Annotated in this window: 41 protein-coding genes and 1 tRNA gene (1 of these 42 running past the window's edge); 19 read left to right on the plus strand and 23 right to left on the minus strand. The window is 44.8% G+C overall.

Translation table 11 applies throughout. The features are described 5' to 3' along the window. The first annotated feature begins 157 nt into the window (after window positions 1-157). The 6 genes from AC6R00_RS05650 (at window position 158) to AC6R00_RS05675 (ending at window position 7,835) form a co-directional block, all read left to right on the plus strand. On the plus strand, window positions 158-784 hold the full coding sequence (locus AC6R00_RS05650; protein WP_004744009.1) for a LysE family translocator: 627 nt from the start codon (window positions 158-160) through the stop codon (window positions 782-784). Window positions 785-859: 75 nt separating this feature from the next. Continuing rightward, window positions 860-1,762: a DMT family transporter gene (locus AC6R00_RS05655; protein ID WP_367939258.1), complete on the plus strand. Its 903-nt coding sequence runs from the start codon at window positions 860-862 to the stop codon at window positions 1,760-1,762. Between the two features lie 180 nt (window positions 1,763-1,942). Further along, window positions 1,943-2,461 carry an Hcp family type VI secretion system effector gene (locus AC6R00_RS05660; RefSeq protein WP_069669095.1) on the plus strand — a complete coding sequence of 173 codons (519 nt, stop codon included), beginning with the start codon at window positions 1,943-1,945 and terminating at the stop codon, window positions 2,459-2,461. 111 nt (window positions 2,462-2,572) lie between these two features. Continuing rightward, entirely contained in the window at window positions 2,573-4,726 is a 2,154-nt protein-coding gene (locus tag AC6R00_RS05665) for a type VI secretion system Vgr family protein (protein ID WP_500639613.1), read from the plus strand. Then, window positions 4,708-5,310: a DUF4123 domain-containing protein gene (locus tag AC6R00_RS05670; RefSeq protein WP_500639614.1), complete on the plus strand. Its 603-nt coding sequence runs from the start codon at window positions 4,708-4,710 to the stop codon at window positions 5,308-5,310. Before AC6R00_RS05665 ends, AC6R00_RS05670 begins: the two co-directional genes overlap by 19 nt. Before the next feature lie 2 nt (window positions 5,311-5,312). Next, the gene (locus tag AC6R00_RS05675; protein WP_500639615.1) at window positions 5,313-7,835 is read left to right on the plus strand and encodes a LysM peptidoglycan-binding domain-containing protein; all 2,523 of its coding nucleotides are present in this window, start codon (window positions 5,313-5,315) and stop codon (window positions 7,833-7,835) included. A 35-nt stretch (window positions 7,836-7,870) separates the two neighbouring features. On the opposite strand, the gene AC6R00_RS05680 is transcribed toward AC6R00_RS05675, so the two are convergent. Continuing rightward, on the minus strand, window positions 7,871-8,905 hold the full coding sequence (locus tag AC6R00_RS05680; protein WP_500639616.1) for a formylglycine-generating enzyme family protein: 1,035 nt from the start codon (window positions 8,903-8,905) through the stop codon (window positions 7,871-7,873). Between the two features lie 356 nt (window positions 8,906-9,261). After that, window positions 9,262-9,352 (minus strand) — tRNA-Ser (locus tag AC6R00_RS05685). 316 nt (window positions 9,353-9,668) lie between these two features. Here AC6R00_RS05685 and AC6R00_RS05690 point away from each other — a divergent pair. Further along, on the plus strand, window positions 9,669-10,358 hold the full coding sequence (locus AC6R00_RS05690; RefSeq protein ID WP_500639617.1) for a MaoC family dehydratase: 690 nt from the start codon (window positions 9,669-9,671) through the stop codon (window positions 10,356-10,358). A gap of 67 nt (window positions 10,359-10,425) precedes the next feature. Here the strand turns inward: AC6R00_RS05690 and AC6R00_RS05695 are convergent, their stop codons facing one another. Then, window positions 10,426-10,998 (minus strand): aldolase/citrate lyase/malate synthase family protein, encoded by a 573-nt coding sequence (locus tag AC6R00_RS05695; protein ID WP_500639618.1) that lies wholly within the window; start codon window positions 10,996-10,998, stop codon window positions 10,426-10,428. A 162-nt stretch (window positions 10,999-11,160) separates the two neighbouring features. On the opposite strand from AC6R00_RS05695, the gene AC6R00_RS05700 reads away from it, so the two are divergent. Beyond that, window positions 11,161-12,681: a DUF3612 domain-containing protein gene (locus AC6R00_RS05700; RefSeq protein WP_500639619.1), complete on the plus strand. Its 1,521-nt coding sequence runs from the start codon at window positions 11,161-11,163 to the stop codon at window positions 12,679-12,681. A gap of 293 nt (window positions 12,682-12,974) precedes the next feature. Here AC6R00_RS05700 and gntR read toward each other — a convergent pair whose 3' ends face one another. The 8 genes from gntR to AC6R00_RS05740 all read right to left on the minus strand — a co-directional run bounded on the left by gntR (window position 12,975) and on the right by AC6R00_RS05740 (window position 21,229). Beyond that, window positions 12,975-13,976, minus strand: a complete 1,002-nt coding sequence (gntR, locus tag AC6R00_RS05705; protein WP_500639620.1) for a gluconate operon transcriptional repressor GntR — start codon at window positions 13,974-13,976, stop codon at window positions 12,975-12,977. Between the two features lie 117 nt (window positions 13,977-14,093). Beyond that, window positions 14,094-15,587, minus strand: coding sequence for an NADP-dependent phosphogluconate dehydrogenase (gene gnd, locus AC6R00_RS05710; protein WP_500639621.1), 1,494 nt, complete (start codon window positions 15,585-15,587; stop codon window positions 14,094-14,096). Then, complete coding sequence (locus AC6R00_RS05715; RefSeq protein ID WP_500639622.1) at window positions 15,584-16,084, minus strand: gluconokinase; 501 nt, start codon at window positions 16,082-16,084, stop codon at window positions 15,584-15,586. The genes gnd and AC6R00_RS05715 overlap by 4 nt, the downstream gene beginning before the upstream one ends. 83 nt (window positions 16,085-16,167) lie before the next feature. Continuing rightward, the gene (locus tag AC6R00_RS05720) at window positions 16,168-17,484 is read right to left on the minus strand and encodes a TRAP transporter large permease (RefSeq protein ID WP_272788064.1); all 1,317 of its coding nucleotides are present in this window, start codon (window positions 17,482-17,484) and stop codon (window positions 16,168-16,170) included. Next, window positions 17,477-18,034 (minus strand): TRAP transporter small permease subunit, encoded by a 558-nt coding sequence (locus AC6R00_RS05725; protein WP_004743987.1) that lies wholly within the window; start codon window positions 18,032-18,034, stop codon window positions 17,477-17,479. The genes AC6R00_RS05720 and AC6R00_RS05725 overlap by 8 nt, the downstream gene beginning before the upstream one ends. Window positions 18,035-18,102: 68 nt before the next feature. Next, window positions 18,103-19,119, minus strand: a complete 1,017-nt coding sequence (locus AC6R00_RS05730; protein WP_500639623.1) for a TRAP transporter substrate-binding protein — start codon at window positions 19,117-19,119, stop codon at window positions 18,103-18,105. A gap of 228 nt (window positions 19,120-19,347) precedes the next feature. Then, window positions 19,348-19,782: an Mpo1-like protein gene (locus AC6R00_RS05735; protein WP_494503837.1), complete on the minus strand. Its 435-nt coding sequence runs from the start codon at window positions 19,780-19,782 to the stop codon at window positions 19,348-19,350. Window positions 19,783-19,852: 70 nt separating this feature from the next. Beyond that, the gene (locus AC6R00_RS05740) at window positions 19,853-21,229 is read right to left on the minus strand and encodes a diguanylate cyclase (protein WP_500639624.1); all 1,377 of its coding nucleotides are present in this window, start codon (window positions 21,227-21,229) and stop codon (window positions 19,853-19,855) included. A 374-nt stretch (window positions 21,230-21,603) separates the two neighbouring features. Between AC6R00_RS05740 and AC6R00_RS05745 the strand changes: the two genes are divergently transcribed. Continuing rightward, a complete protein-coding gene (locus tag AC6R00_RS05745) occupies window positions 21,604-22,671 on the plus strand; it encodes a DUF3541 domain-containing protein (RefSeq protein ID WP_500639625.1) in 1,068 nt (355 codons plus the stop codon). A gap of 35 nt (window positions 22,672-22,706) precedes the next feature. Here AC6R00_RS05745 and AC6R00_RS05750 read toward each other — a convergent pair whose 3' ends face one another. After that, window positions 22,707-23,615, minus strand: a complete 909-nt coding sequence (locus tag AC6R00_RS05750; protein ID WP_500639626.1) for a DMT family transporter — start codon at window positions 23,613-23,615, stop codon at window positions 22,707-22,709. 88 nt (window positions 23,616-23,703) lie between these two features. Between AC6R00_RS05750 and AC6R00_RS05755 the strand changes: the two genes are divergently transcribed. Continuing rightward, the gene (locus AC6R00_RS05755; RefSeq protein ID WP_500639627.1) at window positions 23,704-24,615 is read left to right on the plus strand and encodes a LysR substrate-binding domain-containing protein; all 912 of its coding nucleotides are present in this window, start codon (window positions 23,704-23,706) and stop codon (window positions 24,613-24,615) included. A gap of 280 nt (window positions 24,616-24,895) precedes the next feature. Further along, window positions 24,896-26,053: a GGDEF domain-containing protein gene (locus AC6R00_RS05760; RefSeq protein ID WP_500639628.1), complete on the plus strand. Its 1,158-nt coding sequence runs from the start codon at window positions 24,896-24,898 to the stop codon at window positions 26,051-26,053. Here AC6R00_RS05760 and AC6R00_RS05765 read toward each other — a convergent pair. From AC6R00_RS05765 to ppnP, 4 genes are all read right to left on the minus strand, one after another. Continuing rightward, window positions 26,050-26,337, minus strand: a complete 288-nt coding sequence (locus AC6R00_RS05765) for a hypothetical protein (protein WP_239853355.1) — start codon at window positions 26,335-26,337, stop codon at window positions 26,050-26,052. The two genes, AC6R00_RS05760 and AC6R00_RS05765, sit on opposite strands and share 4 nt — an antisense overlap. Window positions 26,338-26,612: 275 nt before the next feature. Continuing rightward, entirely contained in the window at window positions 26,613-27,824 is a 1,212-nt protein-coding gene (locus AC6R00_RS05770) for a B12-binding domain-containing radical SAM protein (protein ID WP_500639629.1), read from the minus strand. A gap of 17 nt (window positions 27,825-27,841) precedes the next feature. After that, window positions 27,842-28,126 carry a hypothetical protein gene (locus AC6R00_RS05775; protein WP_500639630.1) on the minus strand — a complete coding sequence of 95 codons (285 nt, stop codon included), beginning with the start codon at window positions 28,124-28,126 and terminating at the stop codon, window positions 27,842-27,844. A 153-nt stretch (window positions 28,127-28,279) separates the two neighbouring features. After that, window positions 28,280-28,567, minus strand: a complete 288-nt coding sequence (ppnP, locus tag AC6R00_RS05780; protein WP_500639631.1) for a pyrimidine/purine nucleoside phosphorylase — start codon at window positions 28,565-28,567, stop codon at window positions 28,280-28,282. 495 nt (window positions 28,568-29,062) lie between these two features. Between ppnP and AC6R00_RS05785 the strand changes: the two genes are divergently transcribed. Both AC6R00_RS05785 and AC6R00_RS05790 read left to right on the plus strand, forming a co-directional pair. Next, the gene (locus tag AC6R00_RS05785; protein ID WP_239853361.1) at window positions 29,063-29,503 is read left to right on the plus strand and encodes a DUF2850 domain-containing protein; all 441 of its coding nucleotides are present in this window, start codon (window positions 29,063-29,065) and stop codon (window positions 29,501-29,503) included. Window positions 29,504-29,622: 119 nt separating this feature from the next. Continuing rightward, window positions 29,623-30,717, plus strand: coding sequence for a mechanosensitive ion channel family protein (locus AC6R00_RS05790; RefSeq protein WP_500639632.1), 1,095 nt, complete (start codon window positions 29,623-29,625; stop codon window positions 30,715-30,717). A 27-nt stretch (window positions 30,718-30,744) separates the two neighbouring features. Here the strand turns inward: AC6R00_RS05790 and AC6R00_RS05795 are convergent, their stop codons facing one another. Continuing rightward, window positions 30,745-31,992, minus strand: coding sequence for an MDR family MFS transporter (locus AC6R00_RS05795; protein WP_500639633.1), 1,248 nt, complete (start codon window positions 31,990-31,992; stop codon window positions 30,745-30,747). Between the two features lie 360 nt (window positions 31,993-32,352). On the opposite strand from AC6R00_RS05795, the gene AC6R00_RS05800 reads away from it, so the two are divergent. Next, window positions 32,353-32,961, plus strand: coding sequence for a TetR/AcrR family transcriptional regulator (locus tag AC6R00_RS05800; protein ID WP_500639634.1), 609 nt, complete (start codon window positions 32,353-32,355; stop codon window positions 32,959-32,961). Between the two features lie 81 nt (window positions 32,962-33,042). Here the strand turns inward: AC6R00_RS05800 and AC6R00_RS05805 are convergent, their stop codons facing one another. Continuing rightward, window positions 33,043-45,693 (minus strand): retention module-containing protein, encoded by a 12,651-nt coding sequence (locus tag AC6R00_RS05805; RefSeq protein WP_500639635.1) that lies wholly within the window; start codon window positions 45,691-45,693, stop codon window positions 33,043-33,045. Window positions 45,694-46,224: 531 nt separating this feature from the next. Between AC6R00_RS05805 and AC6R00_RS05810 the strand changes: the two genes are divergently transcribed. The 5 genes from AC6R00_RS05810 to AC6R00_RS05830 all read left to right on the plus strand — a co-directional run bounded on the left by AC6R00_RS05810 (window position 46,225) and on the right by AC6R00_RS05830 (window position 53,745). After that, complete coding sequence (locus AC6R00_RS05810; RefSeq protein ID WP_500640164.1) at window positions 46,225-48,249, plus strand: alpha-amylase; 2,025 nt, start codon at window positions 46,225-46,227, stop codon at window positions 48,247-48,249. Window positions 48,250-48,459: 210 nt separating this feature from the next. Next, complete coding sequence (locus AC6R00_RS05815) at window positions 48,460-49,638, plus strand: HD domain-containing phosphohydrolase (protein ID WP_500639636.1); 1,179 nt, start codon at window positions 48,460-48,462, stop codon at window positions 49,636-49,638. 51 nt (window positions 49,639-49,689) lie between these two features. After that, window positions 49,690-51,723 (plus strand): MHYT domain-containing protein, encoded by a 2,034-nt coding sequence (locus tag AC6R00_RS05820; protein WP_500639637.1) that lies wholly within the window; start codon window positions 49,690-49,692, stop codon window positions 51,721-51,723. After that, entirely contained in the window at window positions 51,704-52,828 is a 1,125-nt protein-coding gene (locus AC6R00_RS05825; protein WP_500639638.1) for an HDOD domain-containing protein, read from the plus strand. Before AC6R00_RS05820 ends, AC6R00_RS05825 begins: the two co-directional genes overlap by 20 nt. Before the next feature lie 116 nt (window positions 52,829-52,944). Further along, complete coding sequence (locus AC6R00_RS05830; protein ID WP_500639639.1) at window positions 52,945-53,745, plus strand: Cof-type HAD-IIB family hydrolase; 801 nt, start codon at window positions 52,945-52,947, stop codon at window positions 53,743-53,745. Here the strand turns inward: AC6R00_RS05830 and gloA2 are convergent. The 5 genes from gloA2 to AC6R00_RS05855 form a co-directional block, all read right to left on the minus strand. Further along, window positions 53,742-54,128 (minus strand): SMU1112c/YaeR family gloxylase I-like metalloprotein, encoded by a 387-nt coding sequence (gloA2, locus tag AC6R00_RS05835; protein ID WP_500639640.1) that lies wholly within the window; start codon window positions 54,126-54,128, stop codon window positions 53,742-53,744. The two genes, AC6R00_RS05830 and gloA2, sit on opposite strands and share 4 nt — an antisense overlap. A gap of 8 nt (window positions 54,129-54,136) precedes the next feature. Continuing rightward, window positions 54,137-54,565, minus strand: a complete 429-nt coding sequence (locus tag AC6R00_RS05840) for a VOC family protein (protein ID WP_500639641.1) — start codon at window positions 54,563-54,565, stop codon at window positions 54,137-54,139. A 42-nt stretch (window positions 54,566-54,607) separates the two neighbouring features. Further along, window positions 54,608-55,144, minus strand: a complete 537-nt coding sequence (locus AC6R00_RS05845) for a GNAT family N-acetyltransferase (protein WP_500639642.1) — start codon at window positions 55,142-55,144, stop codon at window positions 54,608-54,610. A gap of 79 nt (window positions 55,145-55,223) precedes the next feature. Beyond that, a complete protein-coding gene (locus AC6R00_RS05850; RefSeq protein WP_500639643.1) occupies window positions 55,224-56,393 on the minus strand; it encodes a methyltransferase domain-containing protein in 1,170 nt (389 codons plus the stop codon). 73 nt (window positions 56,394-56,466) lie between these two features. Then, on the minus strand, window positions 56,467-57,671 hold the 3' portion of the coding sequence (locus AC6R00_RS05855) for an Lcl C-terminal domain-containing protein (RefSeq protein WP_500639644.1). The gene runs 283 nt beyond the window's last position; 1,205 of the gene's 1,488 nt are visible here — the last part of the coding sequence; its start codon lies off the right edge, out of view; the stop codon is at window positions 56,467-56,469.

Below are 57,671 nucleotides of genomic sequence, written 5' to 3' on the forward strand. Positions count from 1 at the left end.
AATCTCTCGGTGACGTGCATTTTTCATTATCTCGTCCAGTTTATAGCCAGCTACCAGCAGGCACGACTCAAAACTTTTCGCTCCAACATTAGTCGTTTTCACTCATAGAAAAAGGTGCTAGTGTGCAAAGAATCGATGAAAACCGGAGCGTCTGCGTATGAGCTTTGAAAGTGCTGTTACCTTTTTTATCGCAATGTTGATCTTCAGCGTTACACCCGGCCCTGGTGTCTTTGCTATTATCGCTCGCGCAATGGTTTCAGGAGCTCGGAATTGTATTGCTCTTTCTGCGGGAATGGTTGTTAGTGATGTGATCTACTTTCTTCTTGCTTGTTTCGGCCTTGCCGCTATCGCCGAAAACTGGGCAACATTGTTTGTCGCAATCCGATACGTTGGCGCCGCTTACTTAATCTATTTAGGTTACAAGATGATCAAAGCGCTCCCTCAAGCAAGTGAAGCGCTTGAACAAGGTGCAGAAATTAATAAACAATCTAGTTTATCCGGCTTTGTACAAGGTTTTCTCATTTCAGCCTCCAACCCTAAAGTGATTTTGTTCTACATTTCATTCTTGCCAACATTTATGGATCTCACCTCTCTAAGCAGCCAAGATATTACCCTTGCCGTTGTGCTCACAATGGTGGCTTTGATGACTGGATTGATGAGTGTCGCAATAGGAGCAGGTAGGTTAGCCAAAGTGATCAAGACGCCGAAAGCGCAACAAAAGCTCAATCGAGGAGCGGGCGGTATTATGATTGCTGCCGGAACTTATCTAGCCATTAATAAGTAAGTTCACCTAACTAATTTGACTTTACCCAAGGGTGGCGCTAGTCACCCTTATTCTAACTCACCCAGTCTAGATACCATGCTAAACAATACACTCAATCAAATCCCTGTAGGGGTTCGCTTCATGCTTCTTTCCGCACTAGGCTTTGCTCTAATGTCTGCGTGTGTAAAGTACGTCAGTAATCATGGTATTCCCGTATTTGAAATTGTCGCGGCGCGGGCTCTAGTTTCTTTGGTCATTAGCTATCTAGATGTCAAACGCAAAAGGATCTCGGTTTGGGGTAATAACAGACCTTTGCTTTTAGTCAGGGGAACCGTTGGCACCGTGGCATTGATGTGCGTTTACTATGCGGTCACAACGCTTCCGCTTGCTGAGGCAACCATCTTACAGTACGTCCACCCTGTGTTTACCGCCTTACTCGGCGTCTTGTTCTTGAAAGAGCGTATTCAGTCCTCAACGATGATCTGTATTGCCTTCTGCTTGGCCGGATTGTGGGTTATGGTTCAGCCCACCATGAGTGGTGGACAAAGCTCAGATTTACCACTATTTAGTGTCGTCACGGCATTACTTGGGGCTTTCGGCAGTTCAATTGCATACGTGATTGTCAGAAAGCTAAGCCAAACTGAAGACAGCTCCGTCATCATTTTTTACTTTCCGCTCGTCGCCCTGCCCACTTCCCTATTCTTAGTATGGAACGAGTTTGTCTGGCCAAGCTTACCACTCACATTCATTTTGGTACTGGTCGGAATTTTTACCCAAGTCGGACAGTATGGTCTAACCAAAGCGATGCAAACCCAAGCAGCAGGAAAAGCGTCAGCCTACTCTTACATCCAAATCGTGTTTTCCGCATTACTTGGCGTATGGCTATTTAACGAAGTTCCTTCCGTTTGGACTTATTTGGGGGGAAGTTTGATCGTGACTGGAGCATTGGTTAACGTCTTCGGTAAACGGCTACTGAAGCCATTGACGTCAAACCGATAAAATCAACATGTTGCTCATGGTTCAACAGCTTTTTGCTTATGCTAGGTAAATATTTGCTCAGCTAACTTAACTAAAAAACATAAGTCATTGTTTTATATAAAATATCAAAACAGGCATAACAATTGCCCTTTAGTAAACACATTCACATGTTAATCAAACACACTAAAGGAAAGGATTGTTATGCCAACTCCATGTTATATCTCAATTGACGGCGAAACTCAGGGTCTAATTACTGCTGGCGCATGTACTGCTGATTCTATCGGTGATTCTTATGTAGAAGGTCACGAAGATGAGATGCTAGTTCAAAAGTTCGACCACGTTGTAACTGTACCAACTGATCCTCAATCTGGTCAGCCTTCTGGTCAACGTGTTCACAAGCCATTCCAGTTTACTGTTTCACTAAACAAAGCCGTTCCTCTACTTTACAACGCGCTATCTTCTGGTGAAAAGATGAAGACTGTGGAACTAAAATGGTACCGCACGTCTATTGAAGGCAAGCAAGAAAACTTCTTCACTACAAAACTAGAAAACGCATCTATCGTAGACATTCAATGTGAAATGCCACACTGTCAAGATCCTGCGATGTCTGACTTCACTCAAAACCTAACTGTATCAATGTCTTACCGCAAGATCACTTGGGATCACGTTAACGCTGGTACTTCTGGTTCTGACGACTGGCGTAAGCCTGTAGAAGCGTAAGGTTACGCTCTTCGTTAGCCCACCGGAAGGTGGGCTACTTATAACCCTAATCAAGACATAGTCACGACTGTTTCTTGGTTAGGGTTTTAACGACTATGTAGGACCAGATTTATGACCACTCTCAACTTCACACTTACTGTCGAAGGGCTTGAATCCAATACCTTTGTTGTCAGGGAGTTTAAAGGGCAAGAGTCTATCTCCCAACTTGAATACGATCAGGGGAAGCTTTGCAACGGTTACAACTTTGATGTTCAACTAGCGAGCCGAAGCGCAAGAGTTTCCGCCGAAGATGTCGTCGACAAGTCTGTCGAACTCAGCATCTATCGCAACCATGAGCAAGTTCAGACAATATCTGGCATCGTACGTTCGTTTAGTAAGGGAGATACAGGTCATCATCACACTTTCTATGCATTAACGCTTGTGCCTGCATTAGAGAGGCTTTCACTAAGACACAACAGCCGCATATTTCAGTTGAAAACGGTTCCTGAAATCATTTCTATCCTTCTAAAAGAAATGGATATTGAGGATTACGCCTTTTCACTTCAGCGCGAATACGTGCAACGAGAATTTTGCGTTCAATACCGTGAAACAGACTTAGACTTCCTCCATCGACTCGCGGCTGAAGAAGGATTAATCTATAGCTTCTCTTTCGAAAAAAATAAACACACCGTCATTTTCAGTGATGCAAGTGCCAATCTATCAAGCCTTCCATCACGTATACCCTACAACACGCTAAGCGGTGGTCAAGCAGATACCTGTTACGTTTCCGCTTTCAATGCTGTTACAACCTCTCAACCGAGCCAAAGCGCTCTAAAAGATTACAGCTTCAAGCAGCCAGCGTATGACTTTCAGCAAGATGTTTCAGGCACCGATCTTGATTATCAGCGCCAAGATTACGAACACTTTGATGCTCCTGGTCGATTTAAATCCGATCAAGCTGGCAACTCAATCAACCAAGTTCGATTAGAGTATCTAAGACGAGATTCGCATGTGGCTATCGGGAACAGTGACGCTCCTTACCTACAAGCCGGCATCAAATTCAGCTTAGACGAGCACCTAGACAAAGAGCTAAATAGAGAATGGTTAGTTGTCTCTGTACAACATCAAGGTACGCAGCCTCAAGCCCTAGAGGAAGAAGCGGGGGCGGGCGCAACCACCTACTCCAATAAGTTTAAGGTCATCCCTAGTCAATATAACTGGCAACCTGAGCCATCGTTAAAACCACTCATTAGTGGTCCTATGATTGCGCTCGTGGTTGGTCCTGAAGGGGAAGAGATCTACTGCGATGAGTTTGGCCGAGTTAAAATTCAATTTCCGTGGGATCGATACTCACAAGGAGATGAGCATAGCTCTTGCTGGGTTCGCGTATCACAAGGTTGGGCAGGCAGCCAGTATGGTATAATGGCGATTCCCCGCATAGGACATGAAGTAATTGTCGAGTTCCTTAATGGCGATCCCGATCAGCCCATTATTACAGGCAGAGCATATCACGCAACCAATACCCCACCCTACTCGCTTCCGGAGCATAAAACCAAAACCGTGTTACGCAGCGAAACACATCAGGGCGAAGGTTACAACGAACTCAGTTTCGAAGATCAAAGTCAGAACGAACAGATATTTATCCACGCTCAAAAAGACTGGGATTCAGAAATCAACAACGACCACACCGAACATGTAAAGCATGACCAGCATGTTGTTATCGAGAATGACGAGTTCGAACGCGTTCAAAACAATACAAATCAGACCGTTGAAGGAGAGAGCCGTAGTCAAGTAACCCAAGATAAAACACTTATCGTGGAAGGTTCACTGCATGTGAAAACTGGAAGTGTTTGGGTAAATGACTCTGGCTCGGAGGTTCACGTCAAAGCTGGCAACAAGGTTGTGATTGAAGCAGGTAGCGAGATTACACTAAAAGCAGCAGGAAGCTTCCTTAAAGTCGATCCTGCAGGGGTTCACCTAGTAGGGGCAGGCGTCAACTTGAACTCAGGTGGTAGCGCAGGAAGCGGCAGTGGTTATTCTGGTCAAGTCGCCGAGCTACCTAATACCTTAACCAATGAAATCGTTGTCGGAGAGCTAGAAAAGAACAGTGTTACAGCCAGCCAACAAAACGCGAACTCTAATGTGATTACTGAGTTTAGTGCACCTGATGAGCAAACATCGCCACTGGTTAGCCCGCAGTCCTATTCAATGATGGTCGAAAACGGTTCGCTAGTTAAAGAACTCTGCCAATGTAACGAAGGTGGTAAATGTCAGATACACAACTAGATCAGCGATGGCGGATAGACGAAATTCCGAAGCCCGTTGAGCAGAAAGCTCATAATCTTTACGCGATTATCGAGCCAGCAATTTGGCCGGAATGGCACGCAGAACTTTTCGCTGACAATCAAACTCCGATTTATGTTCCTTTATTTGAAGGTACCCCGTTTAACAACATTGATAATGGCCCTGTTGTGTTATGTGTCAGCAAAAAATCAAACATGCTGAAACTCATAACAACCAAACTAGAAAGTTCGCCTTGCGGCAGCCTATTCCAATCAAGCTCCAATACAAAAAAGGATGATCTCCTGACAACTCTTAGAAATGCTTTAATTGTCAATACAGAACGCTCTTCGGCACTAATGCGTTACTTTGAACCAAGAACCCTTCTCCCTCTCGTTTCAACCATGACAGATGCGGAACGGAGCTCAGTCTTTAGACATATATCTCAAATCCAATGGTTCGAGAGACAATGGTTCTCAGTCAGAATCTCTACAAGTCAAGAGCTTTCAGAACACCACGCGTGGTCATTAACACCAGAGCATATATCAACCATGCAATCAATACTCACGCAATGGAATGGAGCTGCGTAACCATGCCAAGCTACAAAATTCAACCCGGCGATTCTCTACTACAAATTGCGATCGATCAACGAGTAGAGTACGTAGATATTCTTGCGCTTAACCCTCAGTATCAAAGCAACCCTGACTATATTCGTGCGGGAGATAATATCCACCTGCCCACAATAGAAAAGGTCGAAGAAGTAAAGCCCGACTTCTCTATTGAACCACCAAGCAATGCTATTGAACCGAAACCTTCTGGCGAAATAGTTTGCCAAAGCGAGTGCAAGACGAAACAGCTGTTTGATGTCCTATTTGTAACTGGTGATGCTCCTGCAGACTACTACTGTTTAACTGAAGAACATCAATCAAAACTCAAAGACGAGATCAAGTACACTGATCAGTTAATGCAAGGATACAAAGAGCTACTAGAAAACGCACCGAAAGAAGAAGAAGCTACAGCAAAAAAAATGCAGGAGCATGCTCTGAAAAAGAAGGCATGGCTCGAGCAGTGCATCTACGCGGGAGCAATAGCAGCTCAAGAACCTGCGTCTAATACAGGCGTAGCTACACAGCCTACAAACAACGCACCAATAACTCAGCATTACATCGGAAGTAAAATTACAGAGCTTGAAAAGCGTCGTGTTGTTGTAAAGAACTATGTTCCATTTTTTTCAGAACAATCGGCACTCACCGTGCGCGATAAAGTTATTGAAAGAATTGAAAACGAAATTTCCGACTTGAAGAAGCTTGTAAATAAACCATCCACTCCCGAGTCTTCTAGTAAGCAAGGTATCAACCCTAATCAGTTTGATGCTAAAACCTTTGAGCGAAGACCTGCACGTAGACACGTAGTTGAGGTGTGGCTCGCTAGCGAAAACCGTTTAGTTTACCTACGAGCAGAGTTTTTCGAGACAGCCAAAAACAATTGGATCAGAAACCCTGAAAAGACCGAAGTAACCAAAGCACTTGAGGCACGCGATTGGCAAGGTTTAAAACAGGCTATTAAGACAGATATTACCAAAGGTATTGGCGATGACTTTAACGCTGGCAAGCTAGAATCGGTGTTTGCCAACTGGAAAGTGGACGGCTGGAAAGCCCATGAGTGGAAGGCTACCCAAAAGCTCTACGATGACAATGGCGAAGTATTGTTTGCGGCAACCGAAGAGGCGCAACTGCTGCGCTTCGCCGCACAAGCGAGCGTAAAAAGTACCATAGAACCGTCCAATGGAAAGATAGATCTTGGCATTGGTGCAGAGGCGAGTTTTGCTCTGGCTGAAGGTGCGGTTGGGCTTAATTGCTATTTACCCTATGAAAGTGGTTATACGCTCGAGCTTAGCTATCTTGACGCTAACAAACAGCAAGCCGTTTATCCTTTTGGACACTTTAGGGCGAAAGTCAGCTTGATGCTCAGCTGTTTTGTTGGCGCTATGACCAACGGTCGCCTAGAAATCAGTAATCAACCCAGCGAAAACCCTGGCCACCAAGTACTTCTCTCCCCAACCATTAGGATGGGGACTAGTACTTCTGGTGGCGTCGGCGTGAAAGGCGATATCTTTGGTGGCGCTCAAATTGGAGGTCAGGTTGAAGGCGGTCTGGAATGGAAGGCGCCACCGGATATCAAACTCGACAAGGTGTTTGACTTCGCAACCTTAGCCAAAGTGGGTGCTAATGGCAATATCGCCGTTGGCGCCGGAGCAGGCTGGGACTTTCAGTTAGCGATAGACAGGGGACAATTCGTTTTTTACTGTTCTGGTCGTCTGGTGTTTGGCCCAGGCGCCAGCGGTGGGTTTGGTACTACCATTGATTTTGAGCAGTTATGGCAGCTTGCTGTGATTTTGTTTAAAGGCTTAAAAGCGACGGATTATCGCTTGTTGGATAATCTTGATGACGATGTATATCGTCACTTTATGCGCTCGAGCTATATGGCTTTTGCCAGTGATGTGATTACCAATCCAGAAGAGGCACTGAAACAGGCGGTAATGAACACCAGCCAATCTATCAATGATTGGTGGAAAGAGCGAACACGTTTATGGCAGATAGAATCCGAAAAGGAAAAAGAAGCCTTTCGCCTCGCAAGGCGTATTGTCACCAAGTACAGCGATGTGACGGGCGAAGTACCGTTTGAAGAATTGCTGCCTGAAACCGTCGGCATTATGCTCAATACCTTAGTAACAACGTTCTATTTTTCGTGGGAAGAGAAGCAAGAGACGGCGATTTATATCCTATTGCTTGGTGCGGTCAAAACGTGGCGACGCTTTGAAGAAGTCATCACTCGCATGAATGCCACCGGAGAAAAGCCGTCAGGCGGTAAACAAGCAGAGGACAAAGCACTATTTGACAATCTGGCGCGGATTAACACTATTTTAGATGGCGAGCAGCAGACAAGCTTTAACAACTGGGTGTTAACACTGGCGCAAGTCAATGAAATTAATGAGAGTAACTTTGCTCAAATGCGCCCGTTTACGCCGCGTTCAGGCTGGAGTTGGAGCCAGAAAAGAGACAGAGTCGAACGCCAGATAGCGCGCCTAAACAAAAACAATGGCTACTATATTTAGTCACAGCGACCGCCGCACGGCGGTCACATTCTCCCCTAATAAGGGCGTTCCGTACTTTGGACAGCGCATCGAAAACCTGATCTATTTGAGAGGTTGTCACTTTTTATCGGATCAAATGCGCGGGCTACCGTGACCATATTTAACCCACCTCGAACCACTTTATACTCTCCTGATTCAGGCCCTTGTGGATCGAGTTTCGGTGACACATTATAATAATCTTTTGCATACCAATCACTGACCCATTCCTCGGCATTGTTGGACATATCGTAGATTCCAAGTGGATTAGGCTCGAAGGTTCCAACTGGCTTCAAATCACCATCAATATTGGTGGATTCAGCAGTAAATTCCTCATAGCCACCCGACTCTGGATTATAGTAACCTCTATTTATGTACTGCTTAAAACCATTATTGGTCGCATAATAGAGTTTTTGACCGCGACTGCGCGCGGCGTACTCCCACTGTGCCTCTGTCGGTAAGTCCACGGGTAAAGCTGTTAATTGCCCCAGCCATTGACAATAGTTTTTCGCATCCTGCCAGTTAACTTTCATTGCTGCCTCTTTGACAAAACCAGACAATAGAGTGTCATAAACCTCAGAGTTACGCTCAAGATATGTTCCCTCATATTTGAACTGTTCAAACGGCCTTTTCAAGGCCTGCAAGTATATGTCGTAATCCAAGGCTTCCGCCTCATACTTCGACAGCGAATAACTGCTTAACGTGACCTCATGTTGGATATCCGCGCCTCGATTAACGATCTCTACAGCACTGTAACAGCTGGCTTCTGGTGTCCAGACAGGGCGATTAAGGTCTGCATTCATGCACGGCATACGGAAATCGCCCATGATAAAACTGCCACCTTCGACGAACACCATATTTTCAATCGACTTAACCGCAACCTTAGCGATGTTTTGTTTTAACTCACTATCAGCATCAGGGTATTGCTTATTCACGTTGCTGATGATGGTTGCAACTTGCTCTTTGCTAAGAACACTACTGGAGACGTCAATATCGGTGTTACATGCAGCTAACATGGGTAAAAAGCCGAGAACACCTAGCCATTTATTATTCATTGTGGATCCTCTTGATTTTAGAGGAACATTTTATACGCTAGCGTTCTCAATTTATAGCCAAACACAGTCCTATGTGATGTTAATTCCTTTGTTTGAAAGTTAAGGCCTATCAGGACTGATGGACGTTTCGAACTAACAAAAACTTGTTACGTAGGTGCCCCTTTGCTACAACGTTGGTATACGCAACTTTAACCAATATCCAGTTTTGAGAATAGTCAATAGAGGGATGCCAGCAGCATAGGCTCCTGGCTTTCGAACTGGCAAGCTTAACCTTCTTAGTCGATTGGAAGATGCATTACCGAAACCAAGATTACTAAACGCAAAAAGCCCGCTGAAATCAGCGGGCTTTTTAAATGTGGCGGAGAGATAGGGATTTGAACCCTAGATACGCTATTAACGTATGCCGGTTTTCAAGACCGGTGCTTTCAACCACTCAGCCATCTCTCCATTGCGGTGCGTATATTAGGTACTGCCTTATTGCTTGTAAAGTATTAATTCACCTTCTATGTTTCAAGTGTTGATAATCTATACAAGCATTTCACACATTTTCGTGATTTTAAGCGCACTGAATGAACGATTTATGGGTTAAGTACTCTAAATCATTAATGATAATAAAATAGTGTTTTATTTATATGTCACTGATATTAAAAAGAAATATCACTTTGATGCAACACGTGTACGCCCGAAAGTGATTGCACAATAGTGTGAACTAATTCAAAATTACGGAATTAACTGAGTAACATCGTCTATATCAGAGGTTTTTATGAAAGTCGCTGACTTATTTAAACATCGTGGTGAAACAATTACTAAGCAGCATTCTGAGTTTATGCAGTGGATGACTCCAACTGTAAAAGAGTACTGGGGAGAGATTGTTAACAAGGCTCATAACCGCCACCTGTTTACTCGTCTGCGTGATTTTCAGGCTCCTGCTGTTAATGATGAAGTTCAGCCTCTGGTTCAGCAGCCAAAGCCTATTGAGTTAAAGCCTGAAGCGCAAAAACTCTATCTAGAGCTGCAAGCAAAACTAGGTGAAGTGATCCATACTGGTGAGTGGTTAGACGTTTCTCAAGAACGAATTAACCAGTTTGGGCAAGTGACTGAAGACATGCAGTGGATCCATACCGATCCTGAGCGCGCAGAAGCAGAGTCTCCTTTCAAAACCACTATTGCTCACGGCTTCCTGACGTTAGCTTTATTACCAAAGCTGACTGATAGCGTTGATCCTGACAACAACCTATTCCCTACAGCGAAGATGGTCGTCAACATTGGCTTAAACCAAGTACGCTTCCCTTACCCTGTTAAGGCAGATAGCAAAGTACGTGCGGTAAGCACTTTGTCTAAGGTAACGCCAATTCGTAAAGGCTTGGAAATCGAACGTGAAATCAAAGTAGAGATTGAAGGCGTTCGCCGTCCGGGTGCAGTGGTCACATCTGTAATTCAATTGCACTTCTAATCGATACACCGCCTTTAAAAGAAAAGGATACCTGTGGGTATCCTTTTTTTGTTTTACACAATCTCGATTATTTCATCGTATAGCAACACTCTAGTTGATAGTCGTCACCATTTTTAGCGGTGTACTCTTTTTCTTCGGTACAAGCTCTTGGCTTACCTTTTTCGTCGCCTTTTACTAGGCTAATCCAGTGGCGCATCGCCGACATTTCCGCCATTTCTTGCGGGAAGGTAGTACAAGTCTCTAATTGAATATCTTCGATATCTATCAGTTCAATACAACCCGTACCTTTATGGTTGCCAAAGGTCACCTCTACGTGGCTTCCTGTGCCATCTCTAAACAGAATTGACGTTGGGTCTTCTTTTTCGCCCATGTAAGCAACAAAGTGTTTTGGATGCTTAAGGCCGCTATGGCTGCCGTCTTTGAAGTAAGCCATTACATGGCGGTAATCGATAACATAAGCGGTAACTTCTTTATGAGAGCCGTTCTCTAGAGGGAACAAGCGATCAAGTAGCTGCTTAGCTTTTACTTGCTTCTCACTGGCTTGGTTTGCATTGATGGTTTCTACCGCGAAGACTGCTTCAGCGATAAATGGCTTATTTTGTTTTTGGATTTCAGTCTTATCGAATGTCAGCATGTTCATAGCGTTTCCCTCGCGGATATTTCACAACTTTTATGTCCTAGAGCAAAAATTCCAAACTGGCGTTTAATTGATTTGCGAATTTGTGACTTTGCTTACTTTGTATACTAGTGAATTTTTGACTACAATTTCACAACAAAAATTTTACAATGTGAATTTTACAAAATGCCAGTGTCAAAAAGCCTTATTCGCCAATCCCATTTTTTAGGTACTAAGATAAGAAATCTTAGGAAACGCAACCATTTAACTATGGAGGACCTCTCTGCACGCTGTATACGCGTCAACCCAGAGTATGCCCCTTCTGTCTCTTATCTATCCATGATAGAGCGGGGAAAGCGCGTTCCAAGCATTGATATGCTAGAGGTCATTGCAGAGGTGTTCCAAAAAGATCCAGCTTGGTTTTTGGATGATGAACCAGAGCAAGCAGACATCACTCCTGACAAAGGCAATAGAGGCGGTATCAGTGGTATGGCGCTCGAGCCAAGCTTTTTGTTCTCTAATGATATTCTGCAGATAGCGATACCCGAGATGTTGTCACAAACTGGCATTACTGGCCGCCAGTTTGCACACCTTCTTATTCGAGCTCATCAAGAAAGCAATCAAAACCACTTTCCAGATTTAGAGCGTGCAGCTGAAGAAGTAGGATTGAAAAGACTTAATCTTTCAGCCGAAGATCTGATGGATATTGCACGAAGTTTAGGGCTAACCATTCGCTGGATTTCTCGTCCACCTAAAGATGTCGTGGATGAATTAGGAGTAAGTGCGAAACAGATTGTCACCTCATTCTTTGAGCCTCCCGGTAGCATCTACCTAAATGAAGTTCTTAAACAGTACCCAACACGCCTTAAATACGATCTGGCGGTCTATATAGGCCACTGCGTGTTGCATAGTAAAGAAGGGCTAAAGAGCGTTCTCTCCGTTGGACACGCAAATAGCTGGGAAGAAAATAGCCAAGCCTCTCCTACATCTGAGCTTAATTCCCAAGACATTTTACAAGCATGGAGAGATTTCGAGTCGAGCTTTTTCGCTGGTGCCCTACTGTGCCCTAAAGTTCCTTTTAGGCAGTTACTCGATCGCAGTGGTTATGAAATCGATGTTCACCACAAAGCCGGTGTCTCTCCTTCTGTAGCAATGAGGCGTATGACGGTTGTCTCTCCTTACCCCCACTGGCACTACTTTGATGCTTACGGTCAGAATAAACTCAAAGCTGTATATCGTGGGAATGGTATTCCTCTACCTTGGGGGAACATGAGGAAAGTTAACGATCCTTGTCAGCATTGGGCTGTGTTTAGAAGGCTGTCGGAACCCCAGCAAGGTAGCTCGGCACAGATATCGATATTAAATGTAGGAGATGAGCCAAGGATTTACTGTTGTGAATCAGTCAATATGACTGACCCGGCAGGAAACAATCGTGTTCTTTGTGCTGGTATCGACTTAAACCCAGCTATCGATGCTCAGGGGGGAAATTCGATTGAACTGGCAGAAGAGCTTAAATCTTTATGTGTGAGTAATGGAGGCAGCGCCGCTATACCTCGCTACATGCAGAAAGAGTTTACGACCATTGCCAAAATTCTCAACATCAACTGGATCGAACGCGGAATACAAACCGATGCAAGAGTTATCTGTTCACGTGGGGCAGTGTGTCCTCGTAAACCAAGTTGTTACAACGGTTGCCAGGAGGCTTAGATTCAATCATAAATTTACCTAGCCCGAAAAGAAAAAAAGCCAATCACAACAATCGTGATTGGCTACATATAAGTGTGAACAAATTAGGTTCACTAACAACGTCAGTTGGCTAGGTGACCCTCGGCTTAAGAAGGGTCACTAGTAATAAAGCATTTACCGTGCCAACTTTAAAAAACACTCAAAACCCTCATTTGTGGCTAATTAATAACCTATTTCACAAAAACCATGCGCATAAGGAGTTTTCATTTTGCAATTATGTGCATTATAAAAAACATCAAGCTTGCAAAATGCAATTATATACTCTCGCCCATTTCGATTTGGTAGCCAAGATCTATACATTCTTCCCATGGTGTTTTCCCTTTCAGCCTGTCTATAAGCTGAGTAGCCGCGACACGTCCAATCTCCTCACGCGGTGTCACCACAGTCGCAAGTTTAGGAATCATCGCTTGACTGATGTCGTGACCATGGAAACCTGCAATCGCCATTTGCTCTGGAACCAGAATGCCTCTTCTTTGGCATTCATAAAGCGCCCCGATGGCTAAATCATCGTTCGTACACACTATGCCTTCGACCTCAGGATGGCGTTCTTTAAGCTCTCCCAGCAACTTAGCTCCAAGGGTAAATGAAGAAGCTTCTTCCGTTTGCAAGCTGATAGGTTCAAAACCTGCACTCTCCATTGCATTTTGATAGCCCTGCATTTTTAGCCGAGTCCGTTCATCCATTCGCGCAGCAAAGTATGCAATCCGTTTGCGCCCTTTGGCCAAAATGGCCTCTGTCATCGCTTGTGATGCTTTTGCATTATCGAAGCCGACGGCTTGTTCAATCCGAGGAGAAAAGCAGTCCATTATCTCTACGATGGGTATTGAAGCGGTTTCAAGCATCTTGCGTGCTTTGTCTGTGTGGAAGTTTTCAGACAAGATGATTGCATCCACGTTATAGGACAGTAATGAAGCAATGCTTTTTTCTTCAAGCTCTGCGCTATAGCCATAGTGAGCAATCATAGTTTGATAGCCCGCTGGAGTAGTGACAGATTCAATACCTCGCATTACTTCAGCAAAAACTTGGTTGGTTAAAGAAGGCACCAAGACACCAATAGCATTCGATTTGGCATTTGACAGTATGTCTGGTGCTCGGTTTGGAATATATCCGAGCTCTTCTACTGCTTGATTAATTTTATCTTTGATTGCTTCAGACACTTGGGAAGGATCTCGTAAGCAACGACTCACTGTCATCTTCGTCACTCCGACCCTGTCGGCAATATCTTGAAGCGTTGGTCTTTTTTTCTTATTCGCCATGAAGTGTTACTTTGCGTTGTTCTGATTTTGTTACTGGTAACATAGTACCGAGTATTTAATTCTATTTTATTGTTGAACCTAACAAAAAAGCGCTCACATTAGTGTGAGCGCCCTGATTTATACGGAAATCTGTTGTTTTTGCTCGCTGCTCCAAGTCAAATGGTAGCGAGATTCCTCTGACTCATCGATTCTCGCATAACTGTGAGAACCAAAGTAATCTCGCTGGGCTTGGAGCAAATTCGCAGGCACTATCGCGCTGCGCAGTCCATCAAAATAGCTCAGCGCTGAGCTCATCGCTGGTACTGGTACTCCAGTTAGCGCTGATTTTGCAATGCACCCTCGCCAACCAGAAGAGCGCGAGTGTAGCTGTTCAACAAATTTCGGAGCAAGTAACAAATTCTCCAGCTGTTTATTCTCTTGATAAGCTTGCGTGATATCTTGCAAAAAGATTGCTCGGATAATGCATCCCGCTCGCCATATCTTTGCGATATTGGCAAAATCTAATGCCCATTGTTCTTTGCCTGAAGTCGTTTTAAGCAGATCAAAGCCCTGAGCATAAACGGTTAGTTTTGAGCAATAGAGCGCATCATGTAACTCTGCAAGTAACGACTCTTTATCCAACTCATTTTCTGAGTAGAGGTCTGTTTTGAGAACTCTAGAAGCTAAATCGCGAGTCCCTTTTTGGCTACTCTGAGCACGGGCAAATACGGCTTGAGCAATGGTTGGAGCAGGAGCCCCTTGTTGCAAAGCATCCACCGCGGTCCAAAGCCCCGTTCCTTTTTGGCCTGCTTTATCTAGAACAATTTCAACAAACGGTCGCCCTGTCACCGGATCATCCGTGCGCAGTATATCTGCACTGATTTCCATTAAATAGCTATTGAGTACGCCTTGGTTCCACGCCTCAAATACATCGCCAATCTCGTGTGCAGGCATGTTTAACGCGCTCGACATAAAGTGGTACGCCTCACAGATCAGCTGCATATCCGCATACTCAATACCGTTGTGCACCATTTTAACGTAATGCCCTGCCCCTGCTCTTCCTAGATAGGCTGCGCATGCCTCCCCAGATTCAAACTGAGCAACCGGGAGACCTTTTGCATCAACCTTTGCTGCAATCGCCTCCCACATCGGCTTCACATAATTCCACGCTTCGCGGTCTCCACTTGCCATTAATGATGGTCCAGTACGCGCCCCGACTTCACCACCTGAAACAGCGGTACTGAAGAATCGCAACTGCCCCATGAACTGCTGCTCACGACGTTCACTGTCGGTCCATAAACTGTTGCCTGTATCAATAACGATATCTTCACGGCTTAAGCCTGCGCTAAGTAAATCTTCGATGACTGAATCAACGATCTCACCAGCAGGAACAGACAGAGCAATGACTCGCGGGCTCTCTAGGCTTTTCAACAACTCAGTTAAGTTTTCTACGATATGTAGTCGTCCTTTGCTTGGTTGCGTTGCTAGCTGTTCACCTTCCTCATTGGCACATTCACGGTTTTGTTGATTGATATCGAAACCAGTAACATTGAAACCATTATCAAGCAGGTTAAATGCCAGGCTTTTCCCCATCACTCCAAGACCAATCATGGCAATATTTGACTGAATCATGAGTGAGACTCCTCAATCGCCTGCAAAGCTTGTTCAACGACCTCTTCAACTGAATGGCGAATATCAATATGTAGCGCTTCCTCCCATGTTGGCTCTCGAAGTACTTCAAATTGACTCCTCAACATACTTTCACCGTTGAAGTAATGGTTATCGCGTTTTTGATGTCGAGACCAAATGGTGTCGAAATCGCCTTTGAGAAACACGATCACGAGATCCTGGTTATCTAACCTTAAGATGTCGCGGTACTCAGGTTTTAGCGCGGAGCAAGCGATAACCGCAGCTTCATTCTCCACGTAAAGACGATTTAAAGTATGTAACCAACCAATTCGATCTTCATCGGTGAGCGGCGTGCCTTGACGCATTTTATCAACGTTGGCTTGCGGGTGGTAATCATCGCCATCATAAAACGGTAAATTGAGGGACTTCGCAATCTCGCTACCAATCAAGCTCTTACCGCAGCCTGATACTCCCATCACTAATATTTTCTTTGCTTTCATTGGACAATACTATCCTTAGCCTTCAACTCTCACCGAAGGCTGTGTACCAATTCAAAATGTGTAATCGTTCGCTTATGAGGTGGTTATTTCCACCACATCGCTAATTCCGGGAAAATAATCACTAAGCTAAGTACAAACACCTGCAATGCGATAAATGGCAGCAGTGAAGTGAAGATTTCTCCAAGGCTAATGTCCTTCGGTGCCACAGATTTTAAGTAGAATGCAGCAGGGCCAAACGGTGGTGACAAGAAAGAAACTTGCATGTTCAAACAGAACACGACACCGAACCATACTGGGTCAAAGCCTAGGCCAGTAATAATTGGCACAAAGATAGGCATGGTTAGTAGCGCTACGCCAACCCAGTCAAGGAACATACCCAGAACCAATAGAATCACCATCATGATCAATAGGGTGCCAATCGCGCTACCACCACTCAGACCAAGAATCACCTCTTCGACAAAATCAATGCCGCCCATTAGGTTGTAGATACCGACCAATGCACTTGCGCCGATACCAATCCACATGATCATGCCGCAGGTACGCATCGTTGCGATGGCACTTTCCTTAAGCATTTTGAAGTTCATTTCACCACGAATGATCGCAGAGAGCATGATGCCGACTACGCCTAATGCCGACGCTTCAGTCACCGACGCCACACCGGTATAAATACTGCCTAATACAACCGCGACAGAGAGAAGAGGGAAAAACAACGCTTTAAAGTAGCTGACTTGAGGTTCATCTTCCTCGTCGCTATCACTCGGAATCGGCGCAAGAGAAGGGTTCAGCTTACAGCGAATCAAAACGTATGCGATGTAGCAGCCAGCTAAGATAAAGGCGGGCAAAAATGACGCTTTAAACAAATCACCAATTGATACGCTCGCTGTCATACCGTAGATGATCAATACAATGCTCGGAGGCAGCATGGTTCCCAACGCTCCACCAGCACAAGTAGTACCGATAGCGAGTTTACGGTCGTAGCCTAATCGCAGCATCTGAGGCAGTGCGAGAATACCAAGTAGGACGGTTTCACCGCCGATAACACCAGACATTGAGGCAAGTAATACGGCAACCAATAATGTCTGAACGGCAACACCACCGCGCACCTTTCGACCGACTGATTTCATCGCATCAAACAGGTCTTTAGCGATACCAGAACGATCTAGCAGTGCCGCCATTAAGACAAACATCGGAACCGCTAAGAACACGTAACCAGAGGCGAAGCTATAGGTACGACTCGCAATAAGAGGTAGAGCATCTGGCCCAAACCAACATAAGGTGAAGAAGATGGCGACAAAACCTGTCACAAAAGCGAGCTGCATGCCGGTAAGCAGCAAACCAATCATCATCACTAGCATGAGTACGCTGCCCCATGCGATGCCAATTGAAGAGAGATCAAACATCGTCATTCTTCCTTAGCCCCATAATCTCTTGGATTAGGTGCAATACAAACTGGACAACAAGAATACTGAGAACAACAAAGATCAGACCTTTGAGTAATGCAGGGTAAGGGGCGTTGAGGACTGAGCCAGACGTTTCTAATCTAAGTTCCCCCCAAGGAGTAAACCAAGCTTCCTGCGCTAGAAAATACGCGGCATAGGCCAGCATCCCGGCGAAAGCTAGTCCCACAATATGGTGCACTAGATTCAGATACTTGCGGGTTTGAGAAGAGACCGCATCGTAGATTAACACCACACGAACATGCTTATTGGCGGCGAATGCGTATATTCCCCCAACAATGAACAGAGACCCGCCAATAAATGATGCCGTTTCGTGAACCCAAGTCGTCGGTGCATCAAATACGTAACGCATCACAACTTCATAAAATGAGATAAGTACTGTCGCGATAAACAGCCAGCTCAACAGGTTGCTGATTTTTATAATGATTCTGTCCAAAAAGTTTCTTGGCTGTTCATCAGGCTCTGGTGGCGTATGGGGTGTTTTATCAGTCATAAAAAATGTTCCCAAAAAATTAGGAGGGCGCTAGCCCTCCCGAGAGAAGCTAAACAAGGACGGATAGCTTAAAGAAGACCATTGGTTTCTAAGAATGTTGTTACTGAGTCATACACTTTTTGTGCATTTGGAGAACGCTCTGCAAACACTTTCCATTGAGTCTTGGCAATTTCACGGAATTTCTTACGCTCTTCGTCAGACCAGTTGTGAATGGTGATATTTGGGTTTGCTTGCGCTTCCTTCACTGCGGCTTGGTCAGCCATTTTTAGCTGAGTCGTCATATCGTAAGAGAAATCGCGTACCGAAGTCTGAAGAATGGTTTGCAAATCTTCCGGCATCTTGTCCCATTTCTTTTGCGAGATAGAGATATCAATTAGAGGCAAAGAGTGGAAACCAGGTTGAACTGGATGCGTTGCGATATCGTTCATGCCCGCTTTTTGGTTGGTTGAGAAAACTGTGTAGTCTGCAGCATCGATAACCCCTTTGCTTAGGCCGGTAAATACTTCAGAGCCTGGCAAGTTTACTGGCGTCGCACCCGCTGCCGCAAAGACTTGCTGAACCAGACCTTCTGGTGCACGAAGCTTCAAGCCTTTTAGGTCATCAACACCATCAATCGGCTTCTTAGAAATAAAGGATTCAACACCTGTGGTCGATGCGCCAACAAACTTAACACCGTATGGTGCATACAGCTCAGTCATTAGCTCGTTACCGCCACCGTAGTTCATGTATTGCAGTAGCTGTGTCGTATCTGACCAAGCACCTACCATGTTGCCGATAAGGCCGAATGCTGGATCTTTACCTGAGAAGTAACCGGTAGCCGTCACTTGACCATCTAGGATACCCATTTTGATCGCGCCTAGAGTTTCAGTGTGTTTAACCACTGCACCTACTGGTAATAGGTCGATTTCGATGCGGCCGTTAGACATTTTCTCAACACGCTCTACCCAGTTTTGCTGAACCTTGTAGTTGAGATCGCCAGACGGATCTGATGATTGAATCTTTAGATTAAAATCTGCAGCGAACGCTGAGGCGGAGAAAAGACCGGTAATCGTGGCAGCAAGCAGAGTTTTAGTCATCGCTTTCATAGTAGGGGTATCCTTTATTTGTTTCAGTTTCCAATCTAGCCGATATGACCTAGGTAAACTACCGGTTCTAATTTTTATGTTACCGGTAACGTTAAAGTTAATGTTACCGGTAACAGATAACGTTTTACTATGACTATTGTCACATTTGTTATTTACTAACCCAAAAGAATTAACATCAAGATCAGACTCTGTGATCAAAGTCTCGCCTAGCTAGATCGCGATCATCTGTTATCGCTTTCTGAACACCCAGATAGGGCCAATCAGTAGGAACTGAACGTCTTCGAAAAATGATGGCTTTTTCCCTTCGATTTTGTGACCGATAAACTGAAACAGCCACAGCACGGCAAACAGCACCAAAGAAACAAGCAAAACCGACAACTGCATGACTTCAATAGACCAAACCAGAGAGATACAAGCGAGCGTAAAACCCAACATCATAAGAAACACGCTGAGTGACAGTCGGAAATAGAACACCATTACGGGTAAAGCAGCCACCCAAACCCAGTTGAGTGTTAAACCAAACAATTCAAGCGGCGGTATTGACCAAATTAGTCCGACCACTGATAAAAAAATTCCGGGGACGGCTACTTTATGTATCTTTTGATTGATCGGGTTCTGATGGCTTTCACCATATTCAGCAAGCCACTGAGTGAGATCCTTCATGCTCTTTCACCTGTAAAATCATCCTATTATTTCTATAGCATGGCTTTACATCCCCTGCCTTCAATAAAGACTAATTTGTGATAGTTTTTTGCAACTGGCGACGTTTTTCTTGATACATACGAGAATCCGCCAACTTGAGCATATCGTCTATGTCATTGAATTCAGGCTTATAGATCGCGTAGCCGACACTCACTTGTAAGTTGATCAAGTGCTGTTCGAATATGACAGGGGTATGACAAATCGCTTTTTGCAATTCGATGTTGATTACGTCGATGTCATTGGAGTGTTCAATTCGTGGCAAAAGGATTAAGAATTCGTCCCCACCAATTCTCGCCACGACATCAGATGTTCTCAACACACTCTTTAAACGCTCTGCAGTGGCAATTAAGACCTTATCACCTGCCGCATGTCCATAGGTGTCGTTGATCGCTTTAAATTTATCAAGATCGATATTTAGAATCGCAAACCTATCAGGCTCATGGCGCTTCTTCACAGAATCAAAGTGTTCACGCAAGGTATACATAAAGTAACGCCGATTCGGTAGTAACGTTAACTCGTCTTGCAGCGAGCGCTTACTTGCCGCAGCATAAAGTCGATATGTCAATGCAAACGCACCAAGTAGAATAAGTATCATTGGGTAGCCAAGCAGCCGAACTGCATGGACTTGATACCAAGGTTTGCTCGCGAGTAAGTCTTTCTTTGTCGAAGCTGCAATCACCCAGTTTCCATAGGGAAAGTGAACCGATTCAATAGCAAATGCGTTATCGAAGGTTGATTGCAAGCCATAAAAAACTTCCCCATCTAAACCTGTACTGTCCCTTCCTCGAATTGCAATATTGTATCTGTGTTCAAATGATGAAACCCCAGCATCAAGAAACAACGATTCAAGCGAGATGACTACACTGCATACCCCCCAATATCTTGAGTTATACGGAGGATCTGAAAAGATCGGAACGCGCGCAATCAGCGCCAAGCCACCTTGCACTAAGTTGACTGGACCCGCGATAAAGATTTCTTGTAGGTCTTGAGCTTTCTTAACCGTCCGCCATTGGCTTGGAATCGTTCGGTAATCCAAGCCCAATGCTTTTTCATTGCCTTCCAAAGGGTAGATGTATTTAATCACATCATCTGGAGCTAAGCCCAGCAACTGAACATGGCTGCTTTTTCTGATAACGCTTGAAGCAATCAGATCCCAACCTGAAAACTCAAATTCAGGGTTAGCTGCGACTAATGCGGGCAAACTGTTAACAACGTAGATATCTGAAACAATGGCCGATTCTAATTCAGATCGAACAATAGAGACTTCTTCTTTGGCTCGGGCCAATAAACTATCGCGCAAGAAAGACTTTTGGCTGCGATCAAGTGATTCAACCAATCCGATAGAGATAACAAAAACAAACAAACATATGGCATTAAGATAGAAATGCCTGCCTGAACTTAAGGCCATTCGCCCCCCACAACTAGTCATGCAACAAAACACTCGGTAGCACCCGAGCAAAGTAAGCCTGTTATTTGTATTGTTATTATTTGTATTGGTTATATAAAAGTTACATTAAATCGACCTATTTTTCATCGACAATAGATAAAATTATCGACAATGAGGCCATTTTTCTCGAGTGTGACGACGAAAATCAGCATGTGATGGACCAATGATCATCCTTTAGTAAGGCGATTATCTTATTGACCGGTTTTGCATCCGGCTCACGTTAATAACTTGTAGACTCCAATTCATTGCAATATTTGACCGAGAGATAACATCGACGTTTAAAATATCTGTTAACCTTAATGGTTATATTCATTGGGTTTTATCGGGCTTTTAGAATGCGCAGAAAGTTGATCGGATTATGTCTTGCTATTGTTTTTTCTAACTCGGCAATAGCTTCACCGCCACAAAGCTACAAAGACTCTGCGGATATTATTAAACATACCTATGAAAGCCAGCTGTATACCCTTCCAGCCTTTAAGGAAGGGCACTATGGGTTGCGCATGTTCCGCCAAACGCTAGACCGCAAATATTCGGCCGCGGTGTGGACTGATATGGCCCGTGTTGCCAGTCGACTCAACAAGTTTGCAGCAGAAATAAATACACCAGAACAGATACTCCTTTACTCTGAAAAGCGCGTTTCTGGTTACATTGGTGAAACCGATGAACGCAGTGTAAGACGTTATACCGTCACAAAACATATGCCTGAATACCTCTACCTTGGTGTTGATCTGTTAGGCTCCATGGCAAGGGCAAATGAATATGGCCTAAAACACAAGCAAGACGATAAGTTGCGTTCTGTCATTCGCCGATATGATTTTGCTAAATATGCGACTGATCAAGAGATGATTAAGGCTTGGGCTGCACAACTTGCTAATCAAGTTTATTGGCTAAGACAGCTCGGAGAACAAGACGTCGTCGAACCTTTCACTGAAGCTTTCAAAACTGCATACCCAGACAGCGAAGACAAAAAGCTTTCCAAACAGCAGTACGGCAACAAGCTTTATGGCATGACCCATATCATTTTCGGTGACTCGGAATACTATCAGCACAAAGTCAGCGAGAAACAACATCAGTGGATTTACGACTATTTCCGCAAAAACATCGACACGATTCTGGTTCGAGCAAAAGAAGATGTGATCGCGGAAGTAGGCATTACTTTCTTGCTAGCCGGGCTTGAAGACGATCCCGTAGTCGAAAAAACCCGCAAGGCAATTCAAAGCTCAATTGACCCAGACAAAGGGATGATTCCTTCTGTCACTGGTGATTTCGATGTCACATATGGTGAACACCGCAATGTTCTTGCCATCATGTTGCTTGACTGGCAGCAAGTTAATGAAGCTCCAACAGTGAAAGATCAACCAAAGATGTTCTCTAACCCACCATATGGACTTATCCCACAATAAACTTCGCATAGCCCCGCAACCGCGGGGCTATTTGTTTAGGCCATAGATGCTTGTCTCTTGGCTAGAAGTCTTGGAGCAAAGACGACAAACATATTGGCAAGCACGATCAAAGTCAGTCCCATCACTTGTAAATAACTGTAGCTTTCTGCATAAAATAACCACTGCCATATCGCGGTGAACAGCAAGTTAGTAAAGATTAGCGGAGCCAATTGCGACCCTGACTCTGCCAACTTGTATGCTTTGGAACGAAATACCTGCGTATTGATGATTAGGAACGAGACCCCTAGCATCGCAGCAAAAAGCAATTCTAGTTTAGTCCCTGACGTAGTGAGCATCTGTTCAGTCGTAAAGTAGCTAAAACCAACGTAAGGGGATAATACTATCGCCGCAAATAAAAACGTCCAGTAGTTGATTTCAAACGCGTTTAGGTCTGACTGACTAATGCGATATAAGCTAAGCTGCGAGCCCGCGTTGAATAGGCCGGACGCTAGCCCAACCAACAATTCCAGTCGTAGATTAATCCCTGAAACGTCTCCCGCGAGTAGAAGTACTCCCGTAAACGTCAGTAATAGCCCCCAAATTGATATCCACTTTAAGTGAGTATTAAATATTAGCCTTTCTAACAAAGGCAAAAACAGTGGCCCTGTGCCAAATAAAACGACACTTTCAACTAGGCTCAAGTGATTCAGCGAATAGATAAAACAGACTTGGCACGCGGCAATACATAACGCTCGAATCCAAATAGCCTGACATAATGGCCCTTTTGGTCGGCTGTATACCGTTCTTGTCATTAAAACAATGATGAGTGCAGGCACCATAAACCTTAGAAAGCTAAGTAAGCTTGGTTCAAGGTATTGGCCTAAGAATTTGGAAAGTAGCCCGGTTAATGACAGACTAAAGGTTGAGGCCAACATAAATAAAACTGGGTACAACTGGTTCGACATAACTCCCTCCCTTAAACTTAAGTGTAGGGCTAGAAGGCCGAAATAAATAACGAGTAATATTGACACCACCAGTAAGAAAAACTTACATATGAAACGTATCGTCCCAGCTCCAATTAAATCTCTCTATGCCTTCGTTGCGGTCGCCGAGACTGGTAGCATGACAGACGCAGCCTCTGCACTGCATGTCAGTCACTCCGCTATCAGCCAAGCAATCAAGTCTTTAGAGAGCCACATAGGGCAATCTCTGTTTAACCGCATCGGTCGCAACGTAACTCTCAATGCCACCGGACGCCAATACTATAAAAGTATTGCTCCTGCACTTGAGCAAATTACTCGCGCGACCCACCAGCTCATTGAAGACAAGCAATCCCATCGCTTGACTCTCAATATGGTCAACTCACTGGCAATGCACTGGTGGATCCCAAGAGTAAACCAGCTCAACCAATACGCTCCGAATCTAGATGTAAGAATCTCTACCCTCATTGGTACGTTTGTTATGGAAGATGAAGGGGTCGATGTTGCGGTGATACACGGTAAGGTAGAAGACTGGCAAGATTACTATTGTGAAAAGCTCTCAGATGACGAGCTGATCATGGTGGCGAGCCCGGAGTTAGCCGCTGACTATGACAGCCCAATAGCATTACTCGAAAACTACCCGGCGATAATTGCAGCCAACGATAGAAGAAAGCACGACTGGCAAGTGTGGTGCGAAGCGAACAATACTTCAATTCCTAATCCGGCTAACAATCTAAAATTTGGAGCATCTATTCAAGCGGTTCAAGCTGCTATTCGCCATCTGGGTGTGTTTGTTACCCACCGAATTTTTGTTCGTGACGATGTACAACAGGGCTATTTAGTTGAAATAGGAAAACCAGTATTGAATCCGCATCAAGAGTTCTACTTCGCTTGTCAGCCGGGCAAACTAAAAAACGAAAACGTACTGCAGCTTAGAAGTTGGATAAGACGTGAGTTCGGCAAAAACTCTCATTTAGAGCAATAGATTTTTTTGTTATAAGAACCCTCAATTCCATACCCATTTAGTGTTACGAATATAGATTTTGTGAGCGTCAATAATCTACCGTATAAAAAATTTTGGAATTCAACACAGTGAGTTACCTATGCGTCAAAATTAACGTCATAGTTAAAAAAACACTCAATATACACCAATATTCATATAAGTTACTGAAGTTACTAAATTCTTTATAATTCTTTCCTCGTTCAGACTTGAAAATTTCTTCTAGACTTTGCTTGAGGGACTGTAATTTTAGTAAAGGTAAGATATGACACAGCCTGCTGGTCAGCAAATAGAAGAAATGGCAGACATCCGTGCTACTCGTAAGCGGAAAATTGTCTTGCTTTGCTCTGCTGTGTCTTTAATCATCATTTTTACTTTCAGCTTGGTTCGTTTTATTGAACAAAACTTCCTATTCGCATCTATTAACTTATTCACATCCGTTATCCTTGCTCTTAATATTGCCTATCTAGTTCGCCATCCTTCTCCAAAGTATTGTGATCTTGTGTTAAGTGGCGTGCTTCTTTTTCATGGCGTCATTCTGCTCTTCTATGGACAAAATCTAGGAGATAGACTTCTCTGGCTATACCCCATTACGGCCATCATCATATTCGCTAACGAATTTAAAGTAAGTGCTATTCTCAGTAGCGGTTTCTTCTTAGTTGTCTTAGCTTCGGTAATGTTGTCTGACGCTGCACTAGAAGCTTCTGGGAGTTCTCATGGAATCTTCTTAATTAGCCTATTCGCCTTGTATTTACTGTGTAACATTTACGCTTTTCAGTATTCAAGAGTGATGACTTACATCCAATCTCTTTATAAGGAAGGGATTGAAGATCTTGCCTATCTTGATCACCTTACCGGTCTGGCAAATCGTTGGAGTTTCGAAACCTGGGCACTCGGTAAACTAGAAGAGAAGAAAGATAGTGACGCTGTGACAGCGATGGTATTCCTCGATATCGATAACTTTAAGTTCATCAATGATAATTATGGCCACGATGTCGGTGACCGAGTTCTACAACATTTTGCAAGACGATTAAAAAATAACATTCGCAATAAAGACCGCAATACCGATAAACATGATTACTCCATCGCTCGATTCGCGGGAGATGAATTTGTTTTGCTACTTTATGACGTCAAGTCGAAGCAAGACCTCGAAGGTATTCTTAAACGAATTTGCGGCTTATTCTCGCACAGTTATCAAGCGTCGGAACGAATCAACGAGCTAACTGTCAGCGTAGGAGTCGCCCTTTATCCAGACGACGCTGAAACGCTCTCAGAACTGACTCGATGCGCCGACAAAGCTATGTATGCCGCTAAACACGGAGGGAAAAATCAATACCGCTTCTATCGCGTTGACAATCCAGTGGGTATAAAGAAAGAAACGAAAGGAACACTAGCCAGTGTCACCTCACTAAAGCAAGGTTAACCACTCATATACATCAGCCATAAGCAAACAGCCATCACGACGAGCATCCAAGCTGCGTATCGTACCGTGTTATGCTTTTCTCTTCTTGGAGTGACCACAGGTTTGAAAGCTGCATCTTTAGCTGCTCTTGCAACAGCAGACACTGTGCCTCTCTCAACTTCTTCTTTTCGTCTTTCACGTGCCTTTTGAGCAACTTTACCAAAACGATGAAGCTGGTCTGCGGTTAACTCCTGTTTTGGGTCGTATCGACCATGGGAGTCAGTGTGTTTTGGAACAACAGCCATAAGCACCTCCTCTCTTTTGACCGCCTTTATCTAAGTATAGCCAAGACTTACAATAACAATTTTGATTATAACTGTTGAAATCTTCGGCATTTCCGAAAGCTCACTAAGGAATCTATTCCTCAACAGGCTTACCTTATGCACAGCAATCCTCGTGCCAGTTATTGTACATATTGCTAACCATATGATTAAGCAGGAGTCGCAAGCCTTTGACACATTAAGTGAATTTAATCTTTATCAAATCGACAATCAAAATGGGAAATCATCAAAGTGTTGGATTAACTAAGCCAAGATTTCATCTTTTCGACAAAAGACGTGTTCTTGCGCCATATCCAATATATCCCCTCTTCAAGCTCGTTCGGGGTCATTTTCTTGGGCAAGTAGACTGCGTGGCTGCCATCGTATTTCGACCAATCTTTGGTTAGAATTCTTCCTTCTTGATCCAGTTTTTTAAACGTTTCCGAACCAGGGAAAGGAATCATGTAGTGCGGGATCACCTTGTCGACTTTTATTTCCTTTACAAACCGTTGAGTTTGCTCAAAGATTGATGTGTCGTGCTCGTCAAATCCGAATAGGAAGTCTCCCCACACTTCAATGCCATACTGCCTTATCTTGTTGATGTACTCCTTCATTTTGTCTGGTTTTACAAATCCTTTTTTCTGCGCTTTCAAAGCGGCTTCCGATGGTGTTTCTATTCCAAGCAAGACCGCTTTAAAGCCCGCTTTTTTGGCCGCTGAGAGTAGCTCTTCGTCACGTGCAATCAAAACCGTTGTCTCACCATAAAAACTCATTTTCAGTGGCGCAATGGCTTCGAATAGTTGAATAGCAAACTCACGGTTATGGGTAAGATTATCTGAATGTAGCTCGACCCATTCAACCCCAAGCGACTTTAGGTGCTTTAACTCATCAACAATATGACTAATCGGCCTTGTCTCGAACTTGTTAAAGAACCTAGGGACTAGGCAAAAATTACACTTAAACGGACACCCACGCGTCACCACTACTGACCATGTGTAGTGGTAAGTCGAAGGCGAAATGATATCTGTTGGGTAAGGGTTAAGCTGACTAAGGTCAACCGGTTCCTTGCTTTCATACTTAGGTTTCAACATACCAAGTTCGGCGTGATTGAGTAATTCCAGCCAATAGTTTTCAACCTCGCCAATGATAATCGCATCTGCATGGTCGGCTGCTTCGTATTGATTGAACTTGGTATGTAATCCACCCAGTACCACCAGCTTACCTTTCGCTCGGTAGTTTTTCGCCAGCTCATACGCTCTATATGCATCTGGTGTAGACATAAATATCACTATCAACTGCGCATCTGTCTTCAAGTCTGCCTTCATACCGATGGTTTCATCCACCATATCTAAGCTATACCACTTAGGCGTTGCAGCTGCCGCTGCAAATATGTTTTGCGGCGGGCCGCCTGTCTGCGCTTTGTACTTTGAATAATCGCTTCCTGATGACGCTTTGATTAAATAAACCTTCATGTCACACCTCTTGATGGCTAAAGTGCATAGAAAAACTGGAAGATACGGTCGTCCATATAGAAGTAGAGCGCGCCCATAATGAACCAACTCAAAATGATACTGGTAAAGAGTACCGGGTTTTCGCTCAATTTGACGCGCTCGACGAAGTAAGCCTCTTTGTTCCGCAAGTTCTCAAAACCCCAAAAGCAACAAAAGACACCCCAAATAACAAACAAGTTAAACTTCAAGGCAATCATGGCAAGCGACAGCGCTACCATTGTTTTCCATTTTTTAGGAACCGCTAACTTAAATTCGAATCGCACTGAGTGACCTTTAAGTACCTTGCTACTTCAAGCAGCAACAGTAACAAGGTATTGGTTAACATTGGGTTACCAAATGGTGTTGACGAAGAGAACTTTCAGGCACAAAAAAACCACGCCGCTGCGTGGTTTTGTCGGGTACTAAAATGATTATGATTACTCACTCAAGTATTCACACAAGTACGCGGTTGATTCTTTCACTTGCAGATCAAAAGATGAATCACCAGCAACATTAAAAGACTCACCGGCGCCATAAGTTACCCAATCTTGAGCACCCGCTAGTTTGACGGTCAACGCTCCTTTAACCACCGTCATTTTTTCCGCTGCAGCGGTACCAAATGTGTACTCGCCAGCAGCCATGACACCAACACTTGAGTCACCATCTTGCTGTGTAAAACCGAGTGACTGAACATTGCCTTCAAAGTAACTGTTTACCTTGATCATTTATCTCTCCTTGAGCTTAACTACTTTCCATCAAAACATTTGTTTTATCGAATTTTTTTAAATCAGGCAACAACATTTATACCAATCGGGATAAATAGCTGATCAGATAATTGCGCAGGAAAAACCGCTTAGAGCAAGGCATAGATTGCGACTAGCTATTTGATCTACCTACACCATTCTTTGCAAACATAGCTATAACGAAGCTATCAGCGATTTTAACTAGCAAGAATGACCAGATATTTATTCTGGTTGGTATTAGTCACTCGATGATAATACGGATGACTAAACAACACGGTAACCTTGATCTCAACAACGACGATCAATTCGTTAATTAGCTTGAAGTCGGCTAAAATAATATGTAGGACACATTCGTTACCTTAACAATTTTGGGCTGGAGTTCAAAGTTCTCTCAGGCGTTATTGCGCTGAGTTATAATCTCCGACAATCTATGTGTCCGCAGTAAATTCACCCCTATGACGAAGACAGCAGGTTGAAATGACTAAAAGTTCCGCTATCAGAACCGCCTTCGTGTTCATCTTCGTCACTCTGGCTATCGCGTTCAGTGCACTGCTTTATTTTAGCTATAAAGACTATACCCACCCTAAACATGTTTACGGCAGGTGGATAGAAATCGGTGCGCCGCCTTATCAGACTGAGGTGCTTACCTTGAATTCGCGCGGCGTCTATCGTAACGACCGATTAATAGCGACCCAATTTGATTTCGATGGCAAGCGCATTACCGTTCAGACGGGAGGTGGCGATTCCATCTATCAACTGGCAGGAACCTTCAAATCTCCTCAACTTAGGCGTTTAGAACCCAACAGCCCTACCCAGCGTTTTATCAAAGAGGGCTATGAAAATACTATCGATATGTCAGGAGGAGGCTCCGCTAAAAATCGTCGCGCAGCGCTCTCGGATCATTTCGGCAATAAGTGAGAATCAACGCTCGTCTCTTTGTCACACACTCCATTTCACGTTAGTCGGTTGATAACCTCTAGTTTGACGGTGATATAACACATATACTTGTGCCATACCGACCAAATTAGAATTGAAAAATGAACGAGTTACTCACGCAATTACCGCAACCACTCGCCAACATGCTGCAAACTTGGGATACCAATGTTTTGCTTATCACGTTGGCAAGTTTTCTGGTGTGGATCGTATGGCGCATCGTCTACAGCCGACTAGAGGTATTGGTTGAAAAAACTAGTTTTCATTGGGATGATCTAACGCTAGAAGCATTAAAGACCCCAGTAAGTGCGTTGATATGGTGCTGGCCAGCAACTATCTCAGCAGGTTTTCTTCTCCAAGATTACATGGGCTCCAAGCTTAACTGGCTGAGTACTCTTAAGCTCATTTTAGTGATTGGTATTTTCGTTTGGATCACCATGCGTCTTATCAACAACATTGAAGAGTACATACTAAAACAGAACAACAGAGACGAAACAACCGTACAGGCGGTTGCCAAAGTTGCTCGGTTGTTCTTTATCGTCATTGGTGCGCTAACTGTCATGCAGGCATTTGGTTTAAGCCTGTCTGGCCTACTTACGTTTGGTGGTGTCGGTGGTTTAATTGTTGGTCTCGCCGCCAAAGATCTGCTGTCTAACTTCTTCGGTGGAATGATGATCTACTTTGACCGACCATTTAAAGTTGGTGATTGGATTCGCTCTCCAGACAGACAGATAGAAGGAACGGTAGAACGCATCGGTTGGCGTATGACGATCATTCGAACCTTCGACAAGAGACCCATCTACGTTCCTAACTCTGTTTTCAGCAACATTGTCGTAGAAAACCCGTCTCGCATGCTCAACCGACGTATTAACGAGAACATTGGTATTCGATACAAAGATGGAGCAAAAGTCGAAATCATCGTATCAGATATTAAAAGCATGCTCGAAAACCACCCAGATATCGATACACAGCAAACCCTGATTGTTAACTTTAATGGTTTTGCTCCATCCTCTCTGACCCTAATGGTTTATACCTTTACAAAAACCGTTAACTGGATTCGCTACCACGAAGTGAAGCAAGATGTACTGCTCAAAATCTACCAGATCATTCAGCAGCATGATGCCGATATCGCCTTCCCGACTCAAACGATACAACTTGATCCTCAGCGAGCCGGCGAAGAAGAAGTAATCGCGCGCTAAACATTCGATAAGTAGCCCAGACTTGGGCTACTGCATTGCAACCTCACGCTCTACAGTGTCTTCCATATGGGAGGCAACGTAATAAAGCCAAATCATCCCTAGACAGGCAACAAAACAGAGCGCGAATAACCAAGTGGCACCAAACCATTCAATCATTACCCCACCAAGCAGCGGCCCTATCGCGAAACCTAGCGTGTACAGCGCAGTGGCGCCAAAATAAGAACCGCGTAAATGGTCAGGTGCAAGACGATCAATCTGTACATTGATGGTTGGGAAAGTGATCACTTCACCGACACTAATAATAAAGCACGCGATAGCCCAACCAAGTGCAGAATCGTTTGGTGACACGATAAAGCCAACCTGCCCCATCGCTATCAGTACCATACCAATTCTAGTGCGACTAAACAGCGGCAGCTTCTCCATTAGCTTAAGCAATGGGAACTGGAAAATAACTATCGTTGCAGTATTAACGACCATCAGCATAGCAATGAGTTTAGCGGCATCTTCAATACCACTACGTACAATCACTTGAGGCACTGATGATTCCAATTGAGCGTAGACAAACATCAGCAGCAAGTTAGCAAATAGGAGCAAAACAAATATTTTGTCTTGGCTTATCACTTTTAGGGTTTGCCTAAAGTTTGGTAGTACAGAAGGCTCCTTGCCCTTATCCGCTTTGTGGCTCTTTCTCTCAATACCAAACATAATCCAAAAGGCATACACAAGGTGGGTAATCCCTGTCACCAAAAATAGGCTTTGCGGATCAGCCAGTGCCAATGTAACGCCGATTAATGGCCCAACAGCACCACCTATGTTTAACAGGAAGTAACGTGTGTTAAGCGCCAATTCTCGGTCTTTCAAATCAGCCAAGGAGTCACCGAGTACCGCTTTTGCTGGACCATCAATCATTGGATGCATCAAACCGGTCAGTAATACTAATAGATGGAAATGCCACATTTCTGTCGCTAGAGCGATACCACAGTAGGCAAAGAATGCAATAAAGCAACCTGCTACCATCAACCATTTTCGACCGAACTTATCGGATAAGTACCCCGAGTAAAGACCTGTCGAAGATCCGATAAATGCAGACGCTGCTAGCATACCGCCGACTTCAATTGCCGACGCGCCGTAGTCTTGATACAGGAATACGACTAAGAATGGCCAAGCCATAAAGAAGCTGGTTCGCGCGATAAGAACACCTATAAGGACAGTCCAGACGGGAAGGTTAAATCGCTTCACCCTTTCCCATTGAAACAAGCTTTGTTCTCTTTCCATACCACTCTCCTTAAACCAACTTGTTGCATAATTGTTATTTAGCCAGTATACAAATAATCAATAAAAAAAAAAGGCTTTATAGAGCGAGTAGAGAGAAAGCCTGCAAATTGTAGGAAAAACCGCAAAAGGCATTAAAAAATAAATAGTTAAAGATTCTAGTTTCGATAGCTAAGAGTCATTTTTTTCAGTTGAACTTCTTGCTCAAACCACCAATATCTTGTGTTAATCTCGTTTTTGACATTAAGCATCTATCTCACTAAGATTAATCACAATTATGAAGTAAACGATGGTGTATACTTTTAGCATCACCAATTATAAAGTAAGTGCCATCGTTTACTTGAAGTCTGTTGGATACTTTTCATGGTAAAAAGAAGCGATATAAAACAAGAAGATATCATTAGATCTGCCATCGACGTTTTTTCTCAAAAAGGCTTCGAACAAGCAAGTATGGAGGGTATTTCCAAGCATGCTGGCGTATCTAAGCGCACGCTTTACAAATACTACCCAAACAAAGAGGCTCTATTTGAAGTTATTGTGGATAAGCTTATGTGCCGCTTTGATGACCAATGTGAGGTGGCGTTTGAACCTTCTGTATCAATTGAAGAGCAATTAACCGAATTAACGTTGAAGCAGCTGTGTTACATCAACAATGAGGATTACCAGATTACCGCAAGGCTTGTGATGGCCGAATGTATCCGCAGTCATGAAACCTCAAAGGTATTGGTGTCTAAGTTCGAGTCGGTTGGAGATTCATACGGCATACAAACATGGGCGAAGCAAGGGATAAAAGCAGGCGCATTGGAAATATCCGATGTATCTATTGCCATAGAACAATATATTGGCAGCATTAAAGCGGTGATTTTCTGGCCACAATTAGTCGCTCATTTGCCTCCCCCAAGCTGCGAAGAAGTTAAGCAAGCCATCAAGCACGCAGTCACGAGTTTTGTTGCAACCTACAAAGTGAAGTAACTATATAAGTTGAAGCAACTATCAATTAAAACAACGCCCCTCATCAGGGGCATTGGTGTATTCATCGCTAACTAAGTGGTTCTAGTTGTTGTCATGAACCATCACATGCTGCAGTAGTGAAGAAACCATATCTTCATGAGACATGCCACTAAAGCCACTATCAAGCTGAGGCACAAGATTCTCAACCAAGATACCTTGGTCTTGGGTTCCGTCTCCACCAGGGTGAACATGCAGTTCAACATTGTTACCATCGACTTTGACATCAAGATGCTCAAGCAACGTATCCATATCCAAAGAACCTGATTTCAGTTCAGGAAGCACCTCACGTAAATCGATCTTATCACCCTCACTGACACTGAAGTCTTTGATGGTATCAAGTGAACCATCGTCGATTTCACGCCAGACGAAAACATCCATTCCAGTGCCACCCACAAGAATATCAGAGCCCAGACCACCTTCTAAGGTATCGTTACCTTCGCCACCCATTAGTGTGTCGTCTCCCGCTCCACCGATGAGGGTATCATTGCCGGCTCCACCAACCAGTAAGTCATCGCCACTACCACCTGTTAGCGTACTATTCGAGCCACTGCCATCAAGGTGTACGGCTTCTGTTTGCGATGACTTGTTAATCTCTAACGCAGTGACGTTATCTACCACATTAAGGTCGATCGCGATATGGTTAACTGACTCTGCTCTATCTAGAGGTTGGCCATTGCCATCAAGCTCTTCCGACACAGCGGTAATATGCAAAGTATGATCGCCTACCGTCGCACCTTTCACTGTCAATGTGTCAATCGCATCCTGCGACACATGCCAGACTCCGTTTTCGAAAGAAACTGTACCGTTGGTGCTTTCCAACGTCGCACCTGGAGGCACATCTTTAACTTCTAAGGTGAGTGCTTCTGTGGTGTCAGTTAGCGCTGCCATAATACCAAGTACTGCAATACCGCTGGTGCTGGCACTTTGAGTCGCGGTAATGTTCTTGTTGAAAGCATATTTACTGTCAAACGCCAGTGTTGGCGCATTCGCCACTGGATTAACCGTAATGTCATAGTGCTTAGGTTCTGCTTCCAATCGAAGACCTGACGGGTTCCAGCTATCTTTAGCAGTCACATCAAGCGCAATGGTATTTGAAGGCGCTAAACTCGCGTCAATAAACACCCCTGTCGTGCTTGTCGGCGTATCAAGTAGCGCATTAAGATCCGCTAGAGTTCCTGATAGCGTTAGTGTGCTGCTTCCTTCTCCAGTAGCCGTCACACCCGAGCCCGCAGGTAATACGATAGACAGCTTGCCGTAATCCACGTTAAGCGTCACGGTCATCAAATCATTGGCAGACGCCCCAACATAGTCGACATCTGAAACATTGATTCCACTGAGCTGTTGGCTCGATGCTTCGTCTATCGATGAAGTGATGTCGTCAATATCCAGTACTGGTTTGTCGTTAACAGGAGTCACATCAAAGTTTATTTCCGCGCTTCCTGTCAGGTGATCCGGTTGACCATTGGTCGTGCCGTCATCTTTGACAACATAACTGATTTTAACTGGGCCATTGTAATCTTTAGCCGCTTCAAATACCCAGTTACCTCCTTGCTGCGTCAAAGTGCCTTGTCCCTCAACTAGAGTAAGGCTTTCAACAGTAATGATGTCACCTTCTTTGTCGAAAGTCCCATCAATAAGATCTTGTACGTTGATGGTTATACTGCCCTCTTCTGGCAGATCAGCTAAGTTGAAATCTTTCGGCTCTGGCGCATCGTTGACTTCTGTTACGTTGATCAAGAAGGTGGTTTGATTGGTCGATGATGTACTGCTATCACCTGGGTCGATCGCACCGTTATTGCCACCATCATCCACTGTCGCGGTCACAGTCACAGGACCACCCGAGTTGATGTCGTTACTGTCAGCATCTGGTTTGAAGATGACTTTACCCGCAGCGATCGCAGCGTTGATATCCGCCAATTTACCTGTTGCGATAAGACTGCCATCAGCAGCAAGAGTAAAGTTAACATTCGCATCATTAACAAACTCAAGCGTACCTTTGTCGACTTGCAAAGTGAGCGTGTAAGTCGCATTAGGGTCATCGTAAGTTGCATCAACATCAGCAATAGACAACTGGTTGATCGCTAAACCACCAGCAACATCTTCCGACGTATCTAGGTTTACAACGTTCACGAAAGTAGGTTGATCATTGATTGGGTCAACAACTAAATCGACATCAAACTCAGACTTCGGTCCTAATGCACCATTGTCGTTCGACTGCACAGCAATATGTATCGGCCCATCAATACCTAAAGCATTGCCTGTATCGCTGTTGTGCTCGCCTGAATTAAACACGATCTTATCGAGCTGCTGCGCCGGGATATCTAGCGTCCACACCTTAGTTACTGGATTGTAACTCGCGAGAGTCGTCCCATCTGGGTAGAAGATCTTCGCATCTTGAGGAACATTGGTCACTTCCACACGAATCGTTTCAGGCGCGTTCTCGGTATATGTACCGTTTCCTGTCGCAGACATCGCTTTATCAATCACGGAAGCGTTAATGGCAATATCGATATTCTGACCTTCAGAGCCCGTTGCCGAATCTGTAGGGTCAGTATCGACAATATCACCAACAGGGTTAACCGTAAGCTTGAAGTTAGGCAGGTTTTTCGCTGCGGTAGGTACACCAAGTAACGATTCCTGAGTAAAGACCGCCACGCCAAACTCAGCGCTACCACTAAAGTGCTTAGGTGGTAGCACTGAGATTGCACTTAGATCCAATGAGTCTGTTGAACCTGCAGGCACTTTAACGCTCCACTCACCATTGCCGTTATTTTTCACGGTATAGCCGCTAGATGGATCAGCGATAAGCAAGAAACCATCTGGCACATCAGTGAACTTAATCGACACAAAGGATTCTGAGCCATCAGTATCAGTCAGCTCAACAGATACTGGTCCTGAATTACCAAGTGAAATGGCTTCGTCTTCATTGCCCGTTATCTCGATGGCTTGGCTAGGATCAGATCCTGGTCCTGTCACCTTCACATCATCCACTACTGGCGTCACTTCAAAGCTAACGCTTGTAGAGAAGTTATCTGAATGGCTAGAGGTTGTAGTGGCACCCAGTTCATTAAATGTTGCGGTGTCGGTGACTGTGCCTGTTACATTGATCGTGACTTTGTTGTCATCGTTGCCCGTAGGGTAGTTCGCTTTCGGCCTAAACAAGATATTGTCTAGCGCACCAGCATCGATCTGAGCCTGAGTAAAGGTTACTGATGTTCCTAAACTCGTCCCAGATTGATCATAAAACTCGCCGATCGTTGTGTCTGCTAAAGTTAGCGTCACAGAGGAGAGCACCTCGTTACCACCTTCAACGCCCGTCACTTTATCAGCGATGTCATAACCAAGGTCTAATTGAATGTAACTATCTTCGTAGCCAACTTTATCCGACCCACCTTGACCGTCTTGGTCAATCGGGTTCATTGAGTCGTCCAGTGAGCCTTTCACCTCTAACGTGATCTCTGGTTCTGGGTTTGCCCCATCTTTAACATCCGCGATAGGATCAACTTTGATGATGACCGACTCTGGTCTCGAAATCTCATCACCAGATACCTTGTCTGTGGTAATCACGGTAAGAGGTAACTCGAAGTCACCGGAATAATCTTTAGGTGGGGTAATGGTTAGTCCATCAAGCCCTTCAATGTCTCCACTCGCGGTGAGCGTTGCCTTAAAGACATATTTTCCATTAGTAAAGTCAACGTTAGACCCACCAACACCTATCGTGAAGTTTTGGCCGCCTACTGTCACTGTACTGTCGATGACAATCGTAATGATGTCTTCTTGACCATCATGCGAGGTGACTGAAATTACCGGTTTAAGCTGATTACCCAAATCTATTACGGTATCTTCGCTACCAGTAATGACACTGTTATCGACAATATCAATAGTGCCCGCTTCATATTCATTGCCGCTCACGTGTTCAGGGAATGAAAGCGTAACGTCTGTCTCACGCGTTTCCGCAACACTTCGCTTGCTGCCATCATCACCAATATCGACAACCTGAGTAATAATTTTCAGCTTGATATCATTGAAGACGTTAGGGTCACCAGCATCATTAGGTGTGTAATCTAAACCGTTTGGTGCCTTGATCTTAAAGTTATCTTCATTGGTCACAACCCAACGGCCATTGCCTTCATACAAAGCACCTTCCACAACCAATTGATCAAACACAGCAGACTGGGCAGGATCAAACTGAATGACGATCTCGGTAACCTGTTCATTAGGCTCATCAACAGGGCCTGAATCATCGGTTTCTTGATAACGAATAACAAACTCATCGGTTAAACCGTCTTTGTTGGTATCCGTAGTAAATTGAATTACTCCATCTTTATTGGCAACGACTTTAGCAATATCATCACCAACCACTTTACCGGATTCATTTTCCACAACTAACTTGTTATTGGCATCTTCAGGCTCAACGACTGGATTCACCTTAACGGTGATAGTGCCGTTGAGTGTTGCTTGTGCACGACCGACTTCATCGGTAGGTTGACCAATCGCATGCTCGTGATTGACCTCTTCTATCTCAATCGTCGTTTGCAGATCAAAGTTAGTACTTGAGTCCTTCGGAGGAGTTATCTGGATGAAGCCATTTTGCAGAGCTGCTTGAGTAAATGCCTCTGGAGATTGACCCGCACTTGGAACAACCTCAATACTACCATTGGTTACCGTTACGACTTGACCATCAACATAAACCGTTGAGCCATCAGGAATACCGCTAATTTTAATCGATGTCACGTGTTCATCAGTATCGGTATAGTCTTGGCCTACCTTAGGATGCCACTGAATATCGATTGGGCTATCTTCATTGCCTACAGAGGTATTTTTGTAGTTATCTGGTGTATCGATAACCGGTTGAACTTTAACGCGAATCTCACGTTCAAAGCTCTTAGAGTGACCATCATTTTCCGTGACGATTATGGTCTCTTTGATATGGATGTTTTCTGTAGAAGACGAAACCGGTCTAATCACAATACCTGAATTAGATCCTGCTCCTAGGTTGGTGATATTCGCTTCATAGATTGGTTGGCCATTTGAGTCATAACCCGTGAAGTTTAAGTTCACTGCATTGCCACTAGCATCTTCTATCACCACACCATCTGGTATGTTGGACAAAAGAACAGTAATCGACTCAGAATTATCCGCCGGACGCTGGGCAAACTCTCCAGATTCCACCGAGAACTTAATCTCTGCTGAGCCATTCTCATCAATCGTTGTTTCTACACCTGAAGTGCTACCATCGGTAAATTCTTTCCAGTCGGCCGAACTTCCCGTGTTGTTCTCAGGTGTATCAGCGACACCTTTAACCGCAACATTAACGGTTTTGGTGCCCATAATCGCTTCATCAACGTGAACCACATTACCCGATAGGTTAGCGGTATCCTTAACTACACCCGTTACATCAAACTTGAAATCTACATTACTGTGCAGATCAGGAACCACTTCCACATTGCCAAGCTGATCATAAGGAATTTCTTGGTATGTCACGCCATTGACCGTCACAGTCGTAATTTGACTTGTACCTGAACCAACCCAAACCAAACTTGCGCCTTCTGTAATTCCTGAAATGCGCACATGCAGAGTCTCAGAACCGTCAGTATCAACCGAAGGGTTCATCGTGATGACTTCATTGAGCGTGAAAGGTTCGTGGTTTGGTCCAGTTCCGGTGTAATCTGGATCAGCGATATTATCTTCGTTAATTTGGATACGATTGACACTAAAGCTGCCCATATCGGCATCTGGAGTGACGTCTATAATGATTTCTTTAGGCTCTGAGTGTGCACTTTCCTTATCAAGGGTGCCATCGTTATACGGGTTAGATCGCTCAGTCGTAACCGCAGTTGCTTCAAATCGAATTTGACCCGAGTAGTTATCTGCTGGATTAACCTGAATACGGTTTATGTCTTGGGCCGAAATGGTATAGACACCGTTAACAGGCGTGATCGGATCACCATTACGATCAAGCAACTCAAAGTGTCCTTCGCCGTCCGTGACTTTCAGCTCGTATGTGATCGTCTCTGGTCTACTCGTATCTTGAGTTTCCGCGCGAAGTTGGATGCGTACATTGTCTCCATCTTCTTCCACTTGGTATTGGTAGGTGCTACGACTATCGTTCCATGTAGCAATATCTGCCACACTTTCTACTTCAATCCTAAAGTTTGAATCGACGGTATGATCAGCCGTGCCGTTATTGTCGATTTGCAATTGATAGTTAATGCGCACCCCGCCGTTACCGGTTGAGTAATTGCGATCTGGAACAAAATAGAGGTTATCGATTGTCGCTATTGTGTTGTTGCCACTTTGCGTAAAGCTTTGCTGTAGCACGGTGCCATCAAAAATAATGTCGCCATTAGCGTCTGCCTTAAGCTCGTGGAGCACTCCATTTTCTTCATAGTAGAAAGTGCCACGATGATTACCCGCTTTAATCGTTAATTGACCAATGTCTTCGGCGTTATCTCTATCGAATAGATTAACTGACAAAGAGACTTTAGCAGGCTCATTTGGTAGACCTGCTTGGTTGTCTTGAGCGTTTTCCCAATCGGGTTCATCGCCAGGTGCATAATTGATGCTGCTGTCGCGACCTGCATCTTCGAATGTCGTCACTTTAAGCGTAATTGGGCGCGCTTCACGGTCAGTAATCGTGATATCAAGAGGGGCAATAGAGGTATCATTGTCCCCATCTGTCGCAGTTACATTGACCTTGAAGTTAATCTCGTCACCATTGTGTTCAAGATAGTTGGTTGCTCGGAATTCAATCTCACCGTTTGAGTTAATTCGCAAAATACCTAACTGACGAGTATCAGTACCGCCATTACCATCATCTGTTTGTTCGTAAACACGCACATTTTGGCGGCCATCGCGCAGATCGACTGAATCTAAGTAAGTGCCTCTTGGACCACCAAATACAATCTCTGCGCCATTCGCATCAGTTGTACCTTCAATCTTGGTAAGCGCAGCATTGTCCGCACCCTTATCTGTTTCATCAGCGAACATATCCACTTTGGAGCCACCAAAGTTTTGGCCTTCGATACGTGTGATTGACTGCCCCGTTAGCTGCGGAATGTCATCGGTCACTTGTATCGGCAGCGTAATGACGCCACTTTCATCGCCATCAAAGTCTGTTGCTTTGACTTTGAAATTGATGTCGAGGCTATTCTGACCATCACCATCCGGATGATCCAAAGGCTTAAGAAGATTAAAGATATAGCTGTTATCTGCGGTATCAAACTTGATCGTGAACACAGGTACACCTGAGGTGGTTTGTGCCGTGTAGGTAAACACTGTTCCGCTATTTGAAACAGTTGCCCACTCTAAGCTTTCACCACCAGACTCAAGTCCATTTAGCGTATCGTCTGCATCCACAAGCTCATACTCAACGACACCATCAGCCCCTTCGTTTACAACGAAGTTGCCAGAGATTTGAGTATCCTGAGATTGATCGGACCCAATTCCAGACAGATCGTCTTCATCGACGACTTTCTCACCCGTAGTGCCAGTTAGGCTTGGCTTGTCATCTTTCACTTCAATAGCAAGAGGAACCGATGGAGAAACGTCTCCGTCTCGGTCAATCGCCACAACATCAAACGGAACCGTTAGTGAATCAGAGCCCGGTGCATGATCGAGGGCCTTAATTTGGGTGTAGGTGTAGCTACCATCGCTGTTCAGCTCTAAGGTGAAGACCAGCTCACCATTCGCCTTACCTTGATATATCGCGGGATCAGAAGTCCCTGTCTGTTTAGTAATATCAACGTCAAAACCACCTGACTTAAGGCCATTCTCCGTCGTATTGATATTGACCAGTTCATACTTAACAACGGTGTCTGCACCTTCAGTAGTGATAAAGCTACCTGTTGCAGTTGCACTGCCCGGCGAAGAGCCAGAGCTAGTATCATCTTCATTAACCGAGAATTTACTGCCGATCTTGAAGCCATCAATAGTCGCGGTATCATCGCCAATATTGACCTTCAGATTTACATTCGCTGAATTGTCGTTGTCTTTGTCCACCGCATACACTGGCACATTCACCGCCAGTGAATCCATGCCTTGTGCACCATGGTCAACTTCTTGCGACAAGGTCACTGTGTACTTGCCTAAGTTGCTCTGGTCGAGGGTCACTTGCAGCACCTCAACCTTAACTCCATTCTGCGTGATGTAACCGGCGTACTGACCGGTGAACTCGCCATTCGGGCCAGTGATTTCTTCTAGTACGACCTTCTGACCCGCAGACTCTAGCGTCGAAGTACGGTTGAACTCAGCCACATCGACTTTCATTGCCACGACAGTGTCACTGCCAGTGGTAAAGCTAATGTCTCCAGTCGCCGTCGTCACCGTATCACCGACTTTGGAGCCATCGGTTAAGCCCGCTTCATACACATTGGCTTGGTCAATGGTATTAATGACTGGGTCAGCACCATCTTTAATCGTCAGGTCGACGGTACTGGTTAGCTCATCACCGTCGTTGTCCTTCACGGTCACAACAATGGTGTGTTTAATCTCTTCACTCGCGGAGTGGTCGACATTGCTGTTAGGAATAAAGGAAATCTTACCGTCCGCAGACACCACCAACTTACCGTCGGTAACTGGGTACTCGCTTTGGTTCTCATTGAAGTTGATACTTTGACCGTCAAACGTCACCGTCGACACTTTACCTTGGTCGGCACCCGCTTCAGTAATGACATCAATCTCGTTGCTTTGCGCCGATTGGCCTACCGTTGGCTCAACCACGCCGATTGAGCCATCAGTGACGACTTGGATGTCATCACCGATATTGACCTTCAGATTTACATTCGCTGAATTGTCATTGTCTTTATCCACCGCATACACAGGTACATTCACCGCCAGTGAATCCATGCCTTGTGCACCATGGTCGACTTCTTGCGACAAGGTCACAGTGTACTTGCCTAAATTGCTCTGGTCGAGGGTCACATTGAGCACCTCAACCTTAACCCCATTCTGCGTGATGTAACCGGCATACTGACCAGTGAACTCACCATTCAGGCCGGTGATTTCTTCTAGTACTACCTTTTGACCCGCAGACTCTAGCGTCGAAGTACGGTTGAACTCAGCCACATCGACTTTCATTGCCACGACAGTGTCGCTGCCAGTGGTGAAGCTAATGTCACCCGTGGCCGTGGTTGCCGTATCGCCGACTTTGGAGCCATCGGTTAAGCCCGCTTCATACACATTGGCTTGGTCAATGGTATTAATGACTGGGTCAGCACCGTCTGTAATCGTCAGGTCGACGGTACTGGTTAGCTCATCACCGTCGTTGTCCTTCACGGTCACAACAATAGTGTGTTTAATCTCTTCACTCGCGGAGTGGTCGACATTGCTGTTAGGAATAAAGGAAATCTTACCGTCCGCAGACACCACCAACTTACCGTCGGTAACCGGGTACTCGCTTTGGTTCTCATTGAAGTTGATACTCTGACCGTCAAACGTCACCGTTGACACTTTACCTTGGTCGGCACCCGCTTCAGTAATGACATCAATCTCGTTGCTTTGCGCCGATTGGCCTACCGTTGGCTCAACCACGCTGATTGAGCCATCAGTGACGACTTGGATGTCATCACCGATATTGACCTTCAGATTTACATTCGCTGAATTGTCATTGTCTTTATCCACCGCATACACAGGTACATTCACCGCCAGTGAATCCATGCCTTGTGCACCATGGTCGACTTCTTGCGACAAGGTCACAGTGTACTTGCCTAAATTGCTCTGGTCGAGGGTCACTTGCAGCACCTCAACCTTAACCCCATTCTGCGTGATGTAACCGGCATACTGACCAGTGAACTCACCATTCAGGCCGGTGATTTCTTCTAGTACTACCTTTTGACCCGCAGACTCTAGCGTCGAAGTACGGTTGAACTCAGCCACATCGACTTTCATTGCCACGACAGTGTCGCTGCCAGTGGTGAAGCTAATGTCACCCGTGGCCGTGGTTGCCGTATCGCCGACTTTGGAGCCATCGGTTAAGCCCGCTTCATACACATTGGCTTGGTCAATGGTATTAATGACTGGGTCAGCACCGTCTGTAATCGTCAGGTCGACGGTACTGGTTAGCTCATCACCATCGTTGTCCTTCACGGTCACAACAATGGTGTGTTTAATCTCTTCACTCGCGGAGTGGTCGACATTGCTGTTAGGAATAAAGGAAATCTTACCGTCCGCAGACACCACCAACTTACCGTCGGTAACCGGGTACTCGCTTTGGTTCTCATTGAAGTTGATACTCTGACCGTCAAACGTCACCGTTGACACTTTACCTTGGTCGGCACCCGCTTCAGTAATGACATCAATTTCGTTGCTCTGCGCCGATTGACCTACCGTTGGCTCAGTAACACTCAGGCTACCATCGGTCACGACTTGGATATCATCACCGATATTGACCTTCAGATTTACATTCGCTGAATTGTCATTGTCTTTATCCACCGCGTAGACAGGTACATTCACCTCCAGTGAATCCATGCCTTGTGCACCATGGTCAACTTCTTGCGACAAGGTCACGGTGTACTTGCCTAAGTTGCTCTGGTCGAGGGTCACGTTGAGCACCTCAACCTTAACCCCATTCTGCGTGATGTAACCGGCGTACTGACCGGTGAACTCGCCATTCGGGCCAGTGATTTCTTCTAGTACGACCTTTTGACCTGCTGACTCTAGCGTCGAAGTGCGGTTGAACTCAGCCACATCGACTTTCATTGCCACGACAGTGTCACTGCCAGTAGTAAAGCTAATGTCACCCGTGGCCGTGGTTGCTGTATCGCCGACTTTGGAGCCATCCGTTAAGCCCGCTTCATACACATTGGCTTGGTCAATAGTATTAATGACTGGGTCTGCGCCATCTTTAATCGTCAGTTCGACGGTACTGGTTAGCTCATCACCGTCGTTGTCCTTCACGGTCACAACAATAGTGTGTTTAACCTCTTCACTCGCGGAGTGGTCAACATTGCTGTTAGGAATAAAGGAAATCTTACCGTCCGCAGACACCACCAACTTACCATCGGTAACCGGGTATTCGTTTTGATTCTCGTTGAAGTTGATACTCTGACCGTCAAACGTCACCGTCGACACTTTACCTTGGTCGGCACCCGCTTCGGTAATGACATCAATCTCGTTGCTTTGCGCCGATTGGCCAATCGTTGGCTCAACCACGCTGATTGCGCCATCGGTCACGACTTGGATGTCATCGCCCACATTCACCACTAGGTTCGAACGCGATGATTGGTCATTATCAGCATCGATGCCAAAGACTGGCAATGAGATCGCCACGAAGTCTTGGTCTAGTGCACCGCCCTGTTGGCTTTGATCGACCTCTTCAAGCAGTTCAATCGAATAACCTGCATTAAAAGTGGGTGACGTGTCAGTCCCACCTTTAACGACATCATTAAGCGTCACGCGAAGTACATCGACTCGATTTCCTTCTAACGTAATATAGCCAACATATACACCAGGCTGGCCTGCAACAGCTTCTAATACAACGGTTTCGCCTTGCGAAGTAATTGGTGATGTTTGCTGAGAGGAATTGAATGCATCGACATCAATCTGTACCTGAGTAACTTCATCGCTTCCCGCAGCAGAAGTAATCGTTCCACTTGCCGTAGTGCTTGTATCACCGACCTTCGAACCGTCGTCCAAACCCGCTTCATAGACATTGGTCTCAGTAATATTTGCAACACTAGGATCGATACCATCCCCAATGGTTACCTGAGCGTCAATTGGAGCTTGGATTGGGTTTCCACCCGTATCTGTACCTGTAATATCAAAGGAAACGGTAATTTGATCGCCAGTGAAAGCAACTTGGCCGCCACCAACAGAAGGCGTGTGATCAATCGGCTGTGAAATTGTGGTCGTTAGCTCTAGATTTACATCTTTACCTACGCTAGTCGCATCTATATCCATAGTAAGGACAGAGTTACCGTCACCATCGATACCAATAATGGTGTTAGTTGCAGCGTTATAAGTAAATGTAACCGCTTCGCCATTTGAAGTAATGTCGGAATTAAGTTCACTCAGTAGTGATGCTAAAGAAGTAGGATCGGGAACAAAAGTCGTAGGATCTAAAGAAAGGTCAGCAGCCACAACGGTCACAGAGCTTGTGACCGATTGCGGGTAGGTTCCATCAGACAAAGAACCCTCAATCAGCGACTCACTGATACTTTGCCCACCACCTGCAAAAATAATCGGTCTAATTTCATCATCTACCTGTTCGGTAGAGTCTGTAGAAAAACCCGACGTTTCAAAGAAAGTACTCGCCAGAACTTCAGTGCCGTTGTAGTCGATAGTAACAAAGCCACCGTTTGCAGAGCCTGCGGCACCTGCACCTGCCGCCGTAGCTTCAAGCAACTCTGTAGGGTCAGCGCCTGCCAAGATAGCATCTTGAATGGCTGCTAATTCATCTTCGCTGATCGCACCTTCACCCAATTGAGCAAGGTCGAAGTTCACTTCTCCGGCAACCGGGGCAACTCCCCAACCACCGAGGTCATCTTCTGTAGCCAGAGTGTTCGCGTCGAGATTAATGGCAGCCTCAGAGGACTCCATTAAAATTGTCGAATGGTTGGCTGTAATAACGATTTCACCACTAGGAATGGTATCGCCTACAACGACTTTCTTAGCACTTCCATCTGGTTTGACAGCAACAACATCACCAGAAACTTCTTTTACTATCGCGGCTTGGCGTAATACTTCTACGTCCATAAGGTCTCCTAATCACACTCCTGCAGGCTGAGCAAGAAGTTAGAAACGTTTTGTTATAGTTTTTGTCAGAATATACGCACAAAATATCAAATATAACTCGCATTTCCAGTAGTTTATATGTACTCGTAACTGCCACTACTAACTTGTAAGTATAGGTTACTCAAGGGAATGAGTAAGTTACGGGTGACGGCACATCAACTCCTTATGAAAAATTTAGTCATTTGTATCACTTATGAGAACAAAACAAGTCATCAACGCTGAATTGCTTAAATCTCATCCACCATCTCAAAAACAATAGTTTTTACAGCGGTTGTAGGTAATTTCTCAAGTTTGAACCAAGATCAACTTCTATCGACGCTATCAATACAGCTTACTCCTCCCCTAGCAGTAGAGAATGTGATGAACATCTTTGTTTAAGGCGTAGACACTGGGAATGATGTCGTGTGTTCGAAGCTCAGTTAGGGTAGTTGGGTAAAAAAATAACAACCTCAAGGATGTAACGTGAATAGTCTGTTTAAACCCAATCCAGTCATGCTTGCCGTTTTATTCAGCGTGCCTGCTATAGCAAGTCCAACTTTAACTTTATCGACCACCACTACCAGTCGCGATGTTCCGTTGTCAGCCTCTGAGCCCGCAGTCATGTCGTTGAGCAAAGAAACATATCAACTCACCGTGTCGGGTATTGATGGTAACTGTTCCGCGGTTGAAGGTCAGAAAGTCAGATTTCGTCGACCTTTGTCACTTAACTGCGGAGAAGATACCGTCCTGCCACTGAAAGTCCGTTTCGGTGGCGAATACTCGTTTACCTTCGATAAAGAGAACAACACGCTGACCATTGCGCGAGAAGCAAAGAAGAGCAAACAGACATTCAGCCGACCTATCCCTGATGTAAAATGTGAAAAGTACTCTGGCAAAGCCGTTACCTTGAGTCTGGGTGATACATTCCCAGACGGTGCAGAGCTTAAAGATGCGTTAAGCGGGCAAGTTGTGACTGTTGAAAATAACTCGGTTACCATCACACCGTCGAAACACAGTGGTGGTTTAGTTCTGCTTGAGCCAACTGCTCCCATTGATAAGCCAGAATTTACCTATAACAATGCCAATATTTACTTTGTGATGGTCGACCGATTCAGCAATGGAGATACCAGCAATGATCAGAGTTACGGTCGCCAGAAAGACGGTAAACAGGAAGTCGGTACCTTCCACGGTGGCGACCTTAAAGGTGTGATTGAAAAGCTCGACTATATAAAGAGCCTTGGTACAGATGCGATCTGGCTCTCTCCAATTGTTGAGCAAGTTCATGGCTTTGTTGGCGGCGGCGAAAGTGGCAGCTTCCCGTTCTATTCTTACCACGGTTACTGGACACGGGACTTCACTAAAATCGACCAAAACTTTGGTAACGAACAAGACCTGAAAACCTTGGTTGAGGAAGCGCACAAACGCGGCATTAAGATCCTTCTCGATGCCGTCGTTAATCATGCTGGTTATGGCACACTTGCTGATATGCAGTTTGATAATCTCGAAGTGGTCGATCGTTCGAAAATGCCAGAGCAGTGGGCAAAATGGACTCCTGAACAAGGTCAAAACTGGCACAGTTTTAATAACGCCATCGATTATCAAAGCAAACAGTGGCAAAACTGGTGGGGCCCAGATTGGGTTCGAGCAGATTTACCGGGCTATACACAACCCGGTAGCAGCGATACCACAATGAACTTAGCAGGCTTACCAGACTTTATTACTGAATCAACAAAACCGATTACACCTCCTAAGTGGCTACTCGACAACCCAGATACTCGCGTTGTCGCTAAACCTGACTACACAGTGGCGGATTACTTGGTTGAGTGGCAGTCGGACTGGGTAAAACGTTTTGGTATTGATGGCTTTAGGGTCGATACAGTAAAACACGTTGAAGGCGATGTTTGGCTTAAGCTAAAACAAGCCGCAAGCGAGAACCTAGAGCAGTGGCGCAGTGAAAATGGCAAGTCTGGTCAACCGTTCTGGATGATGGGTGAAGTATGGGGCCACTCGGCTTACCGATCACCGTATGCGGATAAAGGTTTCGATGCGCTAATCAATTTCGATATGCAGAAGAAACTCGATAAAGGTGCAGCCTGCTTTAGCCAGATGCAAGACGTCTACCAGAACTATGCAGACTCAATACAATCTACCCCTAGCTATACACCTGTGAGTTATATGTCCTCTCACGATACTGAGCTGTTCTTCAACCGCTTTAAGTCTTTTGACATGCAACGTAATGCGGCAAATGCCCTACTCCTTAGCCCTGGTGCAATTCAGGTTTATTATGGTGATGAAATCGGTCGTGAACTTGGCCCATACGCAGACGACTTCCACCAAGGGACTCGTTCCGATATGGTCTGGAAGCTTGATGATGAAAGGAAAGCCTTACTGTCTCACTGGCAAACCGTCGGTCAGTTCCGCCACAACCACCCAGCAATTGGTGCGGGGAAACATCAACCAATAGACAACGACAACGCCTATGTATTCTCTCGAACACTAGGTGACGATAAGGTTGTTGTCGCTTTTGTGGGGAAATAGATTAGTTCTCCCCCATACAACTAGAGTAAAGGAGGAGTCGTCTCCTCCTTATTCAGCGATGACCACTCCTTTGCGTTATCCATTATCAACTCGATAAAACTTCTCACTTCGCACTTCTCTAACTAGTAAATAGTAAAAAACTCAATAACCCTTGATAACTCACTGTATGTACTAAACTTGTTCTTAAGTGCAACTACATGAGTATAATCAATGAAGAAGCCAGTACTCTTAGTCGATGATGAAGTGAACATCCTTAATTCATTTCGTCGAACTTTGAGAAGTCATGTCGATATCGATCTTGCAAACAGTGGCGAGCAAGCACTCGAACTCATCTCCAAAAAGCAGTACGCCGTGATTGTGTCTGATATGCAAATGCCTGTTATGAACGGACTTCAATTGCTGCAAGCCGTAAAAGAAAAATCACCTGACACTGTACGTATGATGTTTACAGGGAATGCTGACCAACAAACAGCGGTCGATGCCGTCAACCTAGGTGACGTATTTCGTTTTATCAATAAACCATGTACGCCAGAGCAACTACTAGGATTTATTAATGCTGCCATTCAGCAATACGAGCTTATCGTTGCAGAGAAAGTGCTGCTTAACAAGACGTTAAAAGGCGTCATTAATGTCCTGAGCGATGTTGTCTCTCTTGTTAGCCCTGAAATCAATGACCGCAGTAATAAAGTTCAATTCCATATGCAGCAGTTAGGTAAAGCGCTTAACCTAAAACCTCATTGGAGTTTTGAGCCGATGGTTCAGTTGTCGCAACTCGGCTTTATTATTTTTCCCCAAAGCACCTTAGAAAATATTAGTAGCGGACAAGTCGTCACTGAAGAAGATCGTCAACTCTTCGATCAACACCCTTGCCTTTCCTCTGATTTACTCAAACAAATCCCTAGGATGAGCGGGATCGCTAAAACTATTCTCTACCAAGAAAAAGGCTTTAATGGAGAAGGTAATCCCATTGATGACGTTCAGGGAACCGACTTACCCTACGGTTCAAGAATGCTTAAGGTTGTCTGTGACTATATAAAACTTGAAAGTGCTGGCTATACCATCCCTGATGCCGTTGAACAACTCGACAACCAAGATCACCTCTATGACCCAAGCATACTCAGCGCTTTTAAATCAACGCTCGATTTTGAACCACCAAAAATTTTCGTCGATGTCAGCTTCCTAAATCCCAACATGATTATAGAGCAGGAGATTCGAACCAACCGTGATCAGCTTATTGCGAGAAAAGGGCAGAGAGTTACTCAAACCTTGATGAACATTGTCCACCACTGCCTAGAGAACAAAGCTGTCGCTGGGGAAGTTTGGGTAACCATGATTGAACCGGAAGAGCACGAACAAACTGAGAGTGAAGAGAAAGCGCAGAGTTTTTAATCAGCGCCTTAATGGAATAACTAACAATGTAAACAAAGGACAGGTTGGGCTATGGTAGAGTTCTGGCGATTTAAATCCGTTGACTTAGCGGATTACAATTTACTCCAAGGAGAGTTTCACTACTCTTTGGTTTTACTTTCCATTCTTGTCTCTAGCTTAGCCGCTTACTCTTGCTTGATCGTCATTGAACGAATGTGGAGCTCAAATGAAGCGAAAACGGTCAGCTTGTGGCGTTTATTTGGCAGTATTGTGTTTGGCCTTGGTGTCTGGGCAATGCATTTCACAGGTATGTTGGCTTTCATGGTGCCTGCGCTAATGACCTATCACCCCGGTATAACTGCGTTGTCCTTTGTTCCTCCTGTCGTTGGTGCCTACTTCGCGTTTCAAGTCCTTTATAGTCAACGATTTTCGCTGTTAGATATCCAGCTTAGCGCATTGTATTTAGCATTGGGCATTGGCTCAATGCATTACCTCGGTATGGAAGCAATGCAGATGGACGCCCTGATGGTCTATGACTTCACTTGGTTTGTTCTCTCTATTGTGATTGCATTTTTATTTGCTTGTATCTCTATTTACATGATCAAGCTTCGCAATCGTAACTATGGAGAAAACGTTACTCATAGAGCTTTAATTGCCCCTATAATGGGCCTGTCGGTTGCTGGTATGCATTACACTGCTATGGGCGCTGTGAGCTTTTATGCTTTAACCGATACCCCTGCAGCTCATAACCATATGAGCGACGCTCACAACATTGCCTTGATCGTAGCTCTATTTGTGCTGCTAATATGCGCTGCAACGTTCGTTGCTTCCATTGTCGACCAAAGACTCCAACGAGCCGAGCATTCCATTGTCGCCAGTAAGCTGCGTGAACAAGATATCCTCAATAATCTCGCCGACGGCGTCATTATTGTTGACCAGGATGGCATCATAGATAGCATCAATGACATGGGATTGAGAATGTTCAACTATGAACAAGAGATGATCGACCATAAAAACATCGAAGACTTAATGCCAACCTTTGATAAAGTTTCGTTGCAAAATGGTGCCAACAACGACTTGGAGCATCGAAACAATTTAACCACAGAAGGGATAAAACGAGATGGGCGCTCGTTCCCTATTGAAGTTAGCCTTTCTGCACTTTCAATTCGAAATGAAGAGAAAAAGCTGTTTAACTGTGTTATTCGTGATATTTCGACGCGTATGGAGCTTGAGCAGCAATTAAGACAAGCGCAAAAATTGGAGTCGATGGGGCAACTTGCCGCTGGTATCGCTCATGAGATAAACACGCCAACTCAATATGTCTCTGATAACACAATCTTCTTGAAAGACGCCTTTCAAACCTGTCTTAACACTATCAACCAAATTACAGAAACCATTGAAAAGTCAGAAGATAAGCCTATCGAAAAGCTGAAAGCCCAAATTAAAAGTGAAATTGCTGAAAGCGATATGGACTTTATCGCCGAGGAAATCCCTCTCGCACTGGATCAGTCCTTAGAGGGGCTGCAACGCATTAGCCGAATCGTAAAAGCGATGAAATCTTTCTCACATTCTAGTAACCACGAAATGCACCAAGTCGATATTGCTGAAGCCATTGAGTCGACCATCACCATTGCACGCGGTGAGTGGCGATATGTCGCTGAAGTAGAAACCAATTTTGACTCTAGATTACCGGCTATCCCTTGTTACCGTGATGAATTTAACCAAGTTATGCTTAACTTCATCATTAACGCGGCTCATGCGATTGAAGAAAGATTTGGTCGCCAAGATGGCACCTTAGGCACAATTAAAGTCTCCACACATCTTGAAGAAAATACTGCTCAGATTCGTATCCAAGACAATGGCACAGGTATACCGAGTAACATTATTGACCGGATATTCGATCCTTTCTTTACCACAAAAGATGTCGGTAAAGGTACAGGGCAAGGGCTCAGTTTAGCCTACTCAGTTATCGTCGATTTACACAAAGGAGCAATTAACACCGACAGTACTGTTGGTGAGGGAACCACCTTTACTATTTCACTACCGTTAGACAACGTAAGCGTTGGCACAGAAGAGAGACTAGATAATGAAGCTGCTGCTAGTTGATGATGAACGCATGATCCTCAACGGATTAAAGCGAGCCCTTTTTGGAACTGGATGGAAGATATTTACCGCAGAAGGCGGTGAAGAAGCTTTGCAGTTTTTGGAGGAGCATGATGTGGATTTAATCATCTCGGACATGCTTATGCCGAAGATGAACGGTGCTGAACTACTTGAAGAGGTGAGTAAAAGACACCCTGGTATTATTCGTGCTTCGCTTTCCGGATATTCGGATCCTGATGTCACCATAAAAGGTGGTTTTTTCGCCCACCAAGCTTTTATGAAACCCTGCGATCCTAGTGTCATCAAAGCAGAGGTCCAACGTATTGAAGAGATTCTTGAATTGTTCCCGGATCGAGTGATTCAAAATGCAATTGGTACAATTACTTCGTTGCCAGTCGCACCTAAGCTATTCTTTGATGTTAAGCGTACACTCGCTGATCCCAACTCATCCATGCATGACGTAGCGAAACTCATCAGTGAAGAGCCGGCAATGTGCGCCAAGATCATTCAGATCTCAAATAATGCCATCTTTAGAGGGCGCAAAGAAATCAAGAGTATCTCTGAAGCAATCACTCGTTTGGGCGGCCAAGTGGTCACCAATATTATCGCCATGCTTGAGGTCTATTCTGTTTCCATGAACGAACCAAGCAAGCCATTGGAAAAAATTCAATCTCACAGCCTTAAAGTCGCAAAGCTCGCCTCAACCTTAGTTGAACCGGATCTCAAAGATACGACTTTTCTAGTGGGTATTCTTCACCGTATTGGTGAATACGTCAGAATGAAAATAGCTCCAGATTTAATGAGCGCGTTTCTAAACCCTAAAACTAAGGGCAACGATAAGTCGCACTTAGAGCGATATCTGTTCAAAACCAAATCAGAGCAGCTTGGAGGTTACCTGCTGCACTTTTGGGGATTTCCTTTGCCCATCATTGAAGGAGTCTTAAACCACGATGATCCAGAAAAATTGATGGAGTCTGATTTTAGCCCAGCTTGTGCAGTGTATATCGCCAACTGTATTTTGAGTGGAAAAACGGTCAATGAAGAGTTTGCTGCCCACTTTGATTTGACCAGTACGCTTGCCGTGTTAGAGCAGAACCATCAAGTCTAGTTAATGAGTAATTATTAGCGATTTCATTGTAGATTGATTTAAAACACTTGAGTCGTCACAAAAGTTAGGTAACGTATCGCGTTTACACACAGTCCGAAGAGACGACAATAGCCACTATGCCGACACCCGATATTAAGTTCATTGCCACCGATATGGATGGCACGCTTCTCGATGAAAATAGCCAGCTCGATCCAGAGTTTTTTAACCTATACCAACAGTTAGAAGATAAAGGCGTTATCTTCGCTGCGGCTTCAGGGCGACAGTATTACAGCCTAATGGAGACCTTCTCACCAATTAACGACCGCATGATGTTCATTGCTGAGAATGGCACTTTAGTCATGCACAAGGGAGAAGAGTTGTATAGCTGTGAGATCGATAAACCTTCTATCAAATCAATCATTGAGGCAGCTAGAGGTATTTCCGGCGCGCAAATTGTCTTGTGTGGTAAACATTCCGCTTACATCGAAACGCAAGACCCGCGAGCGCTTGAGGAGTTCGCTAAGTACTACCACAAGTGCCAGTACGTGAACGATCTACTCGACGTAGATGATGATTTCATCAAGGTCGCCATCTGCCACTTTGACGGTACAGAAGAGTTGGTTTTCCCTACTTTCGACAAAGCATTTGGTCAGACGCACCAAGTGGTTGTGAGTGCAAAAATCTGGCTCGACGTCATGAACTCAGAAGCTTCGAAGGGCGCAGCGATCGAGCACTTACAACAAACACTCAACTTTACTCACGAGCAAACCATGAGTTTTGGAGATTACCTTAATGACTTGGAAATGCTGGAGGCGAGCTATCATTCATACGCAATGGACAATGCTCACCCTAAGATTAAAGAGATTGCTCGCTTTCATGCACCAAGCAATCGCGAGGCTGGCGTGTTTACCGTCATTCAGCGTGAACTACTAAGCTAAGCTTGATAAAGCTCTAAAGGTAAGCCGTCTAGATCTTTAAAAAAGGTGAACGGCTTACCGGTAAACTCATCAATCCGAATCGGCTCGACCTCCACGTCACACTTGATCAGATAAGCGGCATACTGCTCTACTGAATCGACGCTAAATGCCAAGTGCCTTAAGCCCTGCGCTTCTGGACTGGTTGGTCTTTGAGGCGGGTTGGGAAAAGAGAACAACTCAATTTGTCCTCCATCTGGTAAAGCAAGATCAAGCTTGTAAGAATCTCGCTCTGCGCGATAGTTTTCAGCGATTACGGCTAACTTCAGAACTTGAGTATAAAAGCGCTTCGAAGTCTTGTAGTCAGAACAGATGACTGCGACATGATGTATTCTTTTGAGCTCCACGAATCCCCCTAATCAATAACTAGCGAACCGTCTGGATTGAACTGCCAAAAATCGGCATACGCCACTTCCCATAAATAACCATCTGGATCTGAAAAATAACCGCTGTAGCCACCCCAGAACACATCCTGAGCCGGCTTTTCTAGCTTGGCACCAGCACTGACCGCTAACGCTAACACGTCATCCACTTCCTGCTTTGAACGCGTATTATGTGCGAGTGTCACACCACTAAACCCCTCTTTAACAACAGCCATATCAGGCGAAACATCTTTTGCTAGTGCATCCAAAGGATACAAGGCTAAACACACGCCACCTGTTTTGAAAAAGATAATCCCCTCTTCGGGATTTTTGGAAGAGGGAAAACCTAGCTTGGAGTAAAACTGATATGAGCGTTCTAAATCTCGCACCCCTAAAGTAATTATGCTGACACGTGGTTCCATGGCTTGTTCCTTAACCTGTGATTGACGAGCAGCTGTAAGTATCTACCAAAGCGCAGGATTATTAAATCCTTCCACACATGTTGATCGACCTTCAAGGCTTTGAATCGTGTCCGAAGATAAAGTTTGTACCATCCAACCATGAGGAAAACTCAGTTTTAACGGCGCCTTAAACAGCTCTTCAGAGGTGGGATTAAAACCCACTCGAGTGTAGAAGTTTGGGTCACCATATGTGAAAGCTAACTTCACACCTTGGCTACGCATCGCCTCTATACCATGACGGATCAATGCTTGCCCAATCCCCTGCCCTTGATACTCAGTATCAACTGCGACCGGAGCCATCAAAAAGCTTGCGTGTTCTTCCTCAAAAGCAAGGCGAGTAAATAGAATGCTCGCAACAATCTTTTGCTCATCTCTCGCAACAAAAATTGCGATGTCTTGCTCTGGTGTCGTCTCTACGAGTGTGTTCACTAGAGTGCCAATGACTTTTCCTTCTTCGACGCCTTCAGAATCTCCAAAGGTTTTAGAGAATAACTGAATAAGTTCGTCTGTCTCTTTCGGATTAAATAGACCGTATTTCATAGTGTGTTCCTCTTTAAAGTTTATGCGCGCAGCTTAAACTGTAAAGCTGTAGACAGGTCAACACTAACTAATCAAACAATCACTCTGTTTTGAGAATAAATATCTGATAGTTGAACTCACCATTACGGTTGTCATAAGCAGAAATCTCGCGGTTCAAATCCGCGAGAGCAGATGAGCCCGTTAACTCTTGCGCGAGCTCATTAATCCGATCTTTTAGCGGTTGGTAGTAGTTGTCCCAAGCTTTATCACTGACAGGGAATGAATCGACTAGCGTATATCCCGCTCGCTTAGCTTGCTCAATGCGCGTCTCTTCAGTGGTCATGTCTGGGTACTCTTTGTGCCAAAAGCTCATGGCACCGGACGATGGCCCCTCTACACTCCAGATCAAATCACTCAGCACTAGATAACCATCATCGGACAAGAGATGTCGCCACTCTTTAAAAGCATTCTCAACCCCCATAATGTACGCACTGGTCTCACACCAAATCAGATCAAACTGCTTAGATTCAAATGGCAGTTTCGCCATATTGGCACACACGGTGGTCACACGTTTCGTTTCACCGAGTTGCTGCATAGTTTGATTAATGTTCTCTAGAGCATACTCTTCATTATCGACCGCGGTTATATGCGCTTGGGTATGATCTAGCAGTGTTCGGGTCGCAATGCCCTGCCCACAACCAATTTCGAGAATACGCTTAGGTGAAAAGGGCAGTTTCTGAATCGCTAAACGTGTATCTTGTTGGCTTCCCGGCCCCCAACAAGTAAGTTGGCTGAAAACCAGATCAAAGTCTCGCATATAGCGATCGTGTTCATTCATATCTTTTGATAGCCATTTCAAACGCATAGCCTGCTTCTCATCAAAACCTTGTTTGATCAGCCAGTCTAAATGCGCATCAGGGGCAAGTTGGTCGAGAGAATCGTGCCACTCGCTAAGAGAACTTTCGCCTAATAGCGCGGCGAGCAGTTCGCGGGATTTTTGTTTTTGCGAGATTTCTAGATCGAGCTGAGTCAGCCTGTCTTTCAATAAATCACGATTGATTTGTGCGTCTAAGCAAGCCTGACACTCTTTCAGCGTCAAACCACCAGCCTGCAATTTTTGCAGTAAGAGCAAGCGTTGGAGATCTTTTTCACTGTAGGAGCGATAGCCGTTCGCTTGTCTTGCTCCCTTAATGATGCCTAGCTTTTCGTAATAAAGCAGAGTGGTACGAGAAATGCCCGCCCGCTCTGCTAATTGAGAGATCTTGAACATCCGTCCACTCATAGCTTTTATTCGATACCATCAACTCTAAACTATAAAGCTATAGACGGGTCAAGATAGCTGACTATTTTCTGCTAGGTATCTCAGCTTGGGTCAAATAACCATCATTGTTTCTATCAAATCGGCTGAAATCTTTTGCCAACTTGCCTTTTGCTTCAAGGCGAGAAATTTTCCCGTCACCATTTCGATCCATGCGAGAAAAGTGTCCGTTGTTCGAACCAGCCATATTTTGCTTGCCTTTTGACGACATAGAAGAAGCGCTACCACCATTTTGGTAACTTTCAGTTGGTCGCTTCGCTAAAGTTGACTGCTGAACAAATTCGACTTCACCACCAGCAACACATCGAACCATGTTATCAATTCGAATCGCATCTCCTTGAGGGCCATGTCCCGTCGGGTATTGACTCGCGTCTCCAGTTTTAGGGTCGCTACGCTGAGAACCCGCGCCATGAACATCAATCCAAGCATTGCGCATGTAACCTAACGATGATCCGAAGGCGACATACGCACCATGCCCGCCGTTTCTCATGTTTTCGTGAGTCGTGCTACTCCAGTAGTTCGCGTAATCCTCGCGGTTTGCTTCACTGGTGATCGCAGTCGTATTGAAAATTGGATCAATTGCCGCGCTGTTACTTGTGGTAGGCGAACGCGTGTAATCAACAATAGATTGCAGTTCCTTCACACTTGGTAGCCTCCAATCGCTGCTGCCCGCCAGTTCAAGATTTTCACAGTAGGCTAAGGCTTGAGGAAAATCCATCTGCGATTGGCTATCAGACTGCTGCCAGATAAGGCTCGTTGCACCATCAGTGATGGTGCCGTTGTTATTGTCTACAAATTGGTTGATGCCGTAATCTGGGTTACCGCGTACTGCGAGAACATAAAAGGTTTTATCGCCACCACGGGGGCTTGCAATACCATAACCCTTAATGCGTCCATCAATAAAGTTAACGCCAAACACCGTTTCATCTTTGTTCATGGTGGTAGAAACATACTTGGTGCTCGACACAAACTGACTGTCTATCAACCTTTCGCCTGAATGAACATCCCCCGCATTCATATCGAAGTATCTCGCATCAAGGAATGGGACCATCTTAACTGTGCCTGACTGATTAACACCACTTGGGTCTTGACCATCAAACAAAATCAAAGAATAGAGTTCTTTAATAGAAGGTAAGCGCCAATCACTATAACCACCGTGATTCAATGACGCGACGTATTCCAACGCATCGTCATAACTCAGCTTATCTTGTGCATCTATCTTGCCATCAC

This window comes from Vibrio sp. R10-SF1-ISO8, assembly GCF_059833805.1.

Coding starts and splice junctions, on each gene's coding strand:
- AC6R00_RS05650 (WP_004744009.1), top strand. CDS start 158: ATGAGCTTTGAAAGTGCTGTTACCTTTTTTATCGCAATGTTGATCTTC.
- AC6R00_RS05655 (WP_367939258.1), top strand. CDS start 860: ATGCTAAACAATACACTCAATCAAATCCCTGTAGGGGTTCGCTTCATG.
- AC6R00_RS05660 (WP_069669095.1), top strand. CDS start 1,943: ATGCCAACTCCATGTTATATCTCAATTGACGGCGAAACTCAGGGTCTA.
- AC6R00_RS05665 (WP_500639613.1), top strand. CDS start 2,573: ATGACCACTCTCAACTTCACACTTACTGTCGAAGGGCTTGAATCCAAT.
- AC6R00_RS05670 (WP_500639614.1), top strand. CDS start 4,708: ATGTCAGATACACAACTAGATCAGCGATGGCGGATAGACGAAATTCCG.
- AC6R00_RS05675 (WP_500639615.1), top strand. CDS start 5,313: ATGCCAAGCTACAAAATTCAACCCGGCGATTCTCTACTACAAATTGCG.
- AC6R00_RS05680 (WP_500639616.1), bottom strand. CDS start 8,905: ATGAATAATAAATGGCTAGGTGTTCTCGGCTTTTTACCCATGTTAGCT.
- AC6R00_RS05690 (WP_500639617.1), top strand. CDS start 9,669: ATGAAAGTCGCTGACTTATTTAAACATCGTGGTGAAACAATTACTAAG.
- AC6R00_RS05695 (WP_500639618.1), bottom strand. CDS start 10,998: ATGAACATGCTGACATTCGATAAGACTGAAATCCAAAAACAAAATAAG.
- AC6R00_RS05700 (WP_500639619.1), top strand. CDS start 11,161: ATGCCAGTGTCAAAAAGCCTTATTCGCCAATCCCATTTTTTAGGTACT.
- gntR (WP_500639620.1), bottom strand. CDS start 13,976: ATGGCGAATAAGAAAAAAAGACCAACGCTTCAAGATATTGCCGACAGG.
- gnd (WP_500639621.1), bottom strand. CDS start 15,587: ATGATTCAGTCAAATATTGCCATGATTGGTCTTGGAGTGATGGGGAAA.
- AC6R00_RS05715 (WP_500639622.1), bottom strand. CDS start 16,084: ATGAAAGCAAAGAAAATATTAGTGATGGGAGTATCAGGCTGCGGTAAG.
- AC6R00_RS05720 (WP_272788064.1), bottom strand. CDS start 17,484: ATGTTTGATCTCTCTTCAATTGGCATCGCATGGGGCAGCGTACTCATG.
- AC6R00_RS05725 (WP_004743987.1), bottom strand. CDS start 18,034: ATGACTGATAAAACACCCCATACGCCACCAGAGCCTGATGAACAGCCA.
- AC6R00_RS05730 (WP_500639623.1), bottom strand. CDS start 19,119: ATGAAAGCGATGACTAAAACTCTGCTTGCTGCCACGATTACCGGTCTT.
- AC6R00_RS05735 (WP_494503837.1), bottom strand. CDS start 19,782: ATGAAGGATCTCACTCAGTGGCTTGCTGAATATGGTGAAAGCCATCAG.
- AC6R00_RS05740 (WP_500639624.1), bottom strand. CDS start 21,229: ATGGCCTTAAGTTCAGGCAGGCATTTCTATCTTAATGCCATATGTTTG.
- AC6R00_RS05745 (WP_500639625.1), top strand. CDS start 21,604: ATGCGCAGAAAGTTGATCGGATTATGTCTTGCTATTGTTTTTTCTAAC.
- AC6R00_RS05750 (WP_500639626.1), bottom strand. CDS start 23,615: ATGTCGAACCAGTTGTACCCAGTTTTATTTATGTTGGCCTCAACCTTT.
- AC6R00_RS05755 (WP_500639627.1), top strand. CDS start 23,704: ATGAAACGTATCGTCCCAGCTCCAATTAAATCTCTCTATGCCTTCGTT.
- AC6R00_RS05760 (WP_500639628.1), top strand. CDS start 24,896: ATGACACAGCCTGCTGGTCAGCAAATAGAAGAAATGGCAGACATCCGT.
- AC6R00_RS05765 (WP_239853355.1), bottom strand. CDS start 26,337: ATGGCTGTTGTTCCAAAACACACTGACTCCCATGGTCGATACGACCCA.
- AC6R00_RS05770 (WP_500639629.1), bottom strand. CDS start 27,824: ATGAAGGTTTATTTAATCAAAGCGTCATCAGGAAGCGATTATTCAAAG.
- ppnP (WP_500639631.1), bottom strand. CDS start 28,567: ATGATCAAGGTAAACAGTTACTTTGAAGGCAATGTTCAGTCACTCGGT.
- AC6R00_RS05785 (WP_239853361.1), top strand. CDS start 29,063: ATGACTAAAAGTTCCGCTATCAGAACCGCCTTCGTGTTCATCTTCGTC.
- AC6R00_RS05790 (WP_500639632.1), top strand. CDS start 29,623: ATGAACGAGTTACTCACGCAATTACCGCAACCACTCGCCAACATGCTG.
- AC6R00_RS05795 (WP_500639633.1), bottom strand. CDS start 31,992: ATGGAAAGAGAACAAAGCTTGTTTCAATGGGAAAGGGTGAAGCGATTT.
- AC6R00_RS05800 (WP_500639634.1), top strand. CDS start 32,353: ATGGTAAAAAGAAGCGATATAAAACAAGAAGATATCATTAGATCTGCC.
- AC6R00_RS05805 (WP_500639635.1), bottom strand. CDS start 45,693: ATGGACGTAGAAGTATTACGCCAAGCCGCGATAGTAAAAGAAGTTTCT.
- AC6R00_RS05810 (WP_500640164.1), top strand. CDS start 46,225: ATGCTTGCCGTTTTATTCAGCGTGCCTGCTATAGCAAGTCCAACTTTA.
- AC6R00_RS05815 (WP_500639636.1), top strand. CDS start 48,460: ATGAAGAAGCCAGTACTCTTAGTCGATGATGAAGTGAACATCCTTAAT.
- AC6R00_RS05820 (WP_500639637.1), top strand. CDS start 49,690: ATGGTAGAGTTCTGGCGATTTAAATCCGTTGACTTAGCGGATTACAAT.
- AC6R00_RS05825 (WP_500639638.1), top strand. CDS start 51,704: ATGAAGCTGCTGCTAGTTGATGATGAACGCATGATCCTCAACGGATTA.
- AC6R00_RS05830 (WP_500639639.1), top strand. CDS start 52,945: ATGCCGACACCCGATATTAAGTTCATTGCCACCGATATGGATGGCACG.
- AC6R00_RS05840 (WP_500639641.1), bottom strand. CDS start 54,565: ATGGAACCACGTGTCAGCATAATTACTTTAGGGGTGCGAGATTTAGAA.
- AC6R00_RS05845 (WP_500639642.1), bottom strand. CDS start 55,144: ATGAAATACGGTCTATTTAATCCGAAAGAGACAGACGAACTTATTCAG.
- AC6R00_RS05850 (WP_500639643.1), bottom strand. CDS start 56,393: ATGTTCAAGATCTCTCAATTAGCAGAGCGGGCGGGCATTTCTCGTACC.